The sequence below is a fragment of the Methylobacterium sp. EM32 genome (assembly GCF_040593685.1).
GTDB lineage: Bacteria > Pseudomonadota > Alphaproteobacteria > Rhizobiales > Beijerinckiaceae > Methylobacterium.
Window position 1 is genome coordinate 1 of record NZ_JBEXZS010000102.1, and the last position, 51,914, is coordinate 51,914.

Annotated in this window: 49 protein-coding genes; 16 read left to right on the top strand and 33 right to left on the bottom strand. The window is 71.4% G+C overall.

Annotated features, from left to right (window positions below):
* The first annotated feature begins 220 nt into the window (after positions 1-220).
* Positions 221-1,213 carry an AraC family transcriptional regulator gene (locus ABZT49_RS14470; protein ID WP_355286730.1) on the top strand — a complete coding sequence of 331 codons (993 nt, stop codon included), beginning with the start codon at positions 221-223 and terminating at the stop codon, positions 1,211-1,213.
* On the opposite strand, the gene ABZT49_RS14475 is transcribed toward ABZT49_RS14470, so the two are convergent.
* Positions 1,179-2,150: a DMT family transporter gene (locus ABZT49_RS14475; RefSeq protein ID WP_355286731.1), complete on the bottom strand. Its 972-nt coding sequence runs from the start codon at positions 2,148-2,150 to the stop codon at positions 1,179-1,181. The genes ABZT49_RS14470 and ABZT49_RS14475 overlap by 35 nt on opposite strands.
* A 115-nt stretch (positions 2,151-2,265) precedes the next feature.
* Positions 2,266-2,496, bottom strand: coding sequence for a DUF1127 domain-containing protein (locus tag ABZT49_RS14480; protein WP_093568470.1), 231 nt, complete (start codon positions 2,494-2,496; stop codon positions 2,266-2,268).
* Positions 2,497-2,626: 130 nt separating this feature from the next.
* Here ABZT49_RS14480 and gcvA point away from each other — a divergent pair, with 130 nt between their 5' ends.
* On the top strand, positions 2,627-3,568 hold the full coding sequence (gene gcvA, locus ABZT49_RS14485) for a transcriptional regulator GcvA (RefSeq protein WP_355286732.1): 942 nt from the start codon (positions 2,627-2,629) through the stop codon (positions 3,566-3,568).
* Between the two features lie 6 nt (positions 3,569-3,574).
* On the opposite strand, the gene ABZT49_RS14490 is transcribed toward gcvA, so the two are convergent.
* Positions 3,575-4,471: a LysR family transcriptional regulator gene (locus tag ABZT49_RS14490; RefSeq protein ID WP_355286733.1), complete on the bottom strand. Its 897-nt coding sequence runs from the start codon at positions 4,469-4,471 to the stop codon at positions 3,575-3,577.
* A gap of 104 nt (positions 4,472-4,575) precedes the next feature.
* Between ABZT49_RS14490 and ABZT49_RS14495 the strand changes: the two genes are divergently transcribed.
* Positions 4,576-5,370: an SDR family oxidoreductase gene (locus ABZT49_RS14495; protein WP_355286734.1), complete on the top strand. Its 795-nt coding sequence runs from the start codon at positions 4,576-4,578 to the stop codon at positions 5,368-5,370.
* A 122-nt stretch (positions 5,371-5,492) separates the two neighbouring features.
* On the opposite strand, the gene ABZT49_RS14500 is transcribed toward ABZT49_RS14495, so the two are convergent.
* Positions 5,493-6,266 carry a nucleotidyltransferase family protein gene (locus ABZT49_RS14500; protein WP_355286735.1) on the bottom strand — a complete coding sequence of 258 codons (774 nt, stop codon included), beginning with the start codon at positions 6,264-6,266 and terminating at the stop codon, positions 5,493-5,495.
* 6 nt (positions 6,267-6,272) lie between these two features.
* Complete coding sequence (locus ABZT49_RS14505; RefSeq protein ID WP_355286736.1) at positions 6,273-7,355, bottom strand: glycosyltransferase; 1,083 nt, start codon at positions 7,353-7,355, stop codon at positions 6,273-6,275.
* A gap of 194 nt (positions 7,356-7,549) precedes the next feature.
* On the opposite strand from ABZT49_RS14505, the gene ABZT49_RS14510 reads away from it, so the two are divergent.
* The 3 genes from ABZT49_RS14510 to ABZT49_RS14520 are packed head-to-tail and all read left to right on the top strand — an operon-like array spanning position 7,550 to position 9,585.
* Positions 7,550-8,311, top strand: coding sequence for an endonuclease/exonuclease/phosphatase family protein (locus ABZT49_RS14510; protein ID WP_355286737.1), 762 nt, complete (start codon positions 7,550-7,552; stop codon positions 8,309-8,311).
* Positions 8,308-9,306, top strand: a complete 999-nt coding sequence (locus tag ABZT49_RS14515) for a YbhN family protein (RefSeq protein WP_355286738.1) — start codon at positions 8,308-8,310, stop codon at positions 9,304-9,306. Before ABZT49_RS14510 ends, ABZT49_RS14515 begins: the two co-directional genes overlap by 4 nt.
* Positions 9,307-9,360: 54 nt before the next feature.
* The gene (locus ABZT49_RS14520) at positions 9,361-9,585 is read left to right on the top strand and encodes a hypothetical protein (RefSeq protein ID WP_355286739.1); all 225 of its coding nucleotides are present in this window, start codon (positions 9,361-9,363) and stop codon (positions 9,583-9,585) included.
* A gap of 10 nt (positions 9,586-9,595) precedes the next feature.
* Here ABZT49_RS14520 and ABZT49_RS14525 read toward each other — a convergent pair whose 3' ends face one another.
* The gene (locus ABZT49_RS14525) at positions 9,596-10,123 is read right to left on the bottom strand and encodes a GNAT family N-acetyltransferase (protein ID WP_355286740.1); all 528 of its coding nucleotides are present in this window, start codon (positions 10,121-10,123) and stop codon (positions 9,596-9,598) included.
* 72 nt (positions 10,124-10,195) lie between these two features.
* Positions 10,196-11,635 carry a phospholipase D-like domain-containing protein gene (locus ABZT49_RS14530; protein WP_355286741.1) on the bottom strand — a complete coding sequence of 480 codons (1,440 nt, stop codon included), beginning with the start codon at positions 11,633-11,635 and terminating at the stop codon, positions 10,196-10,198.
* A 175-nt stretch (positions 11,636-11,810) separates the two neighbouring features.
* Between ABZT49_RS14530 and ABZT49_RS14535 the strand changes: the two genes are divergently transcribed.
* Together ABZT49_RS14535 and ABZT49_RS14540 are read left to right on the top strand one after the other, a co-directional pair.
* Positions 11,811-15,221, top strand: a complete 3,411-nt coding sequence (locus ABZT49_RS14535; RefSeq protein WP_355286742.1) for a DEAD/DEAH box helicase — start codon at positions 11,811-11,813, stop codon at positions 15,219-15,221.
* A gap of 175 nt (positions 15,222-15,396) precedes the next feature.
* Entirely contained in the window at positions 15,397-16,146 is a 750-nt protein-coding gene (locus ABZT49_RS14540) for a YdcF family protein (protein WP_355286743.1), read from the top strand.
* Between the two features lie 27 nt (positions 16,147-16,173).
* Here the strand turns inward: ABZT49_RS14540 and ABZT49_RS14545 are convergent, their stop codons facing one another.
* From ABZT49_RS14545 to ABZT49_RS14580, 8 genes are all read right to left on the bottom strand, one after another.
* Positions 16,174-16,764 (bottom strand): hypothetical protein, encoded by a 591-nt coding sequence (locus ABZT49_RS14545; protein WP_407943506.1) that lies wholly within the window; start codon positions 16,762-16,764, stop codon positions 16,174-16,176.
* Between the two features lie 303 nt (positions 16,765-17,067).
* On the bottom strand, positions 17,068-17,772 hold the full coding sequence (locus ABZT49_RS14550) for an ABC transporter ATP-binding protein (RefSeq protein ID WP_355286775.1): 705 nt from the start codon (positions 17,770-17,772) through the stop codon (positions 17,068-17,070).
* Positions 17,765-18,511, bottom strand: a complete 747-nt coding sequence (locus ABZT49_RS14555) for an ABC transporter ATP-binding protein (protein WP_355286745.1) — start codon at positions 18,509-18,511, stop codon at positions 17,765-17,767. Before ABZT49_RS14555 ends, ABZT49_RS14550 begins: the two co-directional genes overlap by 8 nt.
* A complete protein-coding gene (locus ABZT49_RS14560; protein ID WP_355286746.1) occupies positions 18,508-19,548 on the bottom strand; it encodes a branched-chain amino acid ABC transporter permease in 1,041 nt (346 codons plus the stop codon). Before ABZT49_RS14560 ends, ABZT49_RS14555 begins: the two co-directional genes overlap by 4 nt.
* On the bottom strand, positions 19,548-20,426 hold the full coding sequence (locus tag ABZT49_RS14565) for a branched-chain amino acid ABC transporter permease (RefSeq protein ID WP_355286747.1): 879 nt from the start codon (positions 20,424-20,426) through the stop codon (positions 19,548-19,550). The genes ABZT49_RS14560 and ABZT49_RS14565 overlap by 1 nt, the downstream gene beginning before the upstream one ends.
* Before the next feature lie 250 nt (positions 20,427-20,676).
* Positions 20,677-21,927, bottom strand: a complete 1,251-nt coding sequence (locus tag ABZT49_RS14570) for an ABC transporter substrate-binding protein (RefSeq protein WP_355286748.1) — start codon at positions 21,925-21,927, stop codon at positions 20,677-20,679.
* 222 nt (positions 21,928-22,149) lie between these two features.
* Positions 22,150-22,950 (bottom strand): putative hydro-lyase, encoded by an 801-nt coding sequence (locus ABZT49_RS14575; RefSeq protein ID WP_355286749.1) that lies wholly within the window; start codon positions 22,948-22,950, stop codon positions 22,150-22,152.
* Between the two features lie 147 nt (positions 22,951-23,097).
* A complete protein-coding gene (locus ABZT49_RS14580; RefSeq protein ID WP_355286750.1) occupies positions 23,098-23,994 on the bottom strand; it encodes a LysR family transcriptional regulator in 897 nt (298 codons plus the stop codon).
* A 449-nt stretch (positions 23,995-24,443) separates the two neighbouring features.
* Here ABZT49_RS14580 and ABZT49_RS14585 point away from each other — a divergent pair, with 449 nt between their 5' ends.
* From ABZT49_RS14585 to ABZT49_RS14605, 5 genes are all read left to right on the top strand, one after another.
* Complete coding sequence (locus tag ABZT49_RS14585) at positions 24,444-25,898, top strand: PLP-dependent aminotransferase family protein (RefSeq protein ID WP_355286751.1); 1,455 nt, start codon at positions 24,444-24,446, stop codon at positions 25,896-25,898.
* Between the two features lie 267 nt (positions 25,899-26,165).
* Positions 26,166-28,739: an EAL domain-containing protein gene (locus tag ABZT49_RS14590; RefSeq protein ID WP_355286752.1), complete on the top strand. Its 2,574-nt coding sequence runs from the start codon at positions 26,166-26,168 to the stop codon at positions 28,737-28,739.
* A gap of 74 nt (positions 28,740-28,813) precedes the next feature.
* Positions 28,814-29,971, top strand: coding sequence for an aminotransferase (locus ABZT49_RS14595; protein WP_355286753.1), 1,158 nt, complete (start codon positions 28,814-28,816; stop codon positions 29,969-29,971).
* Between the two features lie 81 nt (positions 29,972-30,052).
* Positions 30,053-30,619: a DUF4112 domain-containing protein gene (locus ABZT49_RS14600; protein WP_355286754.1), complete on the top strand. Its 567-nt coding sequence runs from the start codon at positions 30,053-30,055 to the stop codon at positions 30,617-30,619.
* Between the two features lie 28 nt (positions 30,620-30,647).
* A complete protein-coding gene (locus ABZT49_RS14605) occupies positions 30,648-31,838 on the top strand; it encodes an ABC transporter permease (RefSeq protein ID WP_355286755.1) in 1,191 nt (396 codons plus the stop codon).
* A gap of 219 nt (positions 31,839-32,057) precedes the next feature.
* Here the strand turns inward: ABZT49_RS14605 and alr are convergent, their stop codons facing one another.
* The 6 genes from alr to rpsF form a co-directional block, all read right to left on the bottom strand.
* Positions 32,058-33,155, bottom strand: coding sequence for an alanine racemase (gene alr, locus ABZT49_RS14610; protein WP_355286756.1), 1,098 nt, complete (start codon positions 33,153-33,155; stop codon positions 32,058-32,060).
* Between the two features lie 80 nt (positions 33,156-33,235).
* Positions 33,236-34,723, bottom strand: a complete 1,488-nt coding sequence (locus tag ABZT49_RS14615; RefSeq protein ID WP_355286757.1) for a replicative DNA helicase — start codon at positions 34,721-34,723, stop codon at positions 33,236-33,238.
* Between the two features lie 291 nt (positions 34,724-35,014).
* Positions 35,015-35,584, bottom strand: a complete 570-nt coding sequence (gene rplI / locus ABZT49_RS14620) for a 50S ribosomal protein L9 (RefSeq protein WP_355286758.1) — start codon at positions 35,582-35,584, stop codon at positions 35,015-35,017.
* A gap of 108 nt (positions 35,585-35,692) precedes the next feature.
* Positions 35,693-36,643, bottom strand: a complete 951-nt coding sequence (locus tag ABZT49_RS14625) for a DUF2232 domain-containing protein (protein ID WP_355286759.1) — start codon at positions 36,641-36,643, stop codon at positions 35,693-35,695.
* A gap of 107 nt (positions 36,644-36,750) precedes the next feature.
* The gene (gene rpsR / locus ABZT49_RS14630) at positions 36,751-37,002 is read right to left on the bottom strand and encodes a 30S ribosomal protein S18 (RefSeq protein WP_012332436.1); all 252 of its coding nucleotides are present in this window, start codon (positions 37,000-37,002) and stop codon (positions 36,751-36,753) included.
* A gap of 3 nt (positions 37,003-37,005) precedes the next feature.
* Positions 37,006-37,494: a 30S ribosomal protein S6 gene (gene rpsF, locus ABZT49_RS14635; RefSeq protein WP_355286760.1), complete on the bottom strand. Its 489-nt coding sequence runs from the start codon at positions 37,492-37,494 to the stop codon at positions 37,006-37,008.
* A gap of 441 nt (positions 37,495-37,935) precedes the next feature.
* Here rpsF and ABZT49_RS14640 point away from each other — a divergent pair, with 441 nt between their 5' ends.
* On the top strand, positions 37,936-38,916 hold the full coding sequence (locus ABZT49_RS14640; RefSeq protein ID WP_355286761.1) for a DUF2336 domain-containing protein: 981 nt from the start codon (positions 37,936-37,938) through the stop codon (positions 38,914-38,916).
* 48 nt (positions 38,917-38,964) lie between these two features.
* Here ABZT49_RS14640 and ABZT49_RS14645 read toward each other — a convergent pair whose 3' ends face one another.
* From ABZT49_RS14645 to ABZT49_RS14665, 5 genes are all read right to left on the bottom strand, one after another.
* The gene (locus tag ABZT49_RS14645) at positions 38,965-39,525 is read right to left on the bottom strand and encodes a hypothetical protein (RefSeq protein ID WP_355286762.1); all 561 of its coding nucleotides are present in this window, start codon (positions 39,523-39,525) and stop codon (positions 38,965-38,967) included.
* The gene (locus ABZT49_RS14650) at positions 39,522-39,974 is read right to left on the bottom strand and encodes a TadE family protein (RefSeq protein WP_355286763.1); all 453 of its coding nucleotides are present in this window, start codon (positions 39,972-39,974) and stop codon (positions 39,522-39,524) included. Before ABZT49_RS14650 ends, ABZT49_RS14645 begins: the two co-directional genes overlap by 4 nt.
* An 11-nt stretch (positions 39,975-39,985) precedes the next feature.
* A complete protein-coding gene (locus ABZT49_RS14655) occupies positions 39,986-41,071 on the bottom strand; it encodes a pilus assembly protein TadG-related protein (protein WP_355286764.1) in 1,086 nt (361 codons plus the stop codon).
* A 601-nt stretch (positions 41,072-41,672) separates the two neighbouring features.
* Positions 41,673-42,818: an alpha/beta hydrolase gene (locus ABZT49_RS14660; RefSeq protein WP_407943507.1), complete on the bottom strand. Its 1,146-nt coding sequence runs from the start codon at positions 42,816-42,818 to the stop codon at positions 41,673-41,675.
* Between the two features lie 95 nt (positions 42,819-42,913).
* Positions 42,914-43,588, bottom strand: coding sequence for an HAD family hydrolase (locus tag ABZT49_RS14665; protein WP_355286765.1), 675 nt, complete (start codon positions 43,586-43,588; stop codon positions 42,914-42,916).
* Between the two features lie 167 nt (positions 43,589-43,755).
* On the opposite strand from ABZT49_RS14665, the gene ABZT49_RS14670 reads away from it, so the two are divergent.
* The gene (locus ABZT49_RS14670) at positions 43,756-44,127 is read left to right on the top strand and encodes a hypothetical protein (RefSeq protein ID WP_355286766.1); all 372 of its coding nucleotides are present in this window, start codon (positions 43,756-43,758) and stop codon (positions 44,125-44,127) included.
* Between the two features lie 112 nt (positions 44,128-44,239).
* Here the strand turns inward: ABZT49_RS14670 and ABZT49_RS14675 are convergent, their stop codons facing one another.
* The 3 genes from ABZT49_RS14675 to ABZT49_RS14685 form a co-directional block, all read right to left on the bottom strand.
* Positions 44,240-45,190 carry a hypothetical protein gene (locus ABZT49_RS14675; protein ID WP_355286767.1) on the bottom strand — a complete coding sequence of 317 codons (951 nt, stop codon included), beginning with the start codon at positions 45,188-45,190 and terminating at the stop codon, positions 44,240-44,242.
* Between the two features lie 87 nt (positions 45,191-45,277).
* Positions 45,278-45,730 carry a PRC-barrel domain-containing protein gene (locus ABZT49_RS14680; RefSeq protein ID WP_355286768.1) on the bottom strand — a complete coding sequence of 151 codons (453 nt, stop codon included), beginning with the start codon at positions 45,728-45,730 and terminating at the stop codon, positions 45,278-45,280.
* 63 nt (positions 45,731-45,793) lie between these two features.
* The gene (locus ABZT49_RS14685) at positions 45,794-46,279 is read right to left on the bottom strand and encodes a DUF2721 domain-containing protein (RefSeq protein ID WP_355286769.1); all 486 of its coding nucleotides are present in this window, start codon (positions 46,277-46,279) and stop codon (positions 45,794-45,796) included.
* Positions 46,280-46,682: 403 nt separating this feature from the next.
* On the opposite strand from ABZT49_RS14685, the gene ABZT49_RS14690 reads away from it, so the two are divergent.
* Positions 46,683-47,243, top strand: a complete 561-nt coding sequence (locus ABZT49_RS14690; RefSeq protein ID WP_355286770.1) for a PAS domain-containing protein — start codon at positions 46,683-46,685, stop codon at positions 47,241-47,243.
* 304 nt (positions 47,244-47,547) lie between these two features.
* On the opposite strand, the gene ABZT49_RS14695 is transcribed toward ABZT49_RS14690, so the two are convergent.
* From ABZT49_RS14695 to ABZT49_RS14710, 4 genes are read right to left on the bottom strand one after another with little or no spacing between them, the layout of a single operon-like run.
* Positions 47,548-48,339 carry a VOC family protein gene (locus tag ABZT49_RS14695; protein ID WP_355286771.1) on the bottom strand — a complete coding sequence of 264 codons (792 nt, stop codon included), beginning with the start codon at positions 48,337-48,339 and terminating at the stop codon, positions 47,548-47,550.
* A gap of 13 nt (positions 48,340-48,352) precedes the next feature.
* On the bottom strand, positions 48,353-49,981 hold the full coding sequence (locus ABZT49_RS14700) for an ABC transporter ATP-binding protein (protein WP_355286772.1): 1,629 nt from the start codon (positions 49,979-49,981) through the stop codon (positions 48,353-48,355).
* On the bottom strand, positions 49,978-50,829 hold the full coding sequence (locus tag ABZT49_RS14705) for an ABC transporter permease (RefSeq protein ID WP_355286773.1): 852 nt from the start codon (positions 50,827-50,829) through the stop codon (positions 49,978-49,980). Before ABZT49_RS14705 ends, ABZT49_RS14700 begins: the two co-directional genes overlap by 4 nt.
* A gap of 5 nt (positions 50,830-50,834) precedes the next feature.
* A complete protein-coding gene (locus ABZT49_RS14710) occupies positions 50,835-51,812 on the bottom strand; it encodes an ABC transporter permease (RefSeq protein ID WP_355286774.1) in 978 nt (325 codons plus the stop codon).
* Between the last annotated feature and the right edge of the window lie 102 nt (positions 51,813-51,914).

A 51,914-nucleotide genomic window follows, 5' to 3' on the forward strand; every position in this document is an offset into this window, starting at 1 on the left:
ACGGCATCAGAGGCCGGATACATGACTGCTCCTGAACCGACTGGCACAAACCGAGGCTCACAAACCCTTGCGAAACGGGGGCCGTCCATACATGACGTGGAGCGTTTGGACTTGGTTGGGCCGACCCACACAGCTTCTGAGCAAGCTGCTCATGCCGTAAGCCTCCACCCACAGCAAGACCGGTCAGGACGCTCCCGCGCCCCTCCGTCATGATGACGGCATGGACCGCGCCCCCGCCCACCGAGCTCCTTCCCCCACGCCCGACCTCGTCGCCGACACGCTCGCCTGGATCGAGCGGAACCTCGACGAGCGCCTGACGCTCGCCCGCCTCGCCGAGCGCGCGGGCCTGTCGCCCTATCGTTTCTCGCGCCTGTTCACCGCCCGGATGGACCTCGCGCCGATGGCGCATGTGCGCGAGCGCCGGCTGGTGCGGGCGGCACGGATTTCGAGCTCTATGACGGCCGCTTCGCCCCCGACCGGCCGGGCACCGTCATCGACGTGCACGTGCCCGTCATGGTGGGGCAAGACACCCGAACTCTACCAGTGTGACCGCATCGGATCGCGGTTCGATCGGGCACGATGTCCCGCGAGCATGGCTTTACAAGAGATCAGGAGGCAGTATCGCACAGCAACGCGGCATCCGGGACGGCGGGCCGCGGCGAAGGATACGGTCATGAACCTGCTCGCGAGCTTCGCACCCTTCTTCGCCTTCGCGGTCCTGATCCATCTCGGATTCGTGGAGGCCGCCTTGTGGGCCGGCGCGATCGTCGCCGCCGCCCTGATGCTGCGCGACCGGGTCGTCCTCGGTCGCTCGCTCAAGATCCTGGAGGCCGGCACGCTCGTGCTCTTCGCCGGTCTCGCGATCTACACCCGCGCCACGGGTGAGGTCTGGACGATCCCGGCGGTGCGCCTCGTGGTGGATGCGGGCCTGCTCGTCATCGTGCTCGCCTCGCTGGCCGCCGGGCGGCCCTTCACGCTCCAGTACGCCCGGGAGACCGCGCCGCCCGAGGTCTGGGCCACCCCGGAATTCGGGCGGGTCAACCGCGCCGTCACCCTCGCCTGGGCGGCCGCCTTCGCGGTGCTCGTCCTGGCCGATGCGGCGATGGTCTTCGTGCCGGAGATCCCCCGGCGCCTCGACATCCTCGCGACGGTGCTCGCGCTCGTCTGTGCCTACAAGTTCACCGCTCGGGCGACGTCGCAGGCGGCCGGTTGAGCCGCGCGCCACTCCGCCACCGCAGCAACCGACCGTCGATCGCCACCAGCCCCAGCCCGATCAGCGCCATGCCGAGGAGCTGGCGCGGCACCACCGGCTCGCCCAGCACCAGGGCGCCCAGCAGCAGCGCCGAGACCGGGATCAGGAAGGTGACGAGCATCAGGTTGGTGGCGCCTGCGCTCGCCAGCAGGCGGAAGAAGATCACGTAGGCGAGCGCCGTCGAGAGCGCCGCGAGGCCGATGACCGCCGCGACCGCCGCGACGGGCGGCGCGGCCAGGGTCCAGGGCCGGTCGACCGCGAGGGCGACGGGGCCGAGCAGCAAGGTCGCGGCAGCGACCTGGCCAGCGGCGGCCGAGAGCGGCGGGATGCCCATGCGCTTGAAGCGCCGCCCGTAGATCCCCGCGAAGGCGTAGGAGAGCGCGGCGAGCAGGACTGCGCCTTGCGCCAGCGCCTCGCCCCCGAGCCCGGCGAGGACCGAGGGGCCGACCATCACGGCGACGCCCGCGAGGCCGGCCAGCACGCCGGCGAGGCGGTTAGGCGTCAGGCGCTCGTCGTCGGTCAGCACGTGGGCCACCAGCACGCCGAAGAGCGGGGTGGTCGCGTTGAGGATCGCGGCGAGGCCCGAGGCGATGTGGGTCTGCCCCCAGGCGATAAGGCAGAACGGCACCGCGTTGTTGAGGAAGGCCGCGCCCAGGAAGGCGAGCCAGACCGAGGCGCCCCGCGGCATCGGGATCCCGCGCAGCCGGAGCACCAGGGCGAGGATCGCGGCGGCGAGGCCGACGCGCAGGCTCACCAGGGTGAGCGGCGGCAGCGCCCGCAGGGCGACGCCGACGAAGAAGAACGAGCCGCCCCACAGCACCGAGAGGCCGAGGAGCAGGCCCCATTCGGACGGGGTCATCGGACGGTTGGAGATGGGACGGTTGGCGGCGGGCTGCATGGAAACGGGCTCTCCGGGATGGATGCCGCACCCTGACGCAGGGGTATCCCGGCGGCATCCCGTTCCTTGCGGTCAATGTCGGCAACGACGATGCCGGTGGTCGATGCCCGGCGGATCAGTCCCGCCAGAACGGCTTCCCGGCCTCGCGCACGGCGTCGCTCCGCGACAGCCCGACATCCTTGAGGAGCCCCTCGGGGCAGGCCATCAGGGCGCGGCGCTCGCGCCGGCGGTCGGCCCACAATTCGAGCCGCTGGATCAGCGTGACGGCGGCGCGCCGGCGCGGCGGGGCGATGCGGATGGTGGGAACGAGGCGCAGGTTTCCTCGGCCAGCGACGAGGCTCGTCATGGCTGTCTCCGGATGGGACGGGCGGGTTGCTCGATGAGTGGAGATTGCCTTTCGGGCACGCTGCGAGCAAACCAGATCGACTCGTCCGCCGCCGCAGGAAATCTGGGCCACTTCCCACCGGGGTCGCCGCATGTCCCTCGACCGCAATCCCCGCCGCCGCCTGCCGCCGCTCAACGCGGTGCGGGCGTTCGAGGCCGCCTCGCGCCACGCCACCTTCCACGAGGCGGGGGACGAGCTCGGGGTCAGCGCCGGCGCGGTGGCGCAGCAGGTGAAGATCCTGGAGGGCTGGTTCGGCCTCCCCCTGTTCCGCCGCCTGCCGAGCCGGGGCGTCGCCCTCACCCCGGCGGGCCAACGCTTCGCGGCGTCCGCCGGCGAGGTGCTGGACCACCTCGCCGAGGCCACCGCCCGCCTGCGCCGCCAGGGCCAGGACCACGTGCTGACGGTGAGCACCACCCATTCCTTCGCCAGCCTGTGGCTGATCCCGCGCATCGGCAGCTTCCGGGCGCAACATCCCGATCTCGACGTGCGGGTGGTGGCCAACAACCGCCTGGTGGACTTCTCCCGCGACGACACGGACGTGGCGATCCGGCACGGGCGCGGGCGCTATCCGGGCCTGCGCTCGGACCTCCTGATGCACGACGTCGTCTTCCCGGTCTGCAGCCCTGGCCTTCGCGACGGCGAGCCGCCCCTGCGCAGCCCCCAAGACCTCGCCCGCCACACGCTGCTCCACGACGACGATCCGATCGACATCGAGGCGGTGGACTGGCCGCAATGGCTCGCGGCGGCGGGCGTCACCGGCATCGACGCCTCGCGCGGGCCGCGCTTCACCCACACCTTCATGATCCTGCAGGTCGCCACCGCCGGCGGCGGGGTCGGCCTCGCCACCCGGGTGCTGGGGGGCGACCTCGTCGCGGGCATCGGCCAAGCGGGGACCGGCCTGGTGCGGCCGTTCTCCGACGAGGTGGCGAGCCCCTACAGCTTCTTCCTCGTCACCCCGACCGAGACCGACGCCCCGAAAGTGGCGCGCTTCCGCGAATGGATCCTGGCGCAGGCGGCGGAGTGGAACGGGTGAACCGCCTCATCCCCGCACCACGGCATGCGCCGCCAGGAAGTCGACGAAGCAGCGGATCCGCGAGGACAGCCGCTCGTGCCCGGCATAGAGGGCGTGGATGTCCTCCGCGTCGCCCGGGTTGAAGTCGTCGAGCACCGGCACGAGGCGGCCCGCCGCGATGTCCTCGTCGATGTGGAAGCGGGCGAGCCGGGCGAGCCCCGCCCCGCCGAGCGCCATCAGCCGCACCACCTCGCCGGAATTGCCGAAGAAGTTGCCGTGGACCGGCCGCTGCGACACCGCCCCGTCGACCAGGAACGGCCAGGTGTCGAGGGAGCGGCGGAAGCTGAAGTTGAGGCAGTTGTGGTCGGGGAGCGCGTCCGGATGGACCGGCGTGCCGCGCTCCGCGAGGTAGGCGGGCGCCGCCACCACCGCGAGGCGGCTGCGGCCGAGGAGCTTTGCCCGCAGGCTCGTGTCCCGCAACGGCCCGATGCGGATCGCCACGTCGGCCCGCGCCTCGACGAGATCGACCACGTCGTCGGTGAGCGCGAGATCGACCCGCATCCGCGGCTGCTCAACGAGGAAGCGCGGCAGCACCGGCAGGATCACCCGCATGCCGAACGGCACCGAGGCATTGACCCGGAGCAGGCCGCTCGGCTGGGCGGCGTCGCGGCCGAAACTGTCCTCGATCGCGTCGAACTCGGCGATCAGCTCGCCGGCGCGAGCGAGGTACAGGTCGCCCTCCGGCGTCAGGGTCATCGCCCGCGTGGTGCGCCGGATCAGCCCGACGCCGAGACGCACCTCGAGGCGCGCCACCGCCCGGCTCACCGCCGAGGGCGTGCAGCGCAGGGCCTTGGCGGCGGAGGCGAAGCTGCCGCGGCGCGCCACCTGCACGAAGGCCTCCATCTCGCCGAGCCGGTTGTCCATGGGCCGTCCATTGTTGCGTCCGATGCACGATCATCGTGCCGGCGCGCGCTGGTCATCAATCGCCGGCGTCGTCATCTCGGGATCTCCAGAGACGGAGACCGACCATGGACCTCAAGATCGACGGCAAGACCGCCCTCGTCACCGGCGCCACCGCGGGCATCGGCCTCGCCATCGCCCGCCGCCTGGCAGCGGAGGGCGCCGAGGTGGTGCTGCCCGGGCGTTCCCAGGCGAAGCTGGATGCGGCGGCGCAAGCGATCGCCGCCGAGCCCGGGGCGCGGGCGCCCCGCACGGTGCTGGCCGATCCGGCGACTACTGACGGCGCGGCGGCCCTGGTCGCGGCGGTGCCGGCGGTCGATATCCTGGTCAACAACCTCGGCATCTACGAATCGAAGGCGTTCGAGGAAATCACCGATTCCGACTGGCACCGCCTGTTCGAGGTCAACGTGGTCTCGGGCGCGCGGCTGGCCCAGGCCTATTTCCCCGGCATGCTAGCGCGGAAGTCCGGGCGGATCGTGTTCGTGTCGAGCGAGTCCGGCCTCGTGCCGCCGCCCGACATGCTGCATTACGCGGTGTCGAAGACCGCCCAGCTCACCATCGCCCGGGGCCTGGCGCAGCGTACCCGCGGCACCGGCGTGACGGTGAATTCGGTGATGCCCGGCCCGACCCGCTCGGAGGGCATCGTGGACTTCTTGAAGAACGTCGCCTCCGATCCCGAGGCACCGGCGGACGAGTTGGAGGCGGAATTCTTCCGGGTCCACCGCCCGCTCTCGCTCCTCGCCCGGATGATCGATCCCGAGGAGATCGCCGGCCTGGTGGCGTATCTGGCCAGCCCGCTCGCCGCGGCGACCAACGGGGCGAGCCTCAGGGTCGAGGGCGGGATCGTGCCGACCATCGCGTGATAGCTGACCGACATTCTCAGCAGTCTTCACACCCTCCGCGTCACTCCGGGCTCCGCTGCGCGGCCCGGGAGTGACGCGGAGGGTGGTACGTTTTTGGGCGCGACGTTCGGCAGGCTCCGAGCTTACAGCGTCGCCGACGCCTCCGGCCCGTTAAGGGGCGACCCTTCTTCCCCCGCCTCCGCCGGCCCGAGGAGCGCCATCGCGGCGCGGTAGCCGTTGAGTGTGCCGGTATCGACGTAGGCGCTGCCGGCGCGGAGGCCCGTCGCCCGGCCGCCGGCTTCGAGCCAGGCATTGACGAGGGTGCCGACATACTCGTCGCGGCATTGCCGCGCCTGCCAGAGGGCGTGCAGCTCGGCGAGGATGCGGCCGGTGAGCTTGAACGCTCCCCAGACCCAGGACGAGGCGGCATCCGGCCGCTTCACCTGGATCTCCCGCACCGCCTCGCCGTCGAGCACCACGGCGTCGAACAGCTCCGGCCGGTCGACCGGGAAGAGCAGGAAGGACAGCCCGCCCACCGGCAGGCGCGCCAGGCCGTCATCCGGGAACCACACCGTGTCGGGCAGGCCGACCAGCACCGGCTCGTCGGGGGCGATCAGCGGCAGGGCGCGAAACAGCGCGTCGCACAGGCCCGCGGGGCGCGGCTGCACCACGTAGGCGATCGGCGCCGGCCCGTAGCCGGAGCCGTAATACTCGACGATGTCGGACTTGCCCGGGGCGATCACGAAGCAGATCTTGTCCGCGCCGCCGCGGATCATCCGCTCGACGACGTACTCACTGACCGCGCAAGGCCGCTCGGCCCCGTCGCGCAGGCGGCTGCCGACCGGCAGCAACTCCTTGGAGAAGGCGAGCGGCTGGATGCGGCTGCCGCGGCCCGCGGCCGGAACGATGCCCCACATGCGGTGTCACGCCTCCATGGCGACGGGGTTTCGGGCCTCGTCGAGGATGGCCTCCAGCTCCGCCGCCCGGTGCGCGGCAGTGTGATGGTCGAGGGTGCGGGCGCGCCCGGCTTGCGCGATGCGGCGCAATTCCGCGTCGCTCCGGTCGAGAGCGGCGAGCACGGCGTCGGGCGTCTCGACGAGCAGGATCTCCTCGCCGGGCCGGTAGAAGGCGTCGAGCCCGTCGAAGGCGTCGCTCAGCAAAGCGGCCCCGCAGGCCGTCGCCTCGAACAGCCGGCCCGACGGGCACCAGCCCATGGCGGCCATCGCCGCGCGGGTGACGTTGAGGGTCAGGCGCGAGGAGGCGTAGAAGGCCGGGTGCTCCTGCGGGGCGAGGTGGCGCACGAAGAAGATGTTGTCGGTCCAGGGAAAATCCTGCGGGTACTGCGCCCCGCCGATCAGGAAGCGCCGGTCCCGCCGCCGCCGCGCCGGCTCAACGAGGCAGGACAGGACCTTGGCCTGTCGGTCGGCCGCGTATGTGCCGAGATAGGAGAGGTCGGCGGCGTAGTGCGCCTGCGGCGGTGCCGGCCGGTGCACCTCCGGATCGACGTGGCCGTAGAGCGGTGCGGCGCGGCGTGCCCCGAGCTTGTCCCGGAGCGCGTCGAGCGCCGGCCCGCCGGTGTAGCTCAGCACGAGGTCGAAGCCGGAGAATCCTTGCGGCCCGACATAATCCACCGCCTCGCCGCGGCGTAGGGAATCGAGGGTGACGGGGGTGTCGAGGTCGTAGAACACCCGCAAGCTCGAAGATCCCAGGACGAGGTCGGTGGCCGCGCGCGCGTCGGGGCAGTAGGAGGTCACCATCGCGACGTCAGCCGCGGCCACGTCGCGGGCGGCCTGTCCCCGGATCTCCGCCCAGTCGGAGAACAGCACGAGGCGCCCGTTCGGGATCTCGGTCAGGTCGCGGTGGGGGGCGTAGAAGGGTAGGTCGCGCTCGTAGAACACCACGCTGTGGCCGCGTCGGGCGAGCGCCCGGACCAGGCCCCGCCACAGCGTCGCGTGGCCGTTGCCCCAGGACGAGCTGATCGTCAGGCCAAAGACCACGAGCCTCATCCGGTCTCCCCCGCGTCTCGCATCGCGCGCCTGTCCGCGTCGCATCCTTGCGGCGCCGGGAGTGAACGCGCGCCGGCTTGATCCGTTCATGATCTAACATTGCGCTTTTCCGGCAAGCGTGACGGCAGGGCCCGAACCACCGCCAGGCTCGGCCGTTGAGGGAGATCGTCCGCGCTCTCGAAGGCCCCGCCCGGTTGCTCCGCGTCCTCACCTACAACGTGCGCCGCTGCCTCGGCGCCGACGGCCGTCTCGATCCGGAGCGCATCGCCGCGGTGATCGCCGCCTGCCGGGCGGACGTGGTGGCGCTCCAGGAGCTCGATGTCGGCCGCGCCCGCAGCGGCGGGATCGACCAGGCGCAAGCCATCGCCGGCCATCTCGGCATGCGCTCCCACTTCCACCCGGCCATGCGGGTGATGGAGGAGTTTTACGGCGACGCGATCCTGACCGCCCTGCCCTCGCGGCTGATGCGGGCGGCGGGCCTGCCGGAACGGGCCGGGTGCGAGCCCCGCGGCGCGCTCTGGGCTGCCGTCACCGCCGGCGACACCGAGGTGCAGGTCGTCACGACGCATCTCGGCCTCGGCCGGGGCGAGCGGCGGGCGCAGGCCGAGGCGCTGCTCGGGCCCGCCTTCCTCGGCGATCCGGCCTGCCGCGACCCGGTGGTGCTGCTCGGCGACTTCAACGCCCTGCCGGGATCGGGCGTCCATCGCCGCCTCGCCGCCCGGCTTCCGGACGCGCAGGGCGCAACCGCCTGGCTGCGGCCGACCTTCCCGGCCCGCCTGCCGCTCTTGCGCATCGACCACGTCTTCGTCAGCCGCGGCATCGCGGTGCGGGGGGTGCGCACGCTCGGCGGCAGGCTCGCCCGGATCGCCTCCGACCACCTGCCGCTCGTCGCCGACCTCGACCTCGCGCCGGTCTCCGCCCCCCGCATCCCCGTGCCCCGAGAGGAACCCGCGTGACGCAGGCTCACGACAAAGCCGAGGCGAAGAAAGAGACCTCCGCGCGCCGCCGGTTCTGGACCATCCTCCTCACCGTGCTGAGCGTCGCGCTCGGCGGCTACCTCCTCTACCGGACGCTCGCCGGCTACAGCCTGGCTCAGCTCGTCGAGTCGGTGCGGGCGCTCCCCGCCGGCCGGCTCGCCGCCGCCGGGGGCTTCGCCGCCGCAAGCTATCTCTGCCTCACCGGGATCGACTGGCTGGCCCTGCGCGCCGCCGGCAAGCCCCTGCCCTATCCCAGGGTGGCGCTCGCGGCCTTCATCAGCCTCTCGCTCGGCCACAGCATCGGCTTCGCGGGCCTGAGCAGCGGGGCGATCCGCTACCGCTTCTACACCCGCTGGGGCCTCGGGACCGCGGACGTCGCCAAGGCGGTCCTGTTCTGCGGCGTCACCGTCGCGGTCGGCCTGATGGCGCTCGGCGCCGTCGCGGTGCTGGTTTATCCCGACCTCGCCCGGGAGGTGACGGGCTTGGGGAAGGGCGCCGTCCTGGCGGCGGGCCTCGCCTGCGCGGGCGGCGTCGCGATCTATCTCAGCCTCGCCGCCTGGTGGCGGAAACCCCTGACCTTCCGGCGCTGGTCGATCGAGATGCCGCCGCTGCCCCTCGCGGCGGCGCAGGTGGGCTTGGGCGCGGTCAACTTCGCCCTGGTCTCGGCCTGCCTGCACCAGGTGCTGTCGGCGGTCTCCGACGTCGGCTACCTCGCGGTCGCCTCGGTCTTCGTCATCGCCAACGCGGCGGTGCTGATCACCCACGTCCCCGGCGGCGTCGGGGTGATCGAGAGCGTGGTCGTCCACCTCCTGCCGAAGACCGACGTCATCGGCCCTCTGATCGCCTTCCGGTGCCTGTACTTCCTCGGCCCCCTGGCGCTCGGCCTCCTCGCCTTCGCGGCGACCGAGGCGGTGTTCCGGTGGCGCGATGCGGGCGGGGCGTCGCGGGAGGCCGCCCCGGCGCGGCCGTCGTGATCCGCGCGTGGCGTTGGTCGGGGGAATGCGCTATATGAGGAGTCGGAGATTCCGATGAAAAACCGCGCTCCAATTCGCCAACACACCGGAAAGCCGCCCCTGCCTGGGGACGCGGTCGAGCGTCGCACTCCGCGTGAGGAGATGCGCCGAGGCGGCGACGATCCGGGGCTGACAATCGTGTCGGCCGAGCAATTCGACACCCTCCTCGCCTTGCTGGACGATCCGCCCACCGTCTCGGACGAGCTTCGACGCGAGGTCGCAAACCGTCGCTGGGTGTGAGGCGAGCGGCTCAGGGCGGCCGCATCAGTTCATCGGCCATGGACATCGGCAGCACCATCCGGGTCGTCTGGCTGGTGATGTTCGTGACGGGCGTGAAGCGATGATGGGCGTAGAGCCGCTGTGCCTTCTCACCCGCAGCATCTACAATGACGAGTGCTCCGCCCGCGTGCTCCTGCGCACGCAGCGCCCGACCGATAGCCGCGAGCGTCAGGTCACGACCGATACCCTGGCCCTGCAGCGTCCGGTCCACCGCCAGACGCGCGATGAGGATGCCCGGGATGGCGAGCGGCGTGCCGTGCGGCCGAAGGCGCCGCGGCAGCAAATCCCGCGCGACGATGCCCGGTGCCAATCCGAAGAAGGCAGCGGCCTGCATCGTGCCGGCATAAGTGGCGACGAAGACGCGCGTGAGGCCACGCCGGTCGTTCGCGAGGCCGTGGTCGCGCAGCCAGGCACTCTGACCCTCGAGATCGGCCGTTCCGGCGTCGAAGGCGCTCAGCTCATGGCGTTCGGTCAAGCGCACGAGATCGGAGAGTTCCACGCAAACCTCCGGGATGATGCATCCCGGTTACTGCGACGCCCTGCAATGACGCAAGGGCATCATTGAGGGCCCCTACGCCGTCCCGAACGGCCGCTCCGGGTCGAGAAGCTCGGAGCTGACCAGCGGATCGAGCAGGCCCTCCTCCTCCGGCACCTCGCAGACGCGCAAGCTGCGCGGCCCGCCCATATGGGCCCGGATCGCCGCGATCAGGCCCCCCTCGGTGATCGCCGCGGCCATCACGTCGGGGGCCACGCCGAGATGCTCGGCCACCAGGCGGTCGCGCAGGGCCCGGAGCGCGGCGCGCTCCTCGGCGTTCCGGGCCTCGACCGCGAGGTCGCACTCGGTGTCGAGGGCGACCGAGCGGTTGTTGAGGTTCGAGGAGCCGATGCGCAGGAAGCGGTCGTCGATGAGGACGAGCTTGGCGTGGATCTCGATCTCGCAATCTCCCTCGGGCCCCGGCACCACCGGATAGGCGACCAACAGGCGCCCGAAGCGGTCGATGGCGCGTAGGCGGCGCAGCACCCGGTCGCGGGGCGTGCCCATGGCGACGCGCTCGGTGAAGTTGTGCGAGCGGCGCGTCAGCACCACCACGATCTCGGGCCCATCCTCGGCGGCCAGATGGGCGGCGAGCGCATCGGCGACGAAATCGGCGGTGAGGTACTGCGCCTCGAGGTAGATCGTCGCCTGGGCGGAGGCCAGGGACGCGGCGGTGAGCGCCGCCGCCTCCTCGACCGAGGGCTCGTCGCCCTGGAGCGGCATGGTGCGGGCGATGCCGACCGGGATGTCGGTGAAGAGCGGATCCAGGCCCTGCGGCCATAGGGGTGCGGCCCCCGCCACCGGCGACAGCACCTCGCCGGTGGCGGCGCGCCAGCGCTCGCGGGCGACGTCGCCGAGACGGGCGGCGGCCTCGCCGTCGACCGCCATCTGCAGGTCGTGCACCGGCGGGTAGAGCTCGCCGTCGGGATTGGTGCGCAACGGATCGCCGGCCGTGTGGGCGGTGGTGTCCCAGCGCCCGACCGTGAGGTCGATGCCGCCGCAGAAGGCGATCCGGTCGTCGATGCAGACGAGCTTCTGGTGATGGGCGGCGTAGAGCGGGTGGTGCGTGTCGAGGCGCAGGGTGACGTGCGGATGCGCCTCCCACTCGGCCCCGAACAGGAGCGGCAGCGCCGCGCCCGGCCCGTGCAGGGTCGCGACGCTCCAGACCAGCACCCGCACCTGAAGCCCGGGCCGCCGCGCGGCGAGGTCGCGCAGGAGCGGCCCGAGCGGCGGCGACTCCTCCGGGCTCGCATCATGGCGCAGGCGGATGCGCCCGTCGAAGTCCCACCCGACGATCAGGATCGAGTGACGCGCCTGGCGCAGAGCGTCCTCCAGCCGGGCGAAATACTCGGCGGAGTCGATCATCACCGCGACCCGCTCGGCCCGCGCCACGCACCAGCAGGTGCGGCCGGGCTGAAGGAGGGTCTCGGTCGCGTCGCGCGCAGGATCGATGGTCCGCGCAGGATCGATGGTCATGGGGTGCTCGTCACTCCTGCTGTCCCGTCAAGGTCCGGAACGACAGGCGGGGCCGTCCGTTCCGGGCCGACGGGAGACGCACAGGCGATTCGCCCGGCCGGCTGCCGTTGCGGTTTCCAACGCCGGACCGGTTCCCTACCTTGGCCCTGGCAGGCCGGAGGCGGACCCCGTTTCGATGCGCAGGACCCTCTCATTCACCGAACGCGACATCCTGCGCAACTGCGGACGCGGCAACTTCAACGACGGCGAACGCGACCTGGGGCAGGGCCGGGTGCTTGAGGTCGAGGTCGACGGGGACGAGCACGTCGAGGGGGACGTCGAGAGCCGCAGCGGGCGGACGGTGTTCACCGTCTCGATCACCGTGGAGCAGGACGACGACGGCGCGCACATCACCGGAAACTGCACCTGCCACGAGCGCTACAATTGCCGTCACGTCGTGGCGGTGCTGCTCGGGGCTTTGCGTAGGGGCGGCATCTCGCGGCCCCCGCCGCCCCCGCCGCCGACTCCCGAGGAGCGGGCCGCCCGCCTGCTCCACCTCCAGGACTCGTCCGACGCCCTGACGCCCGCCCTGCAGAGCTGGATCGCCCGGCTCGACCTCGTCCGGCGGACCGGCGGCGAGGATTTCCCGCCCGAGATCGACCGGCGGCTGATCTACGTCCTCGTGGCGCTCCCCGGCCGCGGCGGCACCGCGCCCCGGCTCGGCGTCGCGCCGATGCAGGCCCGCCTCCTGAAGAGCGGGGAGATGTCTGCCAAGCCCCGCCCGGTCGACCCGGCGAGCATCGCCTATGCGTCGAACCCGGCCCAGTACCTGCGCCCCTCCGACCTGCGCATCCTCAAGGCCCTGCACGGGCGGATGCGCGAGGCCGACGGCGACGCGCCGCCGGCCTATCCCCTGCTCGACCAGGCCGGGGCCGGGATCCTGGAGCAGGTGCTGGCGACCGGCCGGGCCCGGTTCGGGACCGTGCTCGGGCCGGCGCTCGCCGCAGGACCGCCCCGGTCCGGCCATCTCGCCTGGGTGGAGGACGAGGAGACCCTGGCACCGCATCCGCGCCTCGACGGCCAGGAAAACGGCCAGGAAAACGGCGAAGACGACGGCGGCGTTCTGGCGCTCGCGGCCTACCCGCCGGTCTATCTCGATCCCGGGGCCGGCCTCGTCGGGCCGATCGAACTCGGCCTGCCGGCCCACATCGCCGCCGCCCTGGCGGACGCCCCTCCCCTGCCGGCGGCCTCGGCGCACGCCCTCAACGCCGCCCTCGCGGAGCGGGTGCCCGGCCTGAGCGTCCGCCTGCCGGAGCCGCCGCGGGAGACGATCGTCGACACGGCGCCGGTTCCGGTGCTGCGCCTGACCCAGATCGAGATCCCGCCGCCATTCTTCTATTACGGCAAGCCGCCGCCGCCCGAGGCCCTGCGCCTCGCCGCTCTCTCCTTCCGCTACGGGCCGGTGACGGTGCCGCTCGGCGACCTGCGGGCGCGGCCGACGCGGCTCTCCGGCGGGCGGCTCTTCGTGGTCGAGCGCGACAAGCCGGCCGAGCAGCGAGCGGTGGCGCGGCTCCTCGCCCACGGCCTGTCGCCGGTCCAGGAGAAGCGCCCGAACCTGGGCCCGCGCCACGCCCGGGACTTCGTGCCCGATGCCGGCGAGGAGGCCTGGACGGCGCTCCAGGCCGAGACCCTGCCGGCCCTGAAGGCGGCGGGGTTCGAGATCGTGACCGATCCGAGCTTCCGCGGCCGGGTGCTGTACCCGGATGCGGCGGTCGAGTTCGAGATCCACGAGAGCACCGGGATCGACTGGCTGGAGCTCGACCTCGGGGTCGAGATCGAGGGCGAGCGCATCCCCCTCGCCGAGCCGGTCGCGGCGCTGCTGGCGCGGCCCGACTTCACGATCGAATCGATCGACGAGAGTTCGGCCGAGCCGGTGATGGTGCCGCTCTCCGACGGGCGGATGCTGGCCCTGCCGGGCGCGCGCCTGAAGCCGATCCTGCTCGCCCTGCGCGAGCTCAGCCTCGGCGGCGGTGCCGGCGAGGGCGGGCGCCTCAGGCTCGGCCTCGTCGACGCCGCCACCCTGGCGGCCCTGGAGCGGGTGAGCGCGGCGGCGATGCTGGCCTGGCGCGGCGGCGAGGCCCTGCGGGCCATGGGCCGGATGCTGCTCGCCGAGGGCGGAATCCCACAGGTGGCCCCGCCGGAGAGCTTCCGGGCGACCCTGCGGCCCTACCAGGCGGAGGGCCTGTCCTGGCTCGCCTTCCTGCGCGAGGCCGGCCTCGGCGGGATCCTCGCCGACGATATGGGCCTCGGCAAGACCGTGCAGGCGCTGGCCTTGATCGCCCGCGAGAAGGCGGAAGAGCGCCTCGACCGGCCGGCCCTGGTGATCGCCCCGACGAGCCTGATGGCGAACTGGCGCCGGGAGGCGGAGCGCTTCGCCCCGGATCTGCGGGTCCTCGTCCTGCACGGCCAGGGCCGCCGCGAGCATTTCGACGCGATCGACGGCCACGATCTCGTGCTCACCACCTATCCCCTCGTCGCCCGCGACCACGCGGTGCTCTCCGCCCAGGACTGGCACCTCCTGATCCTCGACGAGGCGCAGACGATCAAGAACCCGGACGCGACGACGACCCAGCTCATCCACGGCCTGTCGGCCCGGCACCGGTTCTGCCTCTCGGGCACGCCGCTGGAGAACAACCTCGCCGAGCTGTGGTCGCTGTTCTCCTTCGCCTGCCCGGGCCTGCTCGGCGAGCGCAAGGCCTTCGCCCGGACCTGGCGCACGCCGATCGAGAAGCACGGCGATCCGGAGCGCAGCCGGCTCCTCGCCCGCCGGATCAAGCCGTTCCTGCTGCGCCGGACCAAGGAGGAGGTGGCGCGCGACCTGCCGCCGAAGACCGAGATCAATGAGGAGGTCGAGATGGGCGAGGCCCAGCGCGCCCTCTACGAGTCGATCCGGCTCGCTATGCACGCCCGGGTGCGGGAGGCGATCGCCGCCAAGGGCTGGGAGCGCAGCCGGATCGTCATCCTCGACGCCCTGCTCAAGCTGCGCCAGGCCTGCTGCGACCCGCGCCTGCTGAAGCTCGACCGGACGCAGGAGGCCGGCTCGGCCAAGCTCGACCGGCTGGAGGAACTGCTCGACGCGCTCTTGGCCGAGGGGCGCCGGGTGCTGGTCTTCTCCCAGTTCACCTCGATGCTCGCTCTGATCAAGCCGCGGCTTGCCCAAGCCGGCATCGCCTACACGGAATTGACCGGCCGCACGCGTGACCGGGAGGGGGCGGTGCGGCGCTTCGAATCCGGCGAGGTCCCGGTCTTCCTGATCAGCCTCAAGGCCGGCGGCACCGGGCTCAACCTCGTCTCCGCCGACACCGTGATCCTCTACGATCCGTGGTGGAACCCGGCGGTGGAGGCCCAGGCCGTCGACCGCGCCCACCGCATCGGCCAGGACAAGCCGGTCTTCGTCCACAAGCTCGTCGCGGCGCGTAGCATCGAGGAGAAGATGGAGGACCTGAAGGCGCGCAAGAGCGCGCTCGCCCAATCCCTCTTCGAGCACGACGGCACGCCGACCAGCGCGCTCACCCCGGCGGATCTCGACGCGTTGCTGGAGGAGTGAGATCCTTCCCCGGGGACAGCCTTGCGCCAGATACGGCGGCTAGCCTCGCTCCTTGCCCGCTCTTCACAGGGGCGGCCCGAGTGAACGAATCGGCCCCGGTGACGGTTGCCTCTCGGCCGCCGCAATCGGCACTATGCTCGGCACGGGTGAGATGACCTCGCGGATGCAGCGCGGAATGACGACGCGAACCGGCGACGTGGTGGGATGGTCCTGGTCGGGCGGCGGATCCGAGGGACCGCCCCCGCCCCGGTGGAGCCTGCGCCGGCGCCTCGCCCTCGGCCTCGCCGGCCTGGGGCTCGCCGGCGGCCTCGCCCTCGCCCTCGGCTTCCTCGCCTTCGTGGCCGGCCTCGCCCGCTCCGAGCGGGTGCCGCTCGGCCCCTCCGACGGCATCGTGGCGCTCACCGGCGGGGCGCAACGCATCGAGGACGCGATGGACCTGCTCGCCGGCGGCTACGGCCGGCGGCTCCTCATCACCGGGGTCAACGAGCGCACCAGCCGCGACGAGATCGCCCGGCTCAACCCGGGCCAGCAGCACCTGATCGACTGCTGCGTCGACCTCGACTACCGGGCCCGCAACACCATCGGCAACGCCATCGAGATCCGGCGCTGGATGCGCGAGAACGGTTTTCGGAGCGTCGCGGTGGTGACCTCGAACTACCACATGCCGCGCACCCTGGTGGAGCTCGACCACGCGTTGGCGGAAGGCCACCAGGTGGTGCCGCACCCGGTCGTCCCCGAGGGGGTCGATCCCGACCAGTGGTGGCGCCACCCGGGCTCGGCGCGGCTGCTCGCCTCGGAATACGCCAAGTTCCTGGTCGCCTGGGTCCGCACCCGGTTCGAGACCGACCCCGAGCATTCGAGCGCGGCGGTGCTGGTCAGCCGCGGCCACCCGGTGAAGATGGTGGCCGAGCCGCTGGTGCGGTGAACCCCCCGGACGCTCTCGCGCGCCCGGTCAGGCGATCGTGTAATCCCCCGGCGCGATGTCGGCGCTGCGCAGGAAGATCTGCAGGGCCGGCTGCATCGACCGGTGCAGGTGTGCCAGGTCCTCGTGCCGGTCCCCGAGCGCTCGGGTCATCGCCTCCTCCAGGCCGCCCGCACCGTAGGGCGCCGCGCCGTCCACCGCCGGCACCCCGCGGGCCTCGTCCCAGCCCATCGCCAGGTGGCGGATCAGGGCGACGTGCTCGGGGCCGACCTCGAACACGATCTGCTCGGGCGACGTTCCTGTGCCCTCGTCGCGAAAGACGTCGGAGACGTGGGACAGGTCGAGCTTGGTCAGGGGGTTGTGGTAGCTGTAGCGGCCGGGCTTCAGCTCGGCATGATGCAGGAAAGCGACCAGCGCCTCGCCCACCGCCCGGTGCCCCTCGGCCGCGCCCTCGTCGTCGCCGGTGACGTTGGCGATGTCACCGTCGCGGTCGAGGCTGCCATAGGGCGCGTCCGGGTGGATCACCGGAGCGCCCTGCCCCGCCGGGTCCCAGGCCACGACCAGCCGCCGGATCAGGGCGATGCGCTCAAGCGTGATCTCGGTGGTGCGGCTGGTCATCAAGGGGCTCTCCGTGAGGCCCCTCTGTAGAGCATCGGTGCGGCGGGAGGGAGTCTCCGGCTTACCCGAGGCCCGCTCGCCTCGTCCCCACGACATGACCAACCCTCCGCGTCATCCCGGGGCCGCGCAGCGGAACCCGGGATCCATAAACGCTGAGGATCGAGAATGAAGCGGAAGAGGTCCCGCCTCATCCTGAAGCTCCCGCGGTTATGGATCCCGGGTTCTCGCCTTTGGCGAGCCCCGAAATGACGCGGAGGGTGGGAGGTCTGGTGTTTGTTCGACTGGGTGGAGCGACCGGATGGAGCGTCAAATCCCCAGATACACCCGCCGCACCTCCGGATCGTCCCGCAGGGTCGCAGCCGGCCCCGAGAGCATCAGGCGGCCGGTCTGGAGCACGTAGGCGCGGTCGGCGATGCCGAGCGATTCCGCCAGGCGCTGCTCGACGAGCAGGATCGTGGTGCCGGAGGCGCGGATCGCCTCGATGGCGGAAAAAATCTCGTCGACGAGCTTGGGCATGATGCCCTGCGAGGGCTCGTCGAGCATCAGCAGGCGCGGCCGGGTCATCAGGGCGCGGCCGATGGCGAGCATCTGCTGCTCGCCGCCCGAGAGGGTGCCGGCGCGCTGCGGCAGGCGCTCCTTGAGGCGGGGGAACAGGGCGAAGACCCGCTCCAGGGGCGCCTCGCGGTCGGCGGCCTTGCGATGGAGGTAGCTGCCGAGCCGCAGGTTGTCGGCGACCGACAGGCGCGGAAACAGCCGCTTGTTCTCCGGCACGTAGGCGATGCCCCTGGCGGTGATGGCGTGGCCGGGCAGGCCGTCGAGGCGGGTGCCGTCGAACACCACCTCGCCGGATTTCGGCCGTTCCATCCCGGCGATGGATTTCAGCAGGGTCGACTTGCCGGCGCCGTTGGCGCCGGCCACGACGACGATCTCGCCGGCATCGACCTCGATCGAGACGCCCTGGATGGCCAACAGGCCCTGATAGGCGGTGGAGAGCCCGCGGACCTCAAGCAGCACGGTGACGCTCCCCCAGATAGGCGGTGATGACGCCCTCGTGGCGCACCACCTCGGTCGGGTGGCCCTCGGCGAGCACGCGGCCGAGATGCAGCACCACGGCACGGTCGACGAGCGGCATCACCACCTCCATCACGTGCTCGACCATGATGACGGTGACGCCGCTCGCCGCCACCTTGCGGATCAGCTCGACGCCGGCCTTGGCCTCGCTCGGGGTGAGCCCGGTCAGCACCTCGTCGAGGAGGAGGAGCTTCGGCTCGGTGGCGAGTGCGCGTGCGACCTCGAGGCGGCGCTTCTCGGGCGGCGTCAGCTCGCCGGCCACGGCCTCGGCGCGGTGACTGAGCCCTGCGAAGTCGAGGGTTTCGAGTGCCACCCGTCGCGCCGCCGCAGCGCTGGCGTGGCGGGCGAAGCCCCCGACGATGACGTTCTCGATGACGTTCATCGAGTCGAAGGAGCGCGGCACCTGGAAGGTGCGGGCGATGCCGCGCCGGCAGCGCTCGGGCGCCGAGAGCGGGGTGATGTCCTCGCCCTTGAAGAAGATTTTTCCTTCGCTCGGCTGGTAGGTGCCGGAGATCAGGTTGAACAGTGTCGACTTGCCGGCGCCGTTCGGCCCGAGCAGGCCGAGGATCTGGCCCTCCGGCACGTCGAGGCTGACATCGGCATTGGCGACAAGGCCGCCGAAGCGGAGCGTCACGTGGTCGATGCGCAGCAGGGGCGAGGTTGCAGCAGGCGTGCTCACGGTGTCGCCTCCTCGTTGCGGGCCTTGCGGGTGCGGCGAAACAGGCTGAGCACGCCCTCGGGCCGGGCCAGCGCCACCACCATCACCAGCACGCCGTAGAGCATCAGGTCGAGGCCGTTGCCGTTGCCGCCGAGATAGGAGCGGCTGATCTCGGTGAGCGGGATCAGGATCGCCGCGCCGACGAGCGGGCCCCACAGGGTGCCGATGCCGCCGAGCACCGCCGGCAGAGCAAAGAGCAGCGAGAAGCGGAAGCTCATCACGCTCTCGGGATCGATGTAGGAGACGTAGGCCGCGTAGAAGCCGCCGCCGATGGCGGTGAAGAAGGCCGACACCGCGGCCGCCGCCATCTTGGAGCGGAAGACCTCGACGCCGAGGCTCTCGGCGGCCTGGGCGTCGTCCTTGACCGCGCGCCACCAGTAGCCCCAGCGCGAGCCCTCGATCAGCCAGGTCACGAACCAGACCACCGCCAGGAAGCCGACGGCGAAGTGGACGTAAGGGATCTTGTCGCGGGCGAATTGCAGCGTCCACCACGAATCGGGGTTGAACGGCCACTGGATGCCCATCGCGCCGCCGACGAAGTCCCAGTTGTGGACGAGCAGCAGGCCGATCTCCGCGATCACGATGGTGGCGATCGAGAAGTAGTGGCCGGCCAGCCGGAAGCACGGATAGCCGAGGATCAGCGCCACGACGGCCGACAGCATCCCGCCCGCCAGCATGCCGAACCACGGCAGAACGCCGTAATTGACGAACAGGACCGAGGTCGCGTAGGCGCCGAAGCCGAAATACAGCGCGTGGCCGAGCGAGACCTGGCCGCAATAGCCGCCCAGGATATTCCAGCTCTGCGAGAGCGCGGCATACATCAGGGTGAGGATCAGGACGTTCTGGAGGTAGACGTCGCGGATGCCGTAGGGAAGCGCGGCGAGGCCGGCGAAGACCAGGGCGGCGACGATCAGCTTGCGCCGGCGCTTCGCCGCGTAGCTCGCCTCGGCCCGGGCGGGGGCGGAGCCCGGCGCGAGGGCGGTGGTCAGCGTGGTCATCAAAGCCTCCCGAACAGGCCTTGCGGCCGCGCGAACACTACCGCGAGGTAGAGGGCGTAGACGCCGATGGATTTCAGCGCCGGCGGCAGGATCACCGCCGTGAAGGCCTCGACGAGGCCGACGATGATCCCGGCGACGAGCGCGCCGCCGACGCTGCCGAAGCCGCCGAGCGCCACCGTGACGTAGGCGATGAGGGCGAAGCTCGCCCCGACCTGGGGGTGGATGTAGTAGAAGATCGCCAGCACGGCGCCTGCGAGGCCGACGAGCGCGGCCCCGAGCCCCCAGCCGAGGGCGAAGACCCGGTTGCGGTCGATGCCGACGAGGGCCACCGCGCCCTGGTCCTCGCGGGTGGCTTCGAGCGCGCGGCCGAAATCGGTGCGGCTCATCAGGAGGTGCAGGCCCCCGAAGGCGGCGAGCGAGACGAAAGCGCCAAAGATCTGCGGCCAGGGCAGGAAGATCCCGCCGAGTTCGAGGGTGCGCCCGCCGAGCCAGGTGTTCTGGACGTTGCGGTAATCGGGCGTGAACAGGTACTGCGCCGCGCCCTGGAGCAGGATCGCGAGCCCGAAGGTCGCGAAGATCTGCACCATGCCCTGGTTGGCCTTGGCCCGCATGGCGAAGCGCACCACGCCCATGTAGGCGGCGGCTCCCAGCATGAAGAGCAGGGCCGCGACCAGCGGCATCAGCACCACCGGATCGAGCCGGGTGACCAGCACCAGCCCGAAGGTCGCGTACATCGCCAGCATCAGGAACTCGCCATGGGCGAAGTTCACCACGTCCATCAGGCCGAAGATGAGGGAGAGTCCGACCGCGATCAGGGCGTAGATCAAGCCCATCAGGAGGCCGCTCGCCAGCACCTGCACCAGGGCTTGCGTCGTCATGGGGGTCGGGGCTCCCGAGAACTGATCGATCGTTGCCAGAAAGAGCGCGGGATCCCCTCTCCCGAGTGGGAGAGGGGTAGGGGTGAGGGTGGCTCGGCTTCAGAATAAATCGCGAAGCGTCGAGCTGGGCAGCTCGACGGTTAAGGATCATTGCGGAAGCCGAGCCACCCTCACCCCCGGCCCCTCTCCCAAACGGGAGAGGGGAGGTGTGCTTCACCTCATGTCGTTCAGCATCGAAGAACGATCGCGTTCAAGTATTCATCGGCCACTTGGCCGGCGCGACCGCCGCCGATTCCGGGAAGATCGTGACGAACTTGTCTCCGATCCATTGCAGCAGCACCGGGTCGGCATGGTTGTTCTGGCCGTCCGACCCGAAGGCCACCTTGGTCCAGGGCATCACCGTGCGGGCGCCAGGGATGTCGGTGGCGGCGAGCGCGGCGCGGATCTTCTGGCCGTCGGTCGAGCCGGCGCGGTCGAGGGCGTCGGCGAGCACGATCAGAGCCATGAACTGGCGCGAGGAATTGTCGTTGAGGTCGCGGCCGGCCCGGGCCTTGTACATGTTGTTCACCGTCGCGACCATCGGGCGCTTGGCGGCGAGGTCGAGGGAGAAGCTGCCGCGGGAGATCAGCCCCTGGAGCTTGTCGCCGACGGTGTCGAAGGTCACCTTCTCGGAGAAGCCGGCGGCCTGCGCGATCATGCTCTTCGGCTTGTAGCCGAGTTCGGCCATGGTCTTGGTGAGCAGGATCGCGTCGGTGGTGTAGCTCGTCGGCAAGAGCACGTCGGCGTTGGCGGTCTTGAGCTGCTGCACCTCGGCAGTCAGCGAGGGCGAGTTGCTCTTGTACTTCACGTCGGCGACGAGCTTGTAGCCGCGCTCGGCCGCCAGCTTGCGCTGCACGGTCGAGGAATCGACGCCGTAGATCGTGTCCTCGAAGAACAGCGCGACCGAGTCGATCGTCTTGCCCTGCTTGCGCTGGGCATCGAGGAAGTCGAACATCGCGGTCGAGAACATCTCGTCGTGCGCGGCCGGGCGGAAGAAGTACTTCAGGCCCTTGCGGTGCAGGCTCGGCGAGGACGAATCGGCGCAGACGAACGGCACGCCGTAGCGCTCGGCGGTGGCACTCACCGTGGCGGAGACCGCCGACTGGTAGCAGCCGACGAGGGCCGAGACCTTGTCCTGGGTGATGAGGCGCTCGGCCTCGGCGCGGCCCTTCTGGGGATCGGCCTGGTGGTCGGCGAAGACGAGGCGGATCTTCGCGCCGCCCATGCCGGAAAGGCCCGCGCCCTTGGCGCCCGGCAAGTCAAGGTCGTGGTCGTTGTTGATGAGGTCGAGCGCCGTCTCGATGGCGTGGCGGGCATCGACGCCAACCTGCGCGCTCGCCCCCGACATGGCGTAGAGCACGCCGACCACCACCTCCGGCGCCGCGGCGCGGGCCGGTGCGCCCCGCAAGGAGGCGAGCGAGAGGGCGCCGGCGCCCACCAAGAGTTCTCGACGACGAATCATGCGCTGGTCTCCAGGGGGCTTCGACATCCTCTAAGCCTCATTCCGCATCCTTTGAACAGCCGGCACGACATGGAACTCGAACCGGCTGTGGACACGATGCACGAACAAGACCCGAAATTAGATTCAAGATATTATCGAGACGAATGGACCGGGCACATCTTTGAGCATTTTCTGACGAAGCGGATACCGGTTCGTTGTAGAAAATGCGGCAAAATCAAAAACCTAGAGCACGGCGAACTCGCTGTTGCGCCGGTCGGTGATCAGCATGCAGCCGGGCGCGTGGGTGATGGCGAAGGCCGGCCGCACGGCGGCGATCACCGATTGCGGGGTCACGCCGCAGGCCCAAAAGACCGGGATCTCGTCGTCGCGGATCTCGACCGGGTCGCCGTAATCGGGGGCCGCGATGTCCCGGATGCCGATCAGGTCCGGCCGGCCGAGATGCACCGGCGCGCCGTGCACGGAGGGGAAGCGCGAGGTGATCTGCACCGCCCGGATCGCCTGGGCGGGGGTGAGCGGGCGCATCGACACCACCATCGGCCCGGCGAAGCGGCCGGCCGGGGCGGTCGCGACGCTGGTGCGGTACATCGGCACCCGCACCCCCATCTCGACGTGGCGCAGGGGAAGCCCGTCCTCGGCCATCGCTGCCTCGAACGAGTAGGAGCAGCCGATCACGAAGGCTACGAGGTCGTCGCGCCACAGATCGGCGACGGATGAGCGCTCCTCCACCACCACGCCGTCGCGCCAGACCCGGTAGCCGGGGATATCCGTGGCGATGTCGAGGTCGAGGCCGAGTTCGGGAATGCGGCGCTCGCCCTTCGCCGAGACGCCGATGATCGGGCACGGCTTCGGGTTGCGTTGGGCGAAGAGCAGGAACTCGTCGGCGAGGTCGGCGGGCAGCACCGCGAGGTTGCCCTGGACGTAGCCGTCGGCGATGCCGGCGGTGCAGCCGGTAATGGCGCCGCTGCGGCAGGCGAGACGGGCCGCCTCGCCGCTCATCCGCGCCCGATCGAAGGGAAGGGTCATCACTGCTCCTCGTCCCGGATCTCGCGTGGTCCCGGATCACTCCGTGCCCAGCGATGCGCCATGATCACCCGTTGTGCAGGTAAGCACCAATCGTCATTTCGCATCGGTTTCGATAAGTCCTTCTTATCGATTGCCCGCGACGGGGCATCACCGGCGCCAGTCCGGACAGGCCGCGACCTCGCAGGCGAGCCGCGCCGCCGTCGCGGCGAGCCCGTCATCGGGGGCGCTGGGATAGGTGGCGGTGAAGTGGATGTCCGGCAGGGCCGGCGCCGGGGCGATGATCCGCAGCGCCCCCTCCTCGACGTCCCGGCGCACCACCTCGGGCGGGATCACCCCGATGCCGATCCCCTCCCGCGCCATCCGGACGATGGTGGAGAGCGAGGCGTTGCTGTGCAGGCGCGGCGGCGGCAGGTTCGATTGCGCCAGCATCTCGCGCAGGGACACGTAGGGGTTGGTGTTCTTCGGATAGGTGATCAGCGGGTGCCGCAGCAGGCTCGCCAGGGTCACCTCGCCGGGGCCGAGATCGAGCCCCGGCGCGGCGATCCAGGCCAGGGACACGCTGCAGAGCGGCAAGTTGACCAGGTTCGGCATAGTGATCGGCCCGACCAGGAAGGCGAGGTCGAGGTCGCGATTGAGCAGCGCGTCGCGCATGGTGGGCGAGATGTCGACCGCGATGTCGACGGTGATCCCCGGATAGGCCTCGTTCATCCGGGCGATGAAGCGCATCAGCCAGGTATGCACGATGGTGTCCGAGACGCCGAGGCGCAGCACGCCGCGCATCGCCCCGGGCCCGGCCACCGCCTGCATCATCTCGGTGCGCAGGCGCAGGAAGCGCTCGGCGTAAGTCAGGAGGTCGCGGCCCTTCGCCGTCAGAACCACCGAGCGGGCGCGGCGCTCGAACAACCGGACCCCGAACTCCTCCTCGAGCGCCGCGATGCGCTGCGACACCGCCGGCTGCGAGGTGTTCATCCGCTCCGCCGCCTTGCGGAAGCTGCACAGCGAGGCGGTCCAGTAGAAGATCTCCAGGCTTCTCAGTTCCGCCATGCCCCGTCCCGGATCGCCCACGGGATACAATGGAGCAAGGTTCGGACCATGCGCAAATGGCGGTGGCCTGCGGCGGAATGGCGAGAGGATGGGCGCGGCCTTCTCCTCTCCCCGACAGATCCCGGGCTTGCCCGGGATCTGCAAGCGACAGGCGAAGTCGGGCAAGCCCGACTTCTCGCGGGGAGAGGGCCGTGTCACCGTTCAGGTGACGCGGCGAGCGGAGGCGGAGCCGAAGCGAGGGTGAGGGGGTGTTTCCGGACGAGCCTCACGCGTCGAGCCCCCCTCACCCTCGCGGCGAACCTTCGGTTCGCTGCTCCCTGAGCCCCTTCGGAGCTCAGGCCTCTCCCCGCCCGCGGGGAGAGGGGAAACCCGCGCCTCGTCCTTCCACGAGAAGCCCGTCTCACTGGTCCATGCTAGACGTCGCTTCGGACGGACAGGACCAGGCCAGTTTGGACGCAATCCCTCCCCGCACGCTCCCCACCAGCGCCCGCATCGGCGCCGACCTGAAGGCACAGATCGCTGCGGGCCTCTATCCGCCGGGCGCCGCCCTGCCCTCGACCCGGGCGCTGGCGGCGGAGCTCGGGGTCTCGCGCACCACCGTGACGGCGGCCTACGATCAGCTCGTCGCCGAGGGCTACCTGGAGACGCGTCCGGGCGCCCGGACGCGGGTCGCCGCCGGCATCCTGCCGAGCGCCGCCCCGGCGGCGGCCGGGCCGAACCCGGCGCCCCGCCTCTCCACCTTCGGGCGGCGCCTCCTCGCCGAGCCCGCGCCCCCGGTCGCGCCGGCATCGGCGATCGATTTCCGCTACGGCGACCTCTCGGGCGACGATTTCCCGATCCTCGCCTGGCGGCGGGCGCTCAACGTGGTTCTGCTGCGCCGGCCGGCCCGGCTCGGCTACGGCGATCCGCGCGGGCTCCCCGCGTTGCGGGCCGCGCTCCAGGCCTATCTCTGGCGGGCGCGGGGCCTCCGCTGCGGCCTCGACCAGATCGTCGTGGTCAACGGCTCGCAGCAGGGGATCGACCTCTGCGCCCGGCTCCTCGTCGATCCCGGCGACCGGGTGGTGATGGAGGATCCGGGCTACGGGGCGGCGCGAAAAGTCTTCGCCGCCGCCGGCGCCGCGATCGTGCCAGTCCCGGTCGATGCGGAGGGCCTGCAGACCGGGCGCCTCCCGGAGATCGGCCCGGCGCGGCTCGCCTACGTCACACCCTCGCACCAGTTCCCCCTCGGCGGCGTGCTGCCCGCCGCGCGCCGGCAGGCGCTGCTCGCCTGGGCGGAGGCCTGCGGCGCGACGATCCTCGAGGACGATTACGACGGCGAGTACCGCTTCGACGCGCGGCCGGTGGAGGCGCTGCGGAGCCTCGACCGGGCGGGGCGCGTCGTCTATGCCGGCACGGTCTCCAAGACCCTCTCGCCGCAACTGCGCCTCGGCTACCTGGTGGTGCCCGAGGCCCTGAGCGCGGCCTTCGCGGAGGCCAAGCGCCTCGCCGACCGGCAGGCGCCGGGGCTGGAACAGGCCGCCCTCGCGGTCCTCCTGACGGAGGGCGGCTACGAGCGCCACCTGCGCCAGGCCCGGCGGCGCAATGCCGGCCGGCGCGCCGCCCTGCTCGCCGCCCTGGCGGACCATTTCGGCGGACGGGTGCGCGTCGAGGGCGCGGCGGCGGGCCTGCACCTCGTCGCCTGGTTCGAGGGCGTCCCGGCCGCGGCCGAGGCCGGGATCGCGGCGGCGGCGCGGGCGGCGGGGATCGGCGTCTACCCGGTCGGCCCGCTCTACCATGACCCGCTGGCGCGGCCGGACCGGGCCGGGCTGCTCCTCGGCTTCGCCGGCAACGAGCCCGAGACGATCCGGACCGGCATCCGCCGCCTCGCCGCGGCGCTCGACGACGGGCCTCCCATCGGGACGTGACCGGGGGCGGCCGGCCGGCGCGCGAGGGGCGGCGTCCCGCCCTCGCCGTCATCCCGCCCGTGATGACGTCCTGGCTCGAGCGAGCCTCGGCGCGACCGGATCTCGGATACTTCCCAGAGTATATGACCACGGTACAACTCCGAAACAACGGCTGAATGCAGCGCTGGCGCGCCTGAGTCTAAGCGTTCGGCAAGGAATCCCCCCTAGCCCGACAGCATAGGCAGCGTCCGGCCGGTGCATCGCGCCGGCCCTTTCCCGAGGGTCCCCGTGCAGCAACCATCTCCGGCACCGGCAGCACCCCTGGGTCAGGGGGGGCGGCGGGAGGTCAGGCTCGGGCGCCGGCTCTGGGGCACCGCCCTCCTCCTCGCGGCGGGCCTCGTCGCCCTCACGGCGATCGTCATCGCGCCCTCGGTCGCGGCCTATCGCAACGGCCAGAGCAACCTCGTGCGCATCAGCCGGCTGCGCCAGGTGCTCGAGGCCGCCAACCGCCTCTCGGCGGAGCGCGGCCCGGCGAACGTCACGATGTCGATCGCGCCCGGCAGCGATCCGGCGGCGCAAGTCCGGCTCGCCGCGTTCCGGACAGCGAGCGACGGCGCCCTCGCGGCCCTGCGCGGGCCGGTGAAGGACGAAACCAGCCACGCCCTCCCCTACGGCCTCCTCGCGGCGACCGCCGCCCGGCTCGACGAGGCGCGGCGGGACGTCGACCGGGTGGCCGGCCTGCCGGCGGCGGAGCGGGGCCTGGAGGACATCACTGGCGCGATCGCCCGGATGATCGCCGCGGTCGACACGTTCCAGGACGTGGTCGCCTGGGAGATCCGCGAGATCGGCCGGGCCGACCCGGCGCTTGCCGGATCGGCCCTGATCGGCCACGCGGTGAGCGATCTGCGCGAGTATGGCGGCCGGATCGGCTCCGCCATCATCCCGGCCGTCGCCGTGCACCGCCCCCTCGATGCCCGCCAGTTCACCGACGCGACGCGGATGCGGGGCCGCATCCTGGAATTGCTGCGGCTGCTGCGCGGCCAGGCAGCGTTCGGGCCCGGGCAGCCCCTGGAGAGGCTGTTTCGCGAGGTCGAGGAGACCTTCGCCGGGCGGGGGCTCGGCCTGATCGAGGCGACGATCGCGGAAGGGCGCGACTCGGGCCGCTACACGCTCACCGCCGACGAGCTCACCAACCGCTACGTTCCGACCCTGAAGCCGGTCGAGGCCCTGCGCGAGCGCTACCTCGCCGGCATGGTCGCGGGCTTCGCCGCCGAGCGCGACGCGGTGCGTGCGCGGCTCGTCGCGGTCGCCGGCGGCACCGTCGCGGTCCTCGTCCTGCTGGTCGCCCTGCTGCAATCCCTGCGCGCCTCGGTGCTGCGTCCGCTCCTGGTCGCGCGGGAGACCGCGATGGCGCTGGCCGAGGGCGGCGCGCCGGCCGCCCGGCCGCTACCGGCCCTGCGCATCGTCGAGATCCGCCGGCTGTTCGACGCGCTCGCGGTGCTGGAGCAACGGCTGCGCGAGCGCGCCTCGCTGATGGAGACCCTGCGCCGTCAGGCCGAGACCGACGGGCTGACCGGCCTGAGCAACCGCCGCGGCCTCGCCCTGGCGATGGGGCGCGCCGCCCCCGAGCGGCCGGCCGCCGTCCTGATGATCGACCTCGACGGCTTCAAGAAGGTCAACGACACGCTCGGCCACGAGGCGGGCGACGACCTGATCCGGCAGGCCGGCGCGCGCCTCTGCGCCTGCACGGGCAAGGCCGGCCTCGTCGCCCGGATGGGCGGCGACGAGTTCGCGGTCCTGCTCCCCGGCTGCGACGAGCCGGCCGCGGTCACGATGGCCGGGACGATCCTGCACAGCCTCTCCGAGCCGTTCCCGGTCGACGGCCAGACCATCCATATCGGGGCGAGCATCGGCATCGCGCTCAGCCCCGGGCACGGCCCCCTCGCCGACGGGCTGCTCGCCAGCGCCGACATGGCGCTCTACGAGGCCAAGCGTGCCGGACGGCACTGCCACCGCGTGTTCACGCCCGCCTTGCGCGAGGCCACCCTGGCGTGGACCGCGCGCCAGCAGGAACTGCCCCGGGCGCTGGCGGCCGGGGAGTTCGCGCTGGCCTACCAGCCGCAGGTGCGCCTCTCCGACCGACGGATCGTTGGCGCCGAGGCCCTGATCCGCTGGCGCCATCCCCGGCTCGGCCTGCTCGCACCGGCCGACTTCCTGGCCCCCCTCGAGGCGAGCCGGCTCGCCGCGCCGGTGGGCCGCTTCGTGCTCCGCGAGGCCTGCGCGCAGGCCGCCGCCTGGCGCCGGGACGGGGCGGGCGACCTGCGCGTCAGCGTCAACCTGTTCGGCGCGCAGTTCCACTCGGTGAGCCTCGTCGACGAGGTCCGGGCGGCGCTCGCCGATGCCGGCCTGCCGGCCTCCGCCCTCGAGCTGGAGATCACCGAGACCATCATCCTGCAGCACGACGAGGCCCTGATCGCCCCGCTGCGGGCGCTTCGCGATCTCGGCATCGGGCTCGCCTTCGACGATTACGGCACCGGCTACGCCTCGTTGAGCCTGCTCAAGCGCTTCCCGCTCACGCGGCTCAAGATCGACCGCTCCTTCGTGCAGGGCATGGAGGCCACGGGACAGGACGGGACGGGCCTCGACCAGGCGATCCGGGACCGGGCGATCGTCCAGTCGGTGCTGACCCTCGGCCGCAGCTTCGGCCTCGCGGTGACCGCCGAGGGCGTTGAGACCGAGGCGGTGGCCGGGCGGCTCCTCGCGAAGGGCTGCGAGGAGGCGCAGGGCTACCTATTCAGCCGGCCGATGCCGGCGGAGGCCTTCACGGCCCTGTTGCAGCCGGAGGAGCGGCTGAGGGCGTGACAGCCGGCTCGGTTCCGTCCGGTCCCCCGGCGTGGTAGCGAGGCCGCGTCCCGTTCTCGAACCCGCGTTCCCGCATGAACCCCATCTTCGCCGACCTGCCGACCACCGTGTTCGAGGTGATGTCGGCGCTCGCCCGAGAGACCGGCGCCGTGAATCTCGGCCAGGGCTTCCCGGACGATCCGGGCCCGGCCGACGTGCGCGCCAAGGCCGCCGAGGCGGTGGTGGAGGGCTGGAACCAGTACCCGCCGATGATGGGGCTGCCGGAGCTGCGCCGGGCGGTCGCCGCGCATTACGCGCATTGGCAGGGGCTCGCCCTCGATCCCGACGCGGAGGTGATGGTGACCTCCGGTGCCACCGAGGCGCTGGCCGGCGCCCTGATGGCCCTGATCGAGCCCGGCGACGAGGTCGTGCTGTTCGAGCCGATGTACGACGCCTACCTGCCGCTGGTGCGCCGGGCCGGCGGCGTGCCGCGCTTCGTCACCCTGACGCCGCCGCATTTCCGGATCACCGAAGCAGCGCTGGCCGCCGCCTTCTCGCCGCGCACGAAGGTCGTGCTGCTCAACAATCCGCTCAATCCCTCGGCCACGATCTTCCCGGACGAGGACCTGGAACTGCTGGCGCGCTTCTGCCAGCGCTACGACGCCGTGGCGCTCTGCGACGAGGTCTGGGAGCACGTGGTCTTCGACGGCCGCCGCCACCGGCCGCTGATGGCGTTTCCGGGCATGCGCGAGCGCACGGTGAAGATCGGCTCGGCCGGCAAGATCTTTTCCCTCACCGGCTGGAAGGTCGGCTTCGTGATGGCGGCCCCTTCCCTGATGCGGGGGCTGGCCAAGGCGCACCAGTTCCTCACCTTCACCACGCCGCCGAACCTCCAGGCGGCGGTGGCCTACGGGCTCGCCAAGGACGATTCCTATTACGAGGGCATGCGGGCCGACTTCGCCCGGGCCCGCGACCGGTTCGCCGACGGTCTCAAAGGTCTCGGCTTCAGCGTCCTGCCCTCGGCCGGCACCTACTTCCTCAACCTCGACATCGCCCCCCTGGGCGAGACCGACGACGTCGCCTTCTGCGAGCGGCTGGTGCGCCGGCACGGCGTCGCGGCGATCCCGGTCAGCGCCTTCTACGCCCACCAGCCGGTGCGCACCATCGTGCGGTTCTGCTTCGCCAAGCGCGACGACACCCTCGACCGGGCGCTGGAGCGCCTGCGCGGCCTGGCGGCGGGGCGCGCAACCTGATGCGGGGCCTCCTTGTCGAGCCGGGGAGCCGGGGCCACATCCTGGACCATGAGCACCACGCACCCGCTCCGGAGCCCCGGGATGACCTCTTCGCAGACGGCCGGCCGCGTCCCGCCCTTCGGGACGGGTTCTTTCGGCCAAGGACCCTTCCAAGGATCCTCCGGCAACGGAGCCGAGTTCAAGGCGGGCGGCTTCAAGGACGGCCGCTTCCCGCAGGACGATCCCTTCTCCTTGCGCGCCCGGGGCCCCAAGGCCCTGGAGGGCTCGTCGCCCGAGCAGGTGATGGCGCGGCTCGACCTGCTCGCCCATCTCCTCGACACCGCGATCCTGCTGCCCGGCAACCGGCGCATCGGCCTCGACGCGATCGTCGGCCTGATCCCGGTGATCGGCGACGCGATCACCACGGCGATCTCGTCCTACATCGTCTGGGAGGCGAAGCGTCTCGGCGCGCCGCGCTGGCTCCTCGCCCGGATGGCCGCGAACGTGGCGATCGACGGCGTGGTCGGTGTGGTGCCGATCGTCGGCGACCTGTTCGACGCCGCCTTCAAGGCCAACCGCCGCAACGTCGCCCTGCTGCGCCGGCACCTGGAGCGCAGCGATGCGTTGAAGCCCAGCGTGATCGACGTCACCGCGACCCGCATCGACTGACCCGAGACGTACGGCCGGGGGACGCCGCATGAACCAGCGCCCCCCGACGCCTGAGCTCGACGCCGTCCCGGTCACCTCGCCCGCGGCGGGCCCGGTCAGCCTGCCGCTGCCGGGCCCGACCGGCACCGGGCGGCTGTCGCCGCTGAACCGGCGGCGGCTCGCGAACTTCAAGGCCAACCGGCGCGGCTACTGGTCGTTCGTGCTGTTCTGCGTGCTGTTCGTCGCGAGTCTCTTCGCCGAGTTCATCGCCAACGACCGGCCGATCGTCGCCTCCTACAAGGGCGAGATCCTGTTCCCGATCGTGGTCGATTACCCCGAGGAGAAGTTCGGCGGCTTCCTCGCCCGCACCGATTACCGCGACCCGGTGATCATCAAGGAGATTTCCGAGAACGGCTGGGCCGTCTGGCCGCCGATCCGCTTCTCCTACAACACCCACAACCTCGACCTGCCGGTCCCGGCCCCCGCCCCGCCGACCTGGCTCCTCTCGGACGCACAGTGCAAGACCGTGGCGGAGAAGACCGGCGGCACGACCTGCCGCGACATCGAGTGGAACTGGCTCGGCACCGACGACCAGGGCCGCGACGTCGTCGCCCGGCTGCTCTACGGCTTCCGCCTCTCGGTGCTGTTCGGGCTGACCCTGGCGCTGGTCTCCTCGGTGATCGGGGTGCTCGCCGGCGCGGTGCAGGGCTATTTCGGCGGCTGGGTCGACCTCGTGTTCCAGCGGGTGATCGAGATCTGGACCGCGATCCCGTCGCTCTATCTCCTGATCATCATCTCGTCGATCATCACCCCGAGCTTCTTCGTGCTGCTCGGGATCCTGCTGCTGTTCTCGTGGGTGTCGCTGGTCGGCGTGGTGCGGGCGGAGTTCCTGCGCGCGCGCAACTTCGAGTACGTGCGGGCAGCCCGCGCGCTCGGGCTCTCCAACGCCCGCATCATGTTCCGCCACCTCCTGCCCAACGCGATGGTGGCGACGCTGACCTTCCTGCCCTTCGTGCTGAACGGCTCGATCACCACCCTCACCTCGCTGGACTTCCTCGGCTTCGGCCTGCCCCCGGGCTCGCCGTCGCTCGGCGAGATGCTGGCGCAAGGGAAAGCCAACCTGCAGGCGCCGTGGCTCGGGCTGACGGGCTTCGCGGTGATCGCCGTGACCTTGAGCCTGCTGATCTTCGCCGGCGAGGCGGTGCGGGACGCGTTCGATCCGCGCAAGACGTTCCGGTGAGGAGCCCCCGGCTCGGACTCACGGCGGTTTTTCCCATCCTCCACGTCATCCCGGGGCCGCATAGCGGAACCCGGGATCCATAATTGCTGACGTTCGAGGATGAAGCGGAACGCGATCCGTCTCGTTCTCGAACGTCAGCGGTCATGGATCCCGGGCTCTCGCCAAGGCTCGCCCCGGGATGACCCGGAGGGCTTCAAGACTGTCGGCCGAAGCAGGCGCTCAATCCCGGTACACCCGCTCGTAGCGCCGGCCGAGACCGGTCAGGATCTCGTAGCCGATCGTGCCGGCGTTGCGCCCCACCGTCTCGAGGTCGAGGCCGTCGCCGATCAAGGTCGCGGGCGCGCCGCGGCGAAGAGCCTCCTGCGGCGCCTCGGTGACGTCGAGGATGATGAGGTCCATCGAGACGTTGCCGGCGAAGGGGCAGCGCACGCCGCCGACCACGGCCTCGCCGCGGCCGGTCGAGGCGCGGGGAAAGCCGTCGGCGTAGCCCAGCGACAGGGTGGCGAGGCGCCGGGGGCTAGAGGCGACCCAGCGGGCGTTGTAGCCGGCGGTCTCGCCGGCCGCGACCTCGCGGACCTGGAGGATGCCGGCCTCGAGCCGCACTACCGGGCGCATCGGGTTGTCGTGGCCGGGCCGCGGGTTGCCGCCGTAGAGGGCGTAGCCCGGCCGCGCCAGGTCGGCGCGGCAGGAGGGCAGGAAGTCGCCCGAGGAATTGGCGAGGGAGGCCCGGATCCCCGGATAGGCGGCACGCACCCGCGCGAACTCTGCCGCCTGCCGGTCGGTGAGGGGATCGTGCTCGACCTCGGCGCTGACGAGATGGCTCATCAGCAGGTCGATGCCGGCTTGCGCGATCACCGGATCGCCGGCGAGCGCCAAGCCCTCCGGCACCGACAGGCCGAGGCGGTTCATGCCGGTATCGACGTGGAGGGCCGCCGGGCGCGTCACGCCCTCGGCCTGGTTCGCCGCCGCCCATTCGGCGATCTCCTCGCGCGAGCCGAGCACCGGGCGGAGATTCGCGGCCCGGTAGTCCGGCCCGCGGCCCGGCGGGAAACCGTTGAGCACGTAGATCGCCGCCTCGGGCACCGCCTCCCGGGCGGCCAGCCCCTCCGACAGGTGGGCGACGAAGAAGGTGCGGCAGCCCTCCGCCCACAAGGCGGGGGCGGCCCGGGCGATCCCACAGCCATAGGCATCGGCCTTGATGACCGCCGCGGTCTCCGGGCACTCCGCGGCGTTCGCGAGGATTCGCCAGTTCGCCCGCAGGGCCGAGAGGTCGATGGTGAGGCGGCCGCCATGGCCGATGGGGCTCGAGTCGCGCATGCGCACGGTCTACCCCCGGTCCAGGGCCCCGCCAAGAGCGCAGGAGGAGGCCGCCTGCCCCGAAGTCAGGCAGCCCCTGCCTACATCGTGTCCGGCAACCGGTCGCCCTGCGCCAGATTCGAGAACCGGGTGATCTCGGCGTCGAACTGGAGCTCGACCGTGCCGGTGGGGCCGTGGCGCTGCTTGCCCAGGATCACCTCGGCCTTGCCGTAGACGCGGTTCATCTCGGCCTCCCAGGTGAAGAACTCTTCCGTGCCCTCGCGCGGCTTCTTGTTCTTGACGTAGTATTCCTCGCGGAAGACGAACATCACCACGTCGGCGTCCTGCTCGATCGAGCCCGATTCGCGCAGGTCCGACAGCTGCGGCCGCTTGTCGTCGCGGGCCTCGACCTGGCGCGAGAGCTGCGACAGGGCGACGATCGGCACCGCCAGCTCCTTGGCGAGCGCCTTCATGCCGGTGGTGATCTCGGTCATCTCCTGCACCCGGTTGTCGCCCTTCTTGGACGAGCCCGACAGGAGCTGGAGATAGTCGACGACGAGGAGGTCGAGGCCGCGCTGGCGCTTGAGCCGGCGGGCTCGCGCCGCGAGCTGGGCGATCGAGATGCCGCCGGTCTGGTCGATGTAGAACGGGATCGTCTGCATGTCCCGGGCGGCGTCGGTGATCTTGTAGAATTCCTCCGGCCGGATGTCGCCGCGGCGGATCTTGTAGGAGGCGACGCCCGATTGCTCGGCGATGATGCGGGTGGCGAGCTGCTCGGCCGACATTTCGAGCGAGAAGAAGCCGACGATGCCGCCGTTCTTGGTCGCGATCGAGCCGTCGGGCTGCTTCTCGCCGACATAGGCCTTGGCGATGTTGAACGCGATGTTGGTGGCGAGCGAGGTCTTGCCCATGCCCGGCCGGCCGGCCAGGATGATCAGGTCCGAGGCCTGCAACCCGCCCATCTTGGCGTCGAGGTCGGACAGGCCGGTGGCGATGCCCGACAGCCGCCCCTCGCGCTGGTAGGCCTTGGCCGCCATGTCGACCGCCGCCGTCAGGGCGTCGGAGAATTTCTGGAAGCCGCCGTCGTACTTGCCGGTCTCGGCGAGCTCGTAGAGCCGGCGCTCGGTCGCCTCAATCTGCTCGCGCGGCGAGGTCTCGACCGGGGCCTCGTAGGCGCCGTTGACCAGGTCCTCGCCGATGGTGATGAGGCGCCGGCGCAAGGCCAGGTCGTAGATCGTGCGGCCGTAATGCTCGGAATTGATGACCGTCGTCGCCTCGGCGGCGAGCCGGGCGAGGTACTGGCCGACCGTGAGGCCGCCGAGATCGGCGTCGCCGAGATAGGTCTTGAGCGTGATCGGGCTCGCGAGCTTGCCGGCCTTGATCAGCGTGATCGAGACCTCGTAGATCCGCCGGTGCACCTCCTCCATGAAGTGCTCGGGGAGCAGGAAGTCCGAGACCCGGTAGAACGCGTCGTTGTTGACCAGGATCGCGCCGAGCAGCGCCTGCTCCGCGTCGATGTTGTGCGGCGCGACGCGGTATTCCTGCTGCACGGGTTCGAGATTCGCCGTCAGGGTGGTGGGAATGGCCATCCGGCGGGGCTCCGGCTCATCGAAGGGGGCGGCACGGGTCGGACGACCGCGTGTCAGATCATAGACGTGGCGGCGACCATCGCACCGTCATGGTTGACCAAACCTTGCATCCTCGACCGAACCTTGGACCCGGAGGCCCGGGCGGTCGCGCAAAACGCAGGCGGGGCCCGCGACTCGCGCCGCGGACCCCGTCATGCTGGAACAAAATGGGAACAAGTCAAGCCCGACCCGCGGGCTTGTCCCCGCTGTCCCGGCAATCCCACCCGCGCGGGCGGGATTGCCGTGGAGCGATCAGCGGTCGTCCGCGTCCGGGCCGGCCTCGGCCAGGGCGGCACCGACCTCGAGGCCGAGATCGTCGAGGTTGAACTCCTCGCGGGTGGTGGTCGACTCGCCGCGGGCCTGGCGCTCGGCCTCCTCGGGGCTGCGGGCGATGTTGACGGTCACGGTGACCTCGACCTCGGGGTGCAGCACCACCGGAACGGTGTGCAGGCCGAGCGTCTTGATCGGCTGCGCGATGTTGAACTGGTCGCGGTTCACCGTGAAGCCGTCCTGGGTCACCACCTCGGCGAGGTCGCGCGGGGAGACCGAGCCGTAGAGCACGCCGGACTCGCCGGCCTGGCGGATCAGCACGAAGCTCTTGCCGTTCAGGGTCTCGCCGACCTTCTCGGCCTCCGCGCGGCGCTCGAGGTTGCGGGCCTCGAGCTGGGCGCGCTGGTCCTCGAAGCGCTTCTTGTTGCCTTCCGTGGCGCGCAGGGCCTTGCCGCGGGCGAGCAGGAAGTTGCGGGCGAAGCCCGGCCGCACCTTCACGGTCTCGCCCATCTGGCCGAGCTTGGCCACGCGCTCGAGCAGGATCACTTCCATGGTCGTCGTCCTTCGATGGTGGGGCCTCGTCGGCCCCGGGTGGTGATGGCGGAGCGTTCCGCCGTCGGGGAACCGGATCGCCTCGCGGCGCCCCGGGGATTCGAGAGGTCAGGCCACCGGCGGGGCCTGAACCGGCCGGCGCCGCCCGGCGAGGGCGTCGACGAGGCCGAACAGTGCGAGCGCGGCGAGTGCCAGCCCTTGCGTCAGGAAGACCAGCACGTAGAGGCCGATCAGGATCGGCGTGCGGCCGGGCTTGCCGCGGCTGCGGTCGTGGAGCGCGGCGAGCCCCTGCAGCGCTAGGGCTGCCGAGAGGGCACCGAGCAGCGCGACCCCGAAGGCGCCGGCATAGCCCGGCGCCACCGAGAGCACGGCGCCGACGACCAATCCCCACAGGGCCCGGCGCGGCAGGGCGGTGGCGGGGAGGTCCGGCCAGGGCCGGGCCAGGCGGCCGGAGATCTGCACCACCCGGGCGCCGGCCCAGAGATAGAAGGTCAGGAGCAGGGTGAAGGTCGTCGCCATGATGGCGGGCGCCAGGCCGGCGACCCGCTCGGCGATGCGGGCGAGGTCGTCCTCCTCCAGCCCGGCGCCGCGGGACGGGGTCTCCTGCATCTGCAGTTGCAGCATCGCCCGGGCGAGGCGGCGGACCCGCTCCTGGTAGGCGGCGTGGTCGCCGGAGGACAGCATCACCACGACGACGAGGGCGATGGCGGCGGTGACGGCGACCCAGGCCAGCAGCCGGCCGGTCGGGTACCATTCCATCCCGCCGGAGGACTTCTGGCGACCAAGCAGCGCGAGGTAGCCGAGCCACCAGGCCGGCAGGGCGGTCGAGACTAGGAAGGCGAGGCCGCGCAAGGGGGACGAGACGATCGCGAGGGCGAGCGTGCCGGAGGCGGCGGCGACGAGGCCGGTCCGGTGGCTCCAGCCCATCGCCACGATCAGGATCGGCAGCGGGGCGAGCAGGTAGAGGGCCAGCGCGAGCGGCGTCGCCTGGACGACGACCCCGATCAGGAGCGCCGAGGCGAGGCCGGCGACGACGCCGATGCCGGTGTGACGAACCATGACACCTTGTCCGCTGTCCCGCCGCCCGTTCGGGCGGGGTTAGAGGCGCGGTAAAGAACGCCCCAGCGACCCGGCGGCACGAGGCCGCCGGGTTGTTGATCAAAGAGTTAGCGGATCACGTAGGGCAGGAAGCCCAGGAAGCGGGCGCGCTTGATCGCCTGGGCGAGCTCGCGCTGCTTCTTGGCCGACACCGCGGTGATGCGCGAGGGCACAATCTTGCCGCGCTCGGAGACGTAGCGCGAGAGCAGCTTCACGTCCTTGTAGTCGATCTTCGGGGCGTTGGGGCCCGAGAAGGGGCAGGTCTTGCGCCGACGGAAGAACGGACGACGGCCACCGCCGCCACCAGCACCGAAAGCCATGGCTTACTGCTCCTCGTTCGTGGTGCGCTCGACGCGCTCGGTGCGCTCGGGACGATCGCCGCGATCCGGACGGTCGCCGCGCTCGGGGCGGTCGCCGCCGCCGAAGCCGCCGCCGAAGCCGTCGTCGTCACGGCGACGGCCGCGCTCGCGGTCCTTGCGCTCGTCGCGGTCACGCTTCTGCATCATCGCGGACGGCTCGGACTCGAGCTCCTCGACACGCACGGTCATGAAGCGCAGCACGTCCTCGGAGATACGCATCTGGCGCTCCATCTCGGCGAGGGCCGCCGGGGGAGCGTCGATGTTGAGGAGGGTGAAGTGCGCCTTGCGGTTCTTGCGGACGCGGTAGGCGAGAGACTTCACGCCCCACATCTCGGTCTTCTCGACCTTGCCGCCGTTCTGCTCGATGACGGACTTGTAGGTCTCGACCATCGTTTCGACCTGCTGCGAGGTCACGTCCTGGCGAGCCAGGAACACATGCTCATAGAGAGCCATGATGGGCCTTTCTCAGGGAGACTAAGGCCCGCTGCACGAGCACGCGGGAAGCGGTTTCGGGCGTCGGGCCGGTTCGTCCTCGCGTCGCACGGCGCCAAGCCCTTCGAGCCTGCAAAGGCCCGAGCGGTTGTTCGAAGGCGGAGACACGGGACGACGGGGCGAACCCCTATGCCGGACGACAAGCCCGACACCGTCCGTTCAGCCCCCGGCCGGAGCGAACGCGAGGCGCGGCCTATAGCAGGTTTTGATGGGATGGCAAGGGACAGGGCGAGAGGGAGCACGCGTCGGAGGGCGCTCAGTGCACCTCACAAAACTCCCGCCGCGCTGTTGCTGCCGCAGCCGGCCGCGACGGTGATCGGGAGTTTCGTGAGAAACACTAAGGCGGGCGTAACCATCGCGCCGCTAGGGTGCCGCAGCGTTCACCACAGGATGTCTCGCCCGATGGCGTCGGCCGCGGCCTTCCGACCCGACAGACGGCCGCCGGCGGCCTTCCTCGCCGACCTCGTCGAGGCGGCCGAGCAGGCCGTCGATGCAGGCCGCACCCTCGACGGCGTCGCCGACCTCCTGGTCGCCCGGGCCGACGGGCTCTCCGCCACGCAGGTCGGCGCCTTCGACGAGGTGCTGACGGTGCTCGTCGAGGGGGCCGGGACGGGCTCGCGCGGGCGGCTCGCCCGGCAGGTCACCGCGCTCGCCCGGCCGCCGCGCAAGCTGGCCCGGCGCCTCGCCTGCGATCCCGAGGCGAGCGTCGCGGTGCCGGTGCTGGCGCGTTGCGCCGCCCTGCCCGACGAGGTGCTGCTGCGCGTCGCCCGCAACCGCGGCCCGGTGCATCTTGCGGCCATCGCCCGGCGCGAGACGGTCGCCGCCCGGGTGGCGGACGTGCTCGCCGACCGGGGCGACGAGGCGGTGATGGGGACGCTCGTCGCCAATCGCGGGGCGCAGCTCTCGCTGTCGGCGCTGACGCTCCTCTCCGCGCGCATGGAGGACCGGGACCGCCTCGCGGCGGGGCTCGCGGCCCGCGGCGGCCTGCTGCCGCGCCAGCGCGACGCGCTCCTGCGGCCCGTCGCCCGCCCCGGCCCACCGCGGCGCGCCGTCGAGGCGGTCGCCCTGCGGGTCCGGCTCGGGCTCGAGGAGGCCGACCTGCGGAGCTGGCTCGCGCATGGCCGGACCGCCGAGGCGCTGCTCGGCCTCGCCCACCTCGCCGGCTGCCCGCCCGAGCGAGCCGAGGCGGCGCACCGCGCCCCGGCGCCGCGGGCGCTCGCCCTGGTCGTGCGGGCGGCGGATCTGCGGCTCTCAACCCTCGGCGCCTATCTGCGGGCCCGCCCCGGCCCGACCCCGACCGCCGAGGCGGCCGGCGCCGCGGTGCAGGCCTACCGGTCCGTAACGGTGGCGCAGGCCCGCGCGCTGGTCGCGCCGCAGGGCTGAACGGAGCGGGAGCACGGCACGCGACAGGGGCACGAGGCCAAGCCGCCGTCAGCAGACGCTCGACCCGCTCGAATGAACCGTCGTCGTCCATCCCCGCAGGGTGGTGCCCGTGGTGCCGGTGAACAGCCGCGAGATCAGCGGGAACAGGGCGACATATTTGATCTGGATCACGACGACGATCGCGTTGTCCTTGTCCGACATCAGGGCGAGAGCGCTCGACGAGACGTCGGATTCCAGGTACGTCATGTTGCCGGCGCAGATCTTGATCGCGTTGTTGCTCTCGCTGATCTGCGCCATGCTGACCGTCGGCTGGTTCTGGCTGTAGCGGACCAGGGTGTTGGCCTGCCGCGCCATGTAGGCGTTCATCGTGTTCGTCGTGCAGCTCTGGTCGCTCGATCGGGAGCAGCTGGCGATCAGGCTGCCAATCTGCGTTGACGAGCGCTCGATATCGCGGGTGATGGTCGAGATCTGGATGAAGTCGACCAGCCCGGCGAACAGCAGCAGCAAGGTCGTCGCCAGGAGGGCGAATTCCACCGCCACCGACGCGCGCGCGCTGCGGCGGAACCGGTCGAGGACGGCGAATCCTCGCGGGCGGGGCGTCGCGCTCATCGCCGGAACACGACCGAGGCTTGCGCGGTGATCGCCGGGATGAGCGGCAGGATGCGTAAGGTCGGCAGCGCCGCCCGCAGCAGCAGCGCGTCGCCGGCCGAGCCCGCGCTGAACGTCGCGCCGGTGACGCCCGTGGCCGCGGTCGGCGCGTCGGACAGCCGCATCATCTCGACGACGACCTGCGCCTTGCACGATTGCGCCTGCACGATGCGGATCTTCGCGCACACAGTCGTCTTGTAGACGTCGGCGCTGGCGAGCAGGAGCTCCGGCTCGGGCGCGGAGGCCGAGTCGTACAGCGCGTTCGACAAGAGCATCTGCGTGTACTGAGCGATGACGAATTGCAGGGCGCCGACGATCATGAAGATCGCCGGCCAGGCCAGGAAGGCCATCTCGACCGACGCGACCCCGCGCCGGCAGTCGCGCAGCCCACGGAGATGATGACGCCACATCTGCGCGCGCCTCAGCTGGGGCAGGAATTGCGGCAGATGCGCAGGTAGTCGATCAGGCCGCCATAGGTGTCCTCCCGACCCGCCGCCCGCCAGCTGATCCGGTACTCGGTCGTGCTCGCGCTCGGGTTGACCGGAACGACGAAGTTGATCACCCGCTCCGTCCACGCATCCGCCTGCACGCACACGTCGACCATCGAGGAGGCCGCAAAGGTGTAGTTGCCGGATTTCTCGATGTAGACTTCGATGCGGTTGGTCTGCCCGTCGACCTGGTACCACGAGACGTCGCTGTCCTTAGCGCCGCAGATGACCCGGCCGGGCTGGTTCGGATCGCGCTGGCGCGCGATGTACCAGTACCGGACCTGGTAATTGCCCGGCGACAGATTCATGATGCGCGACATCGTCGAGTTCGAGTGGCAATTCCTGTTGCCGGTATTCGCCGAGGTGTTGCAATCGCTGTCCAGCTCCGCGAAGAAATCGCCGAAGCGAACGACGTTGCTGGCCAGCTCGCGCTGGCCGTTGATCTCGATGCCGGCATTCTGCGTCGTCCAGCCGTTCCAGCTATTGCCGTTGTTGACGCCGCCGAGCACGCTCCAGCTGTTGTACTGCACGCTGTGGCTCGGCTTCTCGAACGATTCGGTGAACAGCAGCTGCGGCGCGCTGCTCGCGGTCAGCGCGGTGGCGGCCGAGACGACCGGGCAATCCCGCGCGACCGCGAAGTCCACCCCCTGCATCTTCAGGACGGAGCTGAAGACGATGCTCATCCGGCCGGTCGCCGAGACGTGGACGTTGATGTCGGTGTTGTTGGTGGCTGTCAGGACGTCGCTCGCGTTGAGCCCCTTGGCGACCTTGACGCGGTCGGCGATCGGCTGGATGTCGGCGGCTGGATACAGCTTCGTGGTGTCGGTCGACCGCACATCCTGCGGCTTGCGGGCGTCGATATAGGCCTTGGTCTGCAGGCAGGCCAGTTCGGCCGCACTGGTCAGGCGCTGACGGTAAGCAACGGCGCGAGAGGCCTCGATCGATCCACCGACGCCGATCAGAAGGGCCGGCAGCGCGATCGCGATTATGATTGCGACGCTGCCTCTCTCATCGCTCAATGACATAAAATTGATCCGCGAATGGCTCGCAAATCAAACTGCGCCGGCATTTGCTTATTTTTTGATAATGGACCCCTCGAAAATGAGCATTGCTGCCTGTCGCGCGCTGCGCGACTGCTCGGCATGCGGCATTCCAGCCACTACGGGCAGGACACGATGGCGAAATACAGAGATCGTCCTTTCCAGTCGTGCGCCTCTCGGTGCCAAGCGACCGAATTCAACTACCCGAAGGTCAACTACATCTTCGCGCGCGTCGGAGGCCTGCGGGGCCACGCGGGGTCAGGATATGACAGGTACGATGCACTGCCCGACGCGAGCAGGACCGTCCCGCGGCGCGGGTTATCCTGCCGGAGTACCGTCGGGACGATAGGATTATAGGTCCAACCCGCGTCCATGACGGCCGGACTTCGCGCACCTCACGCAACTTCCGCTGCGCTGGCGCGGCCACAGCAAGCGGCGACGGTGGTCGGGAGTCTTGCGAGAGACACGTCGCGGCCCGCGCCGCCACACCGGCGGCCCGCCGCGATCGTCGCAGCCTCGAGCCTTGTTCAGCAAGACCGGGCGGGACACCGCGCGACGGCGACCGCCGGGCCGCATTCCGTCACGGCGCCTTCGCGGCCGTCCCCAGATGCGTGTCGAGGAAGGCGGCGATCTCGGTGAAGACCTCGCGGGTCTCGGGCGCGTCCGGATCGAATAGGTACTGGGCGTGGCTCATGCCCTCGAACACCTGGAGCGAGGCCTCGACCCCGGCCTGGCGCAGCTTGCGGTGGGTGCGCACGGTGTTGGAGAGGAAGAGGTCGCGGGTGCCGGTGGTCAGGATGGTGGGCGGCAGGCCGCGAAGGTCGCCGTAGATCGGCGAGAGCTGGGGGTCGCGCAGGTCGTGGCCGGCGGCGTAGAGCTTCGCGGCCCGGGTCAGCACGCCGTCATAGGAGACGAGCACGTTGTCCAGCCACTCATTGGCCTTGTAGCTGTCGCCGGTCTCGGTCAGGTCGGACCAGGGCGTGCCGGGAGCGATGGCGGCCGGGAGCGCCAATCCCTCGCGCCGGGCCCGCAGCATCAGCGCCAGGGTCATGCCGCCGCCGGTCGAGGTGCCGAACACCGCCATGTTCCCGGCCGGCTGCAGGGCGAGCGCGGCCTTCCACACCGCCATCGCGTCGTCCATCGCCGCCGGATAGGGCGCGTCCGGGGGCATGCGGTAATCGAACGAGATCACCGTGAAGCCGCCGAAGGCCGCCATCAGCACCGCCTCCAGCGTGCCGGCCTCGCCCGGGTTGTAGACGTAGCCGCCGCCGTGGATGTGGATGAGCAGCCGGTGACGGTTGCGTTCGGGCACCACCTTCGGGGCGATGATCCAGGCCTTGACGCCGCCGATCACCTCCGGGGTCGAGACCACGCCGAGGCGCTCGCGCAGGGCCGGCAGGGGCGCGGCGGTCTGGGCCGCGAGCTTCGCCACCAGCGCCTTCCACTCCGCCGCGTTGCCCGGATCGGCGTTCCAGGCCGGGGTCTTGTAGGGCGCCGCGATCGCCGCCTGGAATTCGGGGCTCACCGTGCCCGGCACCGGGATGCGCCGGCCCGGCACGGTGCGCGGGCCGGGCGCGGCATTGGCGGCGTTCTGGGCCGCCTCCATGCGGGCGAAATCCGACGCGTCCGCGCTCGGAGGCCCCGCCGGCTGCGGCTGCTGCGCGAGGACGGCCGTCGGCAGCGCGACGGCCAGAAGCAGGGCGGCGAGGCGGCGCGGGCCGGGCAATGGACGGCAATCCTGTCAGCGTGGAGCGCCGCACGATTCGCATGGCCGTCTCCATCCCGCAAGATGGACCCAGCCGGTGAGGGGGTGCCGCCCCGCTACGGCAGCCCGCGCCGCAGGGGCGAGGCGTCGTAGCCGTCGAGCAGGTCCTGCGGATCGCGGTAGATCGCGGTGCAGCCGGCCTCGCTAAGCTGCGCCTCCGGGAAGCCGCCGCACAAGACGCCGATCACCGGCAGCCCGGCCTTCGCCGCGGCCTCGGCGTCGTAGGGCGAATCGCCGATCACGACCGCCTGGCCCCGGGGCGGGCGGCCGAGCTTGTCGAGCGCGGCCTCGAAGATGTCCGGATGCGGCTTCGAGCGCTCGGCCTCGTCGGAATTGGTCGCGACGTCGACGAGGTCGCGGATACCGGCGATCTCCTGGTAGTGCTCCACCTCCTCGGCCTTGCCGGAGGAGGCGAGCGCCAGGACGTGGCCTTCCGCCTTCAGCCGCTCGAACAGGGCCCGCACGCCGGGAAACGGCTTCACCTCGGCCAAGTATTTCGTCTTGAACAGCTCGGAGCGGAATTTCTCGAGCTTCTCGCCCTCGCGCTCCAGGCGCTCCTTGGGCACGAAGAGCGGCATCAGCTGGTCGCCGCCCTTGCCGATCTGACCGCGGACCTCGTCCGCCGAGACCGTGATCCCGAAGGCGGCGAAGGCCTCCGCCCAGGCCTTCGCGTGCAGGTCGACGCTGTCGAGCAGGGTCCCGTCGATGTCGAAGATCAGGTGGCGGATCATGCGGGATACTCCTGTTGCAGCCGAGCACGAAAGCCATGCAAAGCGCCGGGGTTCCGTATGGCTGAAGCGGCGCGGCTGGCGTTCGAGCAGCGCGACCGTTAGAGGTTCGTCAACGCCGTTCCCCGCCGGCCGGTGGGACGGCTCCTTCGAGAACCCGGGAAGTGTCGATGTCCGTCCTGTCCAGAGCCTGCCTCGTCGCGGCCGTGGCCGCGCTCGCGGGCGGCTGCATCAGCAATCCCCTCGGCCAGGTCGGCGGCGTGCTCCCGGCGGGCGATGTCGGCCCGCCGCCCTCCCTGCGTGGCGACGTGAAGCTGCCGGCCCGCAGCAGCGGCGACCTCGCCCAGGCGGCGACCGAGCCGACCCGCCGCCTCAACGTCCCGACCAATTCCCGCGCGAGCGGCGACACCCTGAGCGCCCCGCCCCGGCGCATCCGCCGCGAGGACATCGAGGGCGAGGGCGGCGCCGGCGGCAGCAGCGGCAGCAGCCTGTCGCCCACCATGGGCTCGGGCGGCTCGGTCGGCCTCGGCGGCAAGTTCTGAGCGGCAAGCGCTAGAGCATTTTCCGACGAAGTGGACACCGGTTCGTCGAAGAAAATGCGGCAAAATCAATGGCCTAGAGAGCTTCGCGATTGCAACGCGATCGTGAAGTGCTCTAGGACCCTCGGGAGTCGCGGCTCTCCGCATCGGCCTTGGCGGCGGCGCGGCGGGCCCGGGTCTCCTGCGCCCGCGCGGTCTCGCGCAGGCGCCGCAGGCGCTCCTCCAGGCCGGCGCGGGTCGCGGGCCACCAGCCGCGGCCGGGCGCGTCGGGCGCCGCCGCCGGCACCGCCTCGGCGATCTCGCCGAAGGTCGGGATCCGCCACCAGCCCCAGACCAGCGGCCCCGGCGCGGCGATCGCCGGATAATGGGCGAGCGCGTCGGCCTCGGCGATGGGGGCGTCGTCGAGGGCCTCGAACACCACGATTCCCGCCTCCGCCACCTCGACCGCAACGCCGAGCGGCGGAGGATCGCCCCGCGGCACCGGGTGCCGCCGGCGCCGGCGCTCGGCTTCCGCCGCGGGGTCGCGGGCGGCCTCGCGCCGGGCGCGCCGCGCCGCCGGCTCGTTGGCGGCCGCCGCCTCCTCAATCACCGACCAGACCTCTTTCAGCGCCTCGTAGGAGCGCCAGGGCACCCGCCAGGCCCGAATCTCCGGCGCCCAGGCGGCGAACGGGATGGTGCGCAGGGTATCGACGACACTCCGCGAATAGGGCGTGCGGACCAGGAGCGCGTCCGTCTCGGCCGCGAGGTAGGGGCTCTCCAGCGGCTCGAAGGCGTAAGCGTCGCGGCCCTTGTCGTCGCCGTAGGCGTCAAGGGCCGAGATCTCCCGGGCGATCCAGGCATCGGCCCGCTGCTCGGCGGTGGTGCCGGGTACGAACCAGCGCCGGAGCTTGCGCCGCCAGCGGGCGGTCGGAAAAGTCTCCTTGAAGCGGGCCAGGAGCGCGCGGTCGAACGGCATCGCCACCAGCACCCCGGGGCGCTTGGCGGTGCCGGGCGCCACCGCGAAGCCCGCCCCGCGGGCGACCTCGCCGGCGGGGGCTTCCTGCTCGACCTTTTCCACCTCGGTCACAGCCGACTCGCCATGTATTGATCGTCCTGCGCCGCTCGTCCCAACCCTCGACCTCATCCTGAGGTGGAGGATAGGACGAGCGGATCCTCAGATCGTCGGGGCCCGGCCGCCGTAATAGTCGTCGAGGCGCCCGCCATAGGATGGATCGGTGAAGGGGTCCTCGTCTGGGCCGTGGCGCGGGGCGCCCGCGAGGGTGTCGGCGTCGATGTCGATGACGTAGCCGCCGAGCCGCAGGTCGTAGGTCAGCGATTTCCAGGGCACCGGGTGGTAGCTCTCGCCGAAGCCGAGGAAGCCGCCGAAGGACAGGACCGCATAGGCGACCTGCCCTGTCACCTTGTCGACCATGAAGTTGTAGACGCTGCCGAGATGCTCGCCCTTGCGGTCGTAGACGGCGGTGCCCTCGACCTTGTTCGAGGCGATCAGCCGGCGGGTCTCGTCGAGGGCGACGCCGTCGCCCGACGGATCGAGCTCCATCGTGCCGGGCTCGCGGTAGGCGCGCTCGTTCGGCGAGGCGCGGTTCTGCGGGAGTTCGGTCGGCATGGCGGGACTCCGGGACTGGTGTGCCTCGGGGGAACCGGGCTCGCCCGCGACGGTTCCGCGCGATCAGCGCACCTTGGCCTCTTCCACGCTCTCCTCGGCCTCCTCCCGCTGCTGCTGGTCCACCTCGGTGCGCACCGTGCGGCTCGCCAGCGTCATCTCGATCGCGAAGGCGGTGAGGGAGGCGAGCGTGCAGACGATCGCGGCGCCGAACAGGAAGAAAAGCACGCTCGCCACCGCGGCGTCCCGCAGGGTGCCGAGGAAGAGGGTCAGCACCGCGCCGCAGATCGCGACGCCGCCGAGCGCCGCGATCACCACCGCCACGTCGAGGGCGAGGCTGCGCCGGCGCAGGTCCCGGAGCCGGGCTTGGTCGCCGGGCCGCTCGGCGATGCGGTCGGAGAGCTTCTCGACTTGGTCGGCGATGCGGGCGTGGCGGGTCGAGAAGACGTTGAGCAGCGTCGCGATGCCGGAGAGCAGGAATACCGGTGTCAGCGCCACCTGGATGATGTGGGCGGTCGAATCGACCTGGGACGGATCGGCGGAGGGGAGCATGCGGGATCGGGGGCAAGCGCGGGCGCGGCCTGGCGCCGGACCGGATCCCCCGCGATATAGGGCGCGGCGGCGGAACGACATCGCGCCACGCCGATCCCGCAATGCAGCAGACGAGACGACGTCTTTCCATTCCGGCATAAGTACTCCATCAGAGTACTCCGTCTAGGATGGCGGCAGCAGGGATCGAGGACGCAGAGACGCATCGCTTTGATGGCGCACGATCCGACCTGGCGCGGCGCGCCGAACAGTCCGTCATCCGGATCGCGGCGAGGATGCATTGCCGCCAAGGTCCATCTGTCCCAGCGGAAACTTGACGCCCGCCCGGTACAAAATTACTGGTACTCGCAGGAGTTGCAGCTTTCCGCGGGGCAACCCGTCGGGACGCGTTCCAACGGAGGGGTGCGTGCGGGGACGAGAGGGGAAGCTGGCGGAACCGCCGCCGGGAGGGCTGGCCGCGGCCTGCGCGGCGCCGGACGCGGTGGCGACCTGGCAGTGGGACATCGGGCGCAACATCCTGTGCGGCGATGCCCGCATGGCGGCCCTCTACGGGCTCGATCCCGACCACCTGCGCACCGGCGCGCCGATTCCCCTTCTCCTCGACCGCATCCATCCGGACGACCGGGCCGGCGTGAAGACCCGCATCGCGCGGGCCGCGGAGGAAGGCGGGTCCTACGTCCTGCCCTACCGGCTGCTGTCGCGAGACGGCGGCGTGCGCTGGGTCCTGTCCTGCGGCCGCTGCACCCGCGACGCGTCGGGCCGGCCGCTCGAAGGGCGTGGCGTGGTCATCGACCTGACCGGGGGCCAGGCTCATCCCCTGGAGCGCGCGGCCGAGCACGGCATCGCGGTCCGCCGCGCCGTCGACGACTGGCACGACCCGTTCCTGCACCGCCTCGCCGACATGCTGCTCCTGGAAATCGGCCGCGGCCTCGCGGCGGATCAGGGGCCGTCGGCGTGGAAGAATTGAGGCCGGACGCTGCGTCCGCTTCGTGTCTTCGAGTCGCGGTAATTACGATGAAGGCGCGGGATCCCCTCTCCAGGCGATACCGGGCTTGCCCGGTATCGCTCCAAGGTGTGGGAGAGGGGTAGGGGCGATCGAAGATCGCGCAGGGTGACACGGTTCCATGTAAAGCTGAGATCGTCGTGCTGACAGCGGGGTGGTTCGAGCCGGACTCAGGACCGCAGCACCCTCACCCCCGACCCCTCTCCCACACGGGAGAGGGGAGACGCGCTTCGTCTTGAAGTATACTTGAACCCGCCCGGCCGCCGCCTCACCCCGCCATGATCGCCAGCCGCGCCCCATGGGTGAGGCGCAGGTCGAGCTCGCCCGCGCCCGCGGCGGCCCGGAACACGGCCGCGACCGGGCCCTCGCCCCGCTCCGCCAGCGCGCCGGCCAGCACGCCGTCCGCGCCCGCCGGGCTCGCCAGGGTGACGGTGGTGGCCGGACCGAGCGGCAGGGTCACGGCGCGCGCCGGGCTCCCGAGGATCTCGGCCTCGACGATCGGCGCCTCGGCCCCGGTGCCGAGGAGGGCGGCGTAGCGGGCGCGGGAGGCCGCGACGTCGCGCACCGCCACCGTGAGCGAGGCGACCCCGGTGACGCCGTTGTCGTGGCGGCGCACGTCGCCCTCCTGCACGCGCAACGCGCGGGGCGTGACGTCGCCGCACAGGAACGGCACGTCGGAGCCCGGCGCCCGGGCGGTCTTCCAGTCGAGGCGGGCGCCGTCCGGCCGGAAGCGGCCGCCGGCGACCGGATCGGCGATGTCGAGCCCGCGCGCTTGAGCCGCCTTCACGTCGGCCTCGATGTTGGACGGCAGCAGCGCGTGATCGAGGAAGCCCTCGCCGGCACGGTGATAGACCTCGGACCAGCGGTTGCCGGGTTCGGGCTTCTTGAAGGCGATCAGCTCCAGGTAGGCGCCGTCCTGAAGCACCACCAGCACGTTGTGGGTGATGCCGTTCTGGTGCTCGCCGCCGCGGATCACCGTGAAGCCGAGGCTGGAATAATCTGCGAAGGCCGCGTCGAGGTCGGCGACCGCGATGACGAGGTGGTCGAGGGTGAGGGACATGACGTTTCCTCTTTTAGGCGGCCGGCATCTGCGGACGGCCGGGGATCCAGGAGCGGCCGGGCACCGCCTCCAGGAGGGCGCGGGTATAGGCGGCCTGCGGGGCGGAGAAGACCTCCGCGGTCGGGCCGGCCTCGACGACGGCGCCGTCCTTCATCACGGCGATGCGGTCGCAGATCTGGCCGGCGACCCGCAGGTCGTGGGTGATGAACAGCATCGACAGCCCGAGCCGGTCGCGGAGTGAGTCGAGCAGCGCCAGCACCTGCGCCTGGACCGACACGTCAAGGGCCGAGACCGGCTCGTCGGCGACCAGCAGCTCGGGCTCCAGCGCCAGCGCCCGGGCGAGCCCGATGCGCTGGCGCTGGCCGCCGGAGAATTCGTGCGGCAGGCGGTCCATCGCCGCCGGATCGAGCCCGACGAGGCCGAACAGCTCGCGCGCCTTCGCCATCGCGTCGGCCCGGGAGACGCCGTGCAGCATCGGCCCCTGCGCCACAAGGTCGCCGGCGCGGCGGCGCGGGTTGAGCGAGGCGAAGGGGTCCTGGAACACCATCTGCACCCGGCGGGCCTGACGTCGCATCGCCTGCCGCGACAGGCCGGCCAGATCGGTGTCGCCGAGGCGGATCGTGCCGGTATCCGGATCGAGCAGGCGCACGATGCAGCGGGCGAGCGTCGACTTGCCGGAGCCCGATTCGCCGACGATGCCGAGCGTCGTGCCCCGCGGCAGCGACAGGCTCACGTCCCGGACCGCGTGCGTCACCCGGGCCCGGCCCGGAATGAGGCCGCCGCCCTTGCGGTAGGTCTTGGAGACACCGGCGAGCGTCAGGATCGCCGGACCCGCTACTGGGCGCGGCGGGCGCGGCAGGAGCGGCGGCACCGCGCCGATCAGCGCCTTGGTGTAGGGCGCCCGCGGGCGGTTGAGCACGGCGTCGGCCGGCCCCTCCTCGACGAGGCGCCCGGCCTGCATCACCGCGACCCGGTCGGCGATCTCCGCCACCACCCCGAAATCGTGCGTGATGAACAGCACGCCCATGCCGCGCCGCCGCTGGATGTCGCGGATCAGCGCCAGGATGCGTCCCTGGGTCGTCACGTCGAGGGCGGTGGTCGGCTCGTCGGCGATGAGGAGGGCCGGCTCCAGCGCCAGCGCCATGGCGATCATCACCCGCTGGCGTTGGCCGCCGGAGAGCTCGTGCGGATAAGCCCGGAGCGCCGCCGCCGGATCCGGCATCCGGACCTCGGTCAGCAGCGCCAGGGTCTTCTCGCGGATCGCGCGGGCACCGAGCTTGGTGTGGATGCGGAAGGTCTCGGCGATCTGGTCGCCGGCCCGGCGCAGGGGATTCAGGGCCGTCATCGGCTCCTGGAAGATCATGCCGATCTCGCGGCCCCGCAGGTGCCGCATCTCGGGCTCCGAGGCCCCGACGAGGTCGCGGCCGCGAAACAGCACCTGCCCGGCATCGGGCCGTACGCCCGCGGGCAGCAGCCGCATCACGGTGTTGGCGAGCACCGACTTGCCCGAGCCGGATTCGCCGACGACGCACAGGATCTCGTTGGCCGCCAGCGACAGGGAGACGTCGCTCAGTGCGTGGCTGCGGTCGGCCCCCGGCGGCAGGCGGACCGACAAGTTCTTCACCGAGAGGAGGTCGCTCATGCGGCGGTCTTTACCGGTGCGGGGCCGCGCAGGCGCGGGTTGAGGGCGTCGTTGAGGCCCTGGCCGACCAGCGACACGGCGAGCACCGTGACCAGGATCGCCACGCCCGGAATCGCCGAGACGTACCATTGCGTGCGCAGCACGCCGCGCCCGGACCCGATCAGGTTGCCCCAGGAGGCGACGTTCGGGTCCGAGAGGTTGAGGAAGGCGAGCGCGCTCTCGAGCAGGATCGCCACCGCCATCACCACGCTGGCGTAGACGATTACCGGCGGCAGGGCGTTCGGCAGGATCTCCCGGGCGATGATGCGCGCGTCGCCCATGCCGAGTACCCGGCAGGCCTGGACGAATTCGCGGTTGCGTAAGGTCAGGAACTCGGCCCGGGTCAGCCGGGCCGGGGCCGGCCAGGACACGAGACCGATCGCCACCGTGACCGTGGTGATGTCCGAGCCGAACACCGCGACGAGCACGAGGAGCAGCAGGAAGTTCGGCAGGGTCTGGAAGGCTTCCGTGATCCGCATCAGGACGTCGTCGACGATCCCGCCGTAGAAACCCGCGACCGCGCCGACCGCGATGCCGATCGCGATGGCGATCACCGTGGCGACGAGGCCGATCAGGAGCGAGACCCGGGCGCCGTGGAAGACCTGGGCGGCGATGTCGCGCCCGCTCGCATCGGTGCCGAGCCAGACCTTCGGGTTGACGAAGGGCCATTGCAGCGGCCGGCCGGCGAGGCCGAGCGGGTCCTTGGGAAACAGCACCGGGGCGGCGAGCGCCACCGCGACGACGAGGAGGAGGAGCACGGCGCCGAGCAGAGCCGCCGGGTTGCGCCAGTAGCGCGCGAGAGCCGCCATGGCCTCTAGCGCCCCGCCGCGATGCGCGGATCGAGCCGGCCGTAGATCAGATCGACCAAGAAATTCACCGTGATGACGAGGAGCGCCGACACGAACACGATGCCGAGCAGGGTGTTGAGGTCGCGCTGCACCACCGATTCATAAGCCAAGCGCCCGAGGCCCGGCAGCGCGAACACGCTCTCGACCACGACCGAGCCGCCGAGCATCGTGCCGGCTTGCAAGCCCACCAGGGTGACCATGGGAAGGAGCGCGTTGCGCAGGGCATGGCGCACGATCACGCCGGTCTCGCCCAGGCCCTTGGCGCGGGCGGTGCGGACGTAGTCTAGGCTCATCACCTCCAGCATCGAGGCGCGCATGATCCGCAGGTAGGTGGCGAGGAAGACGAGGGCGAGCGTCAGCGTCGGCAGGACGAGGTGGCGGGCGATGTCGAGGAGGCGCGTCAGGCCGGTATAGCCGGCACCGACCTCCTCGATGCCGCCGGCCGGCAGCCAGCCGAGATGGATCGCGAACAGCACGATCCCCATCAGCCCGAACCAGAACGAGGGCGTGGCGTAGAACATCAGCCCGAGTGTCGAGATCAGGGTGTCGGGCCATTGCCCGATCCGCCGCGCCGCGAGCACGCCGAGGCAGGTCCCGCCCGCGAAGGCGAGGGTGAGGGAGGCGCCCATCAGCATCAGCGTCACGGGCAGCCGCTCGGCGATCACGGTCGCGACCGGCTTGCCGTAGATCGCCGACTGGCCGAGATCGAGCTGCACCAGCCGCCACAGGTAGCGGGCGAGCTGGGCCGCGGCCGGCAGGTCGAGCCCGTAATAGCGGCGCAATTCCTCGGCGGTCGCCGGATCGCCGCCGCCCATCTGGGCCATCAGCGCGTCGACGGTGTCGCCGGGGGCGAGCTGGAGCAGCAGGAACAGCCCCGCCAGGATGACGAGGAGGGTGGGGAGGCTGGCGGCGAGGCGGCGGAGGGCGAGGAGGAGGATGGTCATGGGTGGGCCTCGGGCGCGACGCCCCGACCCCTCCCCCCACGGAACTCGGGCTTGCCCGAGTTCCGCATCCCTGTGCCCAAGTCGGGCATGCCCGACTTGGGA

Bases quoted from the DNA above. Each gene is read 5' to 3' on its own strand.
- ABZT49_RS14470 (WP_355286730.1), top strand. From the start codon at position 221: ATGGACCGCGCCCCCGCCCACCGAGCTCCTTCCCCCACGCCCGACCTC.
- ABZT49_RS14680 (WP_355286768.1), bottom strand. From the start codon at position 45,730: ATGCCGACCGAACTCCCGCAGAACCGCGCCTCGCCGAACGAGCGCGCC.
- ABZT49_RS14530 (WP_355286741.1), bottom strand. From the start codon at position 11,635: ATGACCATCGATCCTGCGCGGACCATCGATCCTGCGCGCGACGCGACC.
- gcvA (WP_355286732.1), top strand. From the start codon at position 2,627: ATGTCCCTCGACCGCAATCCCCGCCGCCGCCTGCCGCCGCTCAACGCG.
- ABZT49_RS14710 (WP_355286774.1), bottom strand. From the start codon at position 51,812: ATGACCATCCTCCTCCTCGCCCTCCGCCGCCTCGCCGCCAGCCTCCCC.
- ABZT49_RS14480 (WP_093568470.1), bottom strand. From the start codon at position 2,496: ATGACGAGCCTCGTCGCTGGCCGAGGAAACCTGCGCCTCGTTCCCACC.
- ABZT49_RS14700 (WP_355286772.1), bottom strand. From the start codon at position 49,981: ATGAGCGACCTCCTCTCGGTGAAGAACTTGTCGGTCCGCCTGCCGCCG.
- ABZT49_RS14505 (WP_355286736.1), bottom strand. From the start codon at position 7,355: ATGAGGCTCGTGGTCTTTGGCCTGACGATCAGCTCGTCCTGGGGCAAC.
- ABZT49_RS14605 (WP_355286755.1), top strand. From the start codon at position 30,648: ATGAACCAGCGCCCCCCGACGCCTGAGCTCGACGCCGTCCCGGTCACC.
- ABZT49_RS14665 (WP_355286765.1), bottom strand. From the start codon at position 43,588: ATGATCCGCCACCTGATCTTCGACATCGACGGGACCCTGCTCGACAGC.
- ABZT49_RS14595 (WP_355286753.1), top strand. From the start codon at position 28,814: ATGAACCCCATCTTCGCCGACCTGCCGACCACCGTGTTCGAGGTGATG.
- ABZT49_RS14495 (WP_355286734.1), top strand. From the start codon at position 4,576: ATGGACCTCAAGATCGACGGCAAGACCGCCCTCGTCACCGGCGCCACC.
- ABZT49_RS14560 (WP_355286746.1), bottom strand. From the start codon at position 19,548: ATGACCACGCTGACCACCGCCCTCGCGCCGGGCTCCGCCCCCGCCCGG.
- ABZT49_RS14520 (WP_355286739.1), top strand. From the start codon at position 9,361: ATGAAAAACCGCGCTCCAATTCGCCAACACACCGGAAAGCCGCCCCTG.
- alr (WP_355286756.1), bottom strand. From the start codon at position 33,155: ATGCGCGACTCGAGCCCCATCGGCCATGGCGGCCGCCTCACCATCGAC.
- rpsR (WP_012332436.1), bottom strand. From the start codon at position 37,002: ATGGCTTTCGGTGCTGGTGGCGGCGGTGGCCGTCGTCCGTTCTTCCGT.
- ABZT49_RS14615 (WP_355286757.1), bottom strand. From the start codon at position 34,723: ATGGCCATTCCCACCACCCTGACGGCGAATCTCGAACCCGTGCAGCAG.
- ABZT49_RS14625 (WP_355286759.1), bottom strand. From the start codon at position 36,643: ATGGTTCGTCACACCGGCATCGGCGTCGTCGCCGGCCTCGCCTCGGCG.
- ABZT49_RS14640 (WP_355286761.1), top strand. From the start codon at position 37,936: ATGGCGTCGGCCGCGGCCTTCCGACCCGACAGACGGCCGCCGGCGGCC.
- rpsF (WP_355286760.1), bottom strand. From the start codon at position 37,494: ATGGCTCTCTATGAGCATGTGTTCCTGGCTCGCCAGGACGTGACCTCG.
- ABZT49_RS14685 (WP_355286769.1), bottom strand. From the start codon at position 46,279: ATGCTCCCCTCCGCCGATCCGTCCCAGGTCGATTCGACCGCCCACATC.
- ABZT49_RS14600 (WP_355286754.1), top strand. From the start codon at position 30,053: ATGACCTCTTCGCAGACGGCCGGCCGCGTCCCGCCCTTCGGGACGGGT.
- ABZT49_RS14500 (WP_355286735.1), bottom strand. From the start codon at position 6,266: ATGTGGGGCATCGTTCCGGCCGCGGGCCGCGGCAGCCGCATCCAGCCG.
- ABZT49_RS14645 (WP_355286762.1), bottom strand. From the start codon at position 39,525: ATGAGCGCGACGCCCCGCCCGCGAGGATTCGCCGTCCTCGACCGGTTC.
- ABZT49_RS14695 (WP_355286771.1), bottom strand. From the start codon at position 48,339: ATGTCCCTCACCCTCGACCACCTCGTCATCGCGGTCGCCGACCTCGAC.
- ABZT49_RS14540 (WP_355286743.1), top strand. From the start codon at position 15,397: ATGACGACGCGAACCGGCGACGTGGTGGGATGGTCCTGGTCGGGCGGC.
- ABZT49_RS14565 (WP_355286747.1), bottom strand. From the start codon at position 20,426: ATGACGACGCAAGCCCTGGTGCAGGTGCTGGCGAGCGGCCTCCTGATG.
- ABZT49_RS14705 (WP_355286773.1), bottom strand. From the start codon at position 50,829: ATGGCGGCTCTCGCGCGCTACTGGCGCAACCCGGCGGCTCTGCTCGGC.
- ABZT49_RS14575 (WP_355286749.1), bottom strand. From the start codon at position 22,950: ATGACCCTTCCCTTCGATCGGGCGCGGATGAGCGGCGAGGCGGCCCGT.
- rplI (WP_355286758.1), bottom strand. From the start codon at position 35,584: ATGGAAGTGATCCTGCTCGAGCGCGTGGCCAAGCTCGGCCAGATGGGC.
- ABZT49_RS14490 (WP_355286733.1), bottom strand. From the start codon at position 4,471: ATGGACAACCGGCTCGGCGAGATGGAGGCCTTCGTGCAGGTGGCGCGC.
- ABZT49_RS14650 (WP_355286763.1), bottom strand. From the start codon at position 39,974: ATGTGGCGTCATCATCTCCGTGGGCTGCGCGACTGCCGGCGCGGGGTC.
- ABZT49_RS14580 (WP_355286750.1), bottom strand. From the start codon at position 23,994: ATGGCGGAACTGAGAAGCCTGGAGATCTTCTACTGGACCGCCTCGCTG.
- ABZT49_RS14535 (WP_355286742.1), top strand. From the start codon at position 11,811: ATGCGCAGGACCCTCTCATTCACCGAACGCGACATCCTGCGCAACTGC.
- ABZT49_RS14570 (WP_355286748.1), bottom strand. From the start codon at position 21,927: ATGATTCGTCGTCGAGAACTCTTGGTGGGCGCCGGCGCCCTCTCGCTC.
- ABZT49_RS14670 (WP_355286766.1), top strand. From the start codon at position 43,756: ATGTCCGTCCTGTCCAGAGCCTGCCTCGTCGCGGCCGTGGCCGCGCTC.
- ABZT49_RS14475 (WP_355286731.1), bottom strand. From the start codon at position 2,150: ATGCAGCCCGCCGCCAACCGTCCCATCTCCAACCGTCCGATGACCCCG.